This window comes from Senegalimassilia faecalis, from assembly GCF_004135645.1.
Lineage (GTDB): Bacteria > Actinomycetota > Coriobacteriia > Coriobacteriales > Eggerthellaceae > Senegalimassilia > Senegalimassilia faecalis.
The window spans coordinates 57,672-115,342 of the sequence record NZ_SDPW01000001.1; the positions used below are offsets into that span (position 1 = coordinate 57,672).

At 59.9% G+C, this 57,671-nt stretch carries 52 protein-coding genes and 1 tRNA gene (2 of these 53 cut by a window edge); 35 read left to right on the top strand and 18 right to left on the bottom strand.

Annotated features, from left to right (window positions below; genetic code table 11):
- Positions 1 to 24, top strand: the 3' end of a protein-coding gene (locus ET524_RS00250) for a nucleoid-associated protein (RefSeq protein WP_129422830.1). The gene continues 1,077 nt to the left of window position 1, outside the view; only the last 24 of its 1,101 coding nucleotides appear in the window; its start codon lies beyond the left edge, outside the window; it ends in the stop codon at positions 22 to 24.
- A gap of 131 nt (positions 25 to 155) precedes the next feature.
- Here the strand turns inward: ET524_RS00250 and ET524_RS00255 are convergent, their stop codons facing one another.
- The 5 genes from ET524_RS00255 to ET524_RS00275 form a co-directional block, all read right to left on the bottom strand.
- On the bottom strand, positions 156 to 1,940 hold the full coding sequence (locus ET524_RS00255) for an ABC transporter ATP-binding protein (RefSeq protein ID WP_129422831.1): 1,785 nt from the start codon (positions 1,938 to 1,940) through the stop codon (positions 156 to 158).
- Positions 1,941 to 1,947: 7 nt separating this feature from the next.
- On the bottom strand, positions 1,948 to 4,113 hold the full coding sequence (locus tag ET524_RS00260; RefSeq protein WP_129422832.1) for a HelD family protein: 2,166 nt from the start codon (positions 4,111 to 4,113) through the stop codon (positions 1,948 to 1,950).
- Between the two features lie 94 nt (positions 4,114 to 4,207).
- Entirely contained in the window at positions 4,208 to 6,124 is a 1,917-nt protein-coding gene (locus tag ET524_RS00265) for a heavy metal translocating P-type ATPase (protein WP_129422833.1), read from the bottom strand.
- 70 nt (positions 6,125 to 6,194) lie between these two features.
- On the bottom strand, positions 6,195 to 6,413 hold the full coding sequence (locus ET524_RS00270; protein WP_129422834.1) for a cation transporter: 219 nt from the start codon (positions 6,411 to 6,413) through the stop codon (positions 6,195 to 6,197).
- A 56-nt stretch (positions 6,414 to 6,469) separates the two neighbouring features.
- Positions 6,470 to 6,754 (bottom strand): ArsR/SmtB family transcription factor, encoded by a 285-nt coding sequence (locus ET524_RS00275; RefSeq protein ID WP_236648315.1) that lies wholly within the window; start codon positions 6,752 to 6,754, stop codon positions 6,470 to 6,472.
- Between the two features lie 544 nt (positions 6,755 to 7,298).
- Here ET524_RS00275 and ET524_RS00280 point away from each other — a divergent pair.
- From ET524_RS00280 to ET524_RS00290, 3 genes are all read left to right on the top strand, one after another.
- Positions 7,299 to 8,045: an ATP-binding protein gene (locus ET524_RS00280; RefSeq protein WP_129422836.1), complete on the top strand. Its 747-nt coding sequence runs from the start codon at positions 7,299 to 7,301 to the stop codon at positions 8,043 to 8,045.
- Between the two features lie 286 nt (positions 8,046 to 8,331).
- On the top strand, positions 8,332 to 8,664 hold the full coding sequence (locus ET524_RS00285; protein ID WP_129422837.1) for a metal-sensing transcriptional repressor: 333 nt from the start codon (positions 8,332 to 8,334) through the stop codon (positions 8,662 to 8,664).
- Positions 8,665 to 8,682: 18 nt separating this feature from the next.
- On the top strand, positions 8,683 to 11,301 hold the full coding sequence (locus ET524_RS00290; RefSeq protein ID WP_129422838.1) for a heavy metal translocating P-type ATPase: 2,619 nt from the start codon (positions 8,683 to 8,685) through the stop codon (positions 11,299 to 11,301).
- A gap of 110 nt (positions 11,302 to 11,411) precedes the next feature.
- Here ET524_RS00290 and ET524_RS00295 read toward each other — a convergent pair whose 3' ends face one another.
- Positions 11,412 to 12,539, bottom strand: a complete 1,128-nt coding sequence (locus ET524_RS00295) for an aminotransferase class I/II-fold pyridoxal phosphate-dependent enzyme (protein ID WP_129422839.1) — start codon at positions 12,537 to 12,539, stop codon at positions 11,412 to 11,414.
- 148 nt (positions 12,540 to 12,687) lie between these two features.
- Here ET524_RS00295 and dinB point away from each other — a divergent pair, with 148 nt between their 5' ends.
- Entirely contained in the window at positions 12,688 to 13,986 is a 1,299-nt protein-coding gene (gene dinB / locus ET524_RS00300) for a DNA polymerase IV (RefSeq protein WP_129422840.1), read from the top strand.
- Between the two features lie 23 nt (positions 13,987 to 14,009).
- On the opposite strand, the gene ET524_RS00305 is transcribed toward dinB, so the two are convergent.
- The gene (locus ET524_RS00305) at positions 14,010 to 14,978 is read right to left on the bottom strand and encodes a helix-turn-helix transcriptional regulator (RefSeq protein WP_129422841.1); all 969 of its coding nucleotides are present in this window, start codon (positions 14,976 to 14,978) and stop codon (positions 14,010 to 14,012) included.
- Between the two features lie 293 nt (positions 14,979 to 15,271).
- On the opposite strand from ET524_RS00305, the gene ET524_RS00310 reads away from it, so the two are divergent.
- Positions 15,272 to 16,858 carry a YfcC family protein gene (locus ET524_RS00310; RefSeq protein ID WP_129422842.1) on the top strand — a complete coding sequence of 529 codons (1,587 nt, stop codon included), beginning with the start codon at positions 15,272 to 15,274 and terminating at the stop codon, positions 16,856 to 16,858.
- 360 nt (positions 16,859 to 17,218) lie between these two features.
- Here the strand turns inward: ET524_RS00310 and ET524_RS00315 are convergent, their stop codons facing one another.
- Positions 17,219 to 18,106 carry a DegV family protein gene (locus tag ET524_RS00315; RefSeq protein WP_129422843.1) on the bottom strand — a complete coding sequence of 296 codons (888 nt, stop codon included), beginning with the start codon at positions 18,104 to 18,106 and terminating at the stop codon, positions 17,219 to 17,221.
- A 368-nt stretch (positions 18,107 to 18,474) separates the two neighbouring features.
- Between ET524_RS00315 and ileS the strand changes: the two genes are divergently transcribed.
- From ileS to gluQRS, 26 genes are all read left to right on the top strand, one after another.
- Positions 18,475 to 21,321, top strand: coding sequence for an isoleucine--tRNA ligase (ileS, locus tag ET524_RS00320; protein ID WP_129422844.1), 2,847 nt, complete (start codon positions 18,475 to 18,477; stop codon positions 21,319 to 21,321).
- Positions 21,322 to 21,324: 3 nt separating this feature from the next.
- Positions 21,325 to 21,900, top strand: a complete 576-nt coding sequence (lspA, locus tag ET524_RS00325; protein ID WP_201738576.1) for a signal peptidase II — start codon at positions 21,325 to 21,327, stop codon at positions 21,898 to 21,900.
- Complete coding sequence (locus tag ET524_RS00330; protein ID WP_129422845.1) at positions 21,901 to 22,968, top strand: RluA family pseudouridine synthase; 1,068 nt, start codon at positions 21,901 to 21,903, stop codon at positions 22,966 to 22,968.
- Between the two features lie 91 nt (positions 22,969 to 23,059).
- The gene (gene hemH / locus ET524_RS00335; protein WP_129422846.1) at positions 23,060 to 24,079 is read left to right on the top strand and encodes a ferrochelatase; all 1,020 of its coding nucleotides are present in this window, start codon (positions 23,060 to 23,062) and stop codon (positions 24,077 to 24,079) included.
- A 10-nt stretch (positions 24,080 to 24,089) separates the two neighbouring features.
- Positions 24,090 to 25,298: a bifunctional phosphopantothenoylcysteine decarboxylase/phosphopantothenate--cysteine ligase CoaBC gene (coaBC, locus tag ET524_RS00340; protein ID WP_129422847.1), complete on the top strand. Its 1,209-nt coding sequence runs from the start codon at positions 24,090 to 24,092 to the stop codon at positions 25,296 to 25,298.
- 114 nt (positions 25,299 to 25,412) lie between these two features.
- Positions 25,413 to 25,489: transfer RNA gene (locus ET524_RS00345), tRNA-Pro, on the top strand.
- A gap of 473 nt (positions 25,490 to 25,962) precedes the next feature.
- On the top strand, positions 25,963 to 26,778 hold the full coding sequence (locus ET524_RS00350; RefSeq protein ID WP_129422848.1) for a substrate-binding periplasmic protein: 816 nt from the start codon (positions 25,963 to 25,965) through the stop codon (positions 26,776 to 26,778).
- Positions 26,771 to 28,936 carry a hybrid sensor histidine kinase/response regulator gene (locus tag ET524_RS00355; protein ID WP_129422849.1) on the top strand — a complete coding sequence of 722 codons (2,166 nt, stop codon included), beginning with the start codon at positions 26,771 to 26,773 and terminating at the stop codon, positions 28,934 to 28,936. The genes ET524_RS00350 and ET524_RS00355 overlap by 8 nt, the downstream gene beginning before the upstream one ends.
- Positions 28,937 to 28,973: 37 nt before the next feature.
- The gene (locus ET524_RS00360; protein WP_129422850.1) at positions 28,974 to 29,264 is read left to right on the top strand and encodes a hypothetical protein; all 291 of its coding nucleotides are present in this window, start codon (positions 28,974 to 28,976) and stop codon (positions 29,262 to 29,264) included.
- Positions 29,265 to 29,628: 364 nt separating this feature from the next.
- Positions 29,629 to 31,548: an NADH-quinone oxidoreductase subunit 5 family protein gene (locus tag ET524_RS00365; protein ID WP_129422851.1), complete on the top strand. Its 1,920-nt coding sequence runs from the start codon at positions 29,629 to 29,631 to the stop codon at positions 31,546 to 31,548.
- Positions 31,549 to 31,563: 15 nt separating this feature from the next.
- Positions 31,564 to 32,433 carry an NADH-quinone oxidoreductase subunit H gene (locus tag ET524_RS11865; protein WP_129422852.1) on the top strand — a complete coding sequence of 290 codons (870 nt, stop codon included), beginning with the start codon at positions 31,564 to 31,566 and terminating at the stop codon, positions 32,431 to 32,433.
- Between the two features lie 9 nt (positions 32,434 to 32,442).
- Positions 32,443 to 32,886, top strand: coding sequence for an NADH-quinone oxidoreductase subunit B family protein (locus ET524_RS00375; RefSeq protein WP_129422853.1), 444 nt, complete (start codon positions 32,443 to 32,445; stop codon positions 32,884 to 32,886).
- Positions 32,887 to 32,892: 6 nt separating this feature from the next.
- A complete protein-coding gene (locus ET524_RS00380; RefSeq protein ID WP_129422854.1) occupies positions 32,893 to 33,945 on the top strand; it encodes an NADH-quinone oxidoreductase subunit C in 1,053 nt (350 codons plus the stop codon).
- A gap of 2 nt (positions 33,946 to 33,947) precedes the next feature.
- Entirely contained in the window at positions 33,948 to 35,036 is a 1,089-nt protein-coding gene (locus ET524_RS00385; protein ID WP_129422855.1) for a hydrogenase large subunit, read from the top strand.
- Positions 35,037 to 35,040: 4 nt separating this feature from the next.
- The gene (locus ET524_RS00390; protein WP_129422856.1) at positions 35,041 to 35,397 is read left to right on the top strand and encodes a 4Fe-4S dicluster domain-containing protein; all 357 of its coding nucleotides are present in this window, start codon (positions 35,041 to 35,043) and stop codon (positions 35,395 to 35,397) included.
- A 137-nt stretch (positions 35,398 to 35,534) separates the two neighbouring features.
- On the top strand, positions 35,535 to 36,176 hold the full coding sequence (locus ET524_RS00395; RefSeq protein WP_129422857.1) for a CDP-alcohol phosphatidyltransferase family protein: 642 nt from the start codon (positions 35,535 to 35,537) through the stop codon (positions 36,174 to 36,176).
- Positions 36,177 to 36,403: 227 nt separating this feature from the next.
- Entirely contained in the window at positions 36,404 to 38,593 is a 2,190-nt protein-coding gene (locus ET524_RS00400; protein ID WP_129422858.1) for a VanW family protein, read from the top strand.
- 69 nt (positions 38,594 to 38,662) lie between these two features.
- Positions 38,663 to 39,967, top strand: a complete 1,305-nt coding sequence (locus ET524_RS00405) for a phenylacetate--CoA ligase family protein (protein WP_129422859.1) — start codon at positions 38,663 to 38,665, stop codon at positions 39,965 to 39,967.
- A gap of 3 nt (positions 39,968 to 39,970) precedes the next feature.
- Entirely contained in the window at positions 39,971 to 40,399 is a 429-nt protein-coding gene (locus tag ET524_RS00410; RefSeq protein WP_129422860.1) for an ACT domain-containing protein, read from the top strand.
- A 49-nt stretch (positions 40,400 to 40,448) separates the two neighbouring features.
- Positions 40,449 to 41,804 (top strand): D-alanyl-D-alanine carboxypeptidase family protein, encoded by a 1,356-nt coding sequence (locus tag ET524_RS00415; RefSeq protein WP_129422861.1) that lies wholly within the window; start codon positions 40,449 to 40,451, stop codon positions 41,802 to 41,804.
- Between the two features lie 27 nt (positions 41,805 to 41,831).
- The gene (locus ET524_RS00420) at positions 41,832 to 42,272 is read left to right on the top strand and encodes an FHA domain-containing protein (RefSeq protein WP_129422862.1); all 441 of its coding nucleotides are present in this window, start codon (positions 41,832 to 41,834) and stop codon (positions 42,270 to 42,272) included.
- A gap of 80 nt (positions 42,273 to 42,352) precedes the next feature.
- The gene (locus ET524_RS00425) at positions 42,353 to 44,095 is read left to right on the top strand and encodes a thiamine pyrophosphate-dependent enzyme (protein WP_129422863.1); all 1,743 of its coding nucleotides are present in this window, start codon (positions 42,353 to 42,355) and stop codon (positions 44,093 to 44,095) included.
- A 3-nt stretch (positions 44,096 to 44,098) separates the two neighbouring features.
- Entirely contained in the window at positions 44,099 to 44,686 is a 588-nt protein-coding gene (locus ET524_RS00430; RefSeq protein ID WP_129422864.1) for an indolepyruvate oxidoreductase subunit beta, read from the top strand.
- A gap of 6 nt (positions 44,687 to 44,692) precedes the next feature.
- Positions 44,693 to 45,124 carry an amino acid-binding protein gene (locus ET524_RS00435; RefSeq protein WP_129422865.1) on the top strand — a complete coding sequence of 144 codons (432 nt, stop codon included), beginning with the start codon at positions 44,693 to 44,695 and terminating at the stop codon, positions 45,122 to 45,124.
- A 25-nt stretch (positions 45,125 to 45,149) separates the two neighbouring features.
- A complete protein-coding gene (locus tag ET524_RS00440) occupies positions 45,150 to 46,514 on the top strand; it encodes a phenylacetate--CoA ligase family protein (RefSeq protein WP_129422866.1) in 1,365 nt (454 codons plus the stop codon).
- 83 nt (positions 46,515 to 46,597) lie between these two features.
- Positions 46,598 to 47,476, top strand: coding sequence for a tRNA glutamyl-Q(34) synthetase GluQRS (gene gluQRS / locus ET524_RS00445; RefSeq protein WP_236648219.1), 879 nt, complete (start codon positions 46,598 to 46,600; stop codon positions 47,474 to 47,476).
- 18 nt (positions 47,477 to 47,494) lie between these two features.
- Here the strand turns inward: gluQRS and ET524_RS00450 are convergent, their stop codons facing one another.
- The 3 genes from ET524_RS00450 to ET524_RS00460 are packed head-to-tail and all read right to left on the bottom strand — an operon-like array spanning position 47,495 to position 50,116.
- The gene (locus tag ET524_RS00450) at positions 47,495 to 47,938 is read right to left on the bottom strand and encodes a hypothetical protein (RefSeq protein WP_129422868.1); all 444 of its coding nucleotides are present in this window, start codon (positions 47,936 to 47,938) and stop codon (positions 47,495 to 47,497) included.
- A gap of 45 nt (positions 47,939 to 47,983) precedes the next feature.
- A complete protein-coding gene (locus ET524_RS00455; protein WP_201738577.1) occupies positions 47,984 to 48,931 on the bottom strand; it encodes a prenyltransferase in 948 nt (315 codons plus the stop codon).
- Between the two features lie 6 nt (positions 48,932 to 48,937).
- Positions 48,938 to 50,116, bottom strand: coding sequence for an Mbeg1-like protein (locus tag ET524_RS00460; RefSeq protein ID WP_129422869.1), 1,179 nt, complete (start codon positions 50,114 to 50,116; stop codon positions 48,938 to 48,940).
- 41 nt (positions 50,117 to 50,157) lie between these two features.
- Between ET524_RS00460 and ET524_RS00465 the strand changes: the two genes are divergently transcribed.
- Positions 50,158 to 50,589 carry an acyl-CoA thioesterase gene (locus ET524_RS00465; RefSeq protein ID WP_129422870.1) on the top strand — a complete coding sequence of 144 codons (432 nt, stop codon included), beginning with the start codon at positions 50,158 to 50,160 and terminating at the stop codon, positions 50,587 to 50,589.
- Between the two features lie 279 nt (positions 50,590 to 50,868).
- On the opposite strand, the gene ET524_RS00470 is transcribed toward ET524_RS00465, so the two are convergent.
- Positions 50,869 to 51,450, bottom strand: coding sequence for a hypothetical protein (locus ET524_RS00470; protein ID WP_129422871.1), 582 nt, complete (start codon positions 51,448 to 51,450; stop codon positions 50,869 to 50,871).
- Positions 51,451 to 51,586: 136 nt separating this feature from the next.
- Between ET524_RS00470 and ET524_RS00475 the strand changes: the two genes are divergently transcribed.
- Positions 51,587 to 52,045: a hypothetical protein gene (locus ET524_RS00475; protein ID WP_129422872.1), complete on the top strand. Its 459-nt coding sequence runs from the start codon at positions 51,587 to 51,589 to the stop codon at positions 52,043 to 52,045.
- Positions 52,046 to 52,502: 457 nt separating this feature from the next.
- Here the strand turns inward: ET524_RS00475 and ET524_RS00480 are convergent, their stop codons facing one another.
- From ET524_RS00480 to ET524_RS00495, 4 genes are all read right to left on the bottom strand, one after another.
- Positions 52,503 to 53,093, bottom strand: a complete 591-nt coding sequence (locus tag ET524_RS00480; protein WP_201738578.1) for a hypothetical protein — start codon at positions 53,091 to 53,093, stop codon at positions 52,503 to 52,505.
- A 9-nt stretch (positions 53,094 to 53,102) separates the two neighbouring features.
- A complete protein-coding gene (dut, locus tag ET524_RS00485; RefSeq protein ID WP_129422873.1) occupies positions 53,103 to 53,549 on the bottom strand; it encodes a dUTP diphosphatase in 447 nt (148 codons plus the stop codon).
- Between the two features lie 5 nt (positions 53,550 to 53,554).
- Positions 53,555 to 54,001 (bottom strand): transcriptional regulator NrdR, encoded by a 447-nt coding sequence (nrdR, locus tag ET524_RS00490; RefSeq protein WP_129422874.1) that lies wholly within the window; start codon positions 53,999 to 54,001, stop codon positions 53,555 to 53,557.
- Positions 54,002 to 54,134: 133 nt separating this feature from the next.
- The gene (locus ET524_RS00495) at positions 54,135 to 54,461 is read right to left on the bottom strand and encodes a hypothetical protein (RefSeq protein WP_129422875.1); all 327 of its coding nucleotides are present in this window, start codon (positions 54,459 to 54,461) and stop codon (positions 54,135 to 54,137) included.
- 122 nt (positions 54,462 to 54,583) lie between these two features.
- Between ET524_RS00495 and lexA the strand changes: the two genes are divergently transcribed.
- On the top strand, positions 54,584 to 55,222 hold the full coding sequence (lexA, locus tag ET524_RS00500) for a transcriptional repressor LexA (protein WP_129422876.1): 639 nt from the start codon (positions 54,584 to 54,586) through the stop codon (positions 55,220 to 55,222).
- Positions 55,223 to 55,533: 311 nt separating this feature from the next.
- Here the strand turns inward: lexA and hflX are convergent, their stop codons facing one another.
- Both hflX and dapF read right to left on the bottom strand, forming a co-directional pair.
- Positions 55,534 to 56,847 carry a GTPase HflX gene (gene hflX, locus ET524_RS00505; protein WP_129422877.1) on the bottom strand — a complete coding sequence of 438 codons (1,314 nt, stop codon included), beginning with the start codon at positions 56,845 to 56,847 and terminating at the stop codon, positions 55,534 to 55,536.
- 153 nt (positions 56,848 to 57,000) lie between these two features.
- Positions 57,001 to 57,671, bottom strand: the 3' portion of a protein-coding gene (gene dapF, locus ET524_RS00510; protein WP_129422878.1) for a diaminopimelate epimerase. 250 nt of this gene lie beyond the right edge of the window; the window shows 671 of its 921 coding nt (coding positions 251-921); the start codon falls outside the window, past its right edge; it ends in the stop codon at positions 57,001 to 57,003.

Below are 57,671 nucleotides of genomic sequence, written 5' to 3' on the forward strand. Positions count from 1 at the left end.
ATCGGCAGCATCGAGAATCGATAGCGTTTGCCGAACGCGAGCGCGCGGGAGAAGTTGGTGTTGCGCTTCGCGCTCTTTTATCCGGGCCGAGCTTTCGCTCGGCCCTATGTTTTGGGCTCATCTCCGCTGGTGAAGCTGTTTTTTGACTTTATACCTTACTCTAGATAGGCGCCGGTTTGGCGGTCCCAGAGGTGGGCGTACTCGCCACCGACTTTGATGAGTTCGGCGTGCGGGCCGTCTTCGACCACTTTGCCGTGGTCGAGCACCACGATGCGGTCGAGGCTGGCAACCGTGGACAGACGATGCGCCACCACGATGCACGTGCGTCCGCGCATGAGCGTTTTCAGCGCGTCTTGCACCAGCGCTTCGCTTTCGGAGTCAAGCGCGCTGGTTGCCTCGTCAAGCACCAGCACGGGGCAGTCTGCCAGCAGCGCGCGGGCGATGGCCACGCGCTGACGCTGCCCGCCGGAAAGTTTCACGCCGCGCTCGCCCGTGATGGTTTCGAACCCTTGCGGCAGGTTCTCGATGAACTCCAGCGCGTTTGCCTGACGCGCCGCCTCGCGAATCTGCTCCATGGTGGCGTCGGGGCGGCCGTACGAGATGTTCTCGGCGATGGTGCGGTGGAACAGCAGCGCCTCTTGAGGCACGTAGGCGATGGAGCGGCGCAGGCTTTGCTGCGTGCAATCGGCCACGTTTTGGCCATCGATCAAGATGCGGCCGTCCTGGATGTCGGACAGGCGCAGCAACAGCTTCGTGAGCGTTGTTTTCCCCGCTCCACTCAAGCCGACCAAACCAACGCGTTGACCTGCGGGAATATGCAGGTTGAAATCATCGAAAACCGGAGTTTTCACGTTGCCATCGGTGTAATAGAAGCCGATGTTTTGAAAATCGATGGTGCCTTCGCGCACCACCATGGCGGGCGCGCCGGGCTTGTCGGCCACCAGGCGCGGCTCGTCGAGCGTTGCCGTCATGCCGGACGCGTCGCCGAACGCGCGGTTGAAGCGCTGCAGGCCGTTGTTGATGAAGTTGAACTGGTTCGTCGCAGTGTACGTGTACGTGAACATCATCACCAGCGTACCGGGCGTGATGCCGAACCACGCGTTGCCGCCGGCAATGAACACGGCAACCACGCTCATGATGACCACGGTGATGGCCGCCGTGATGATGCCGCGCGTTAGGCTTGCCCACATGCGCTTGCTGTCGCGTTCCACCACGTTGCGGTTGGCCTGGTCGAACAGCGCGCGCTCGTAGTCTTCGCGCCCCGATGTTTTCACCGCCAGGATGTTCGCCACCGAATCGGACAGCTCGCCTGACAGCTGGTTTTGCGCGCTGGCCGCTTTCTCGTTCAACGAAAGGATGCGCTTGTACATGTAGTACGACACGCACGCGTAGATGGCCAGCAGCACCATAAGGATGACTACGTACAGCGGCACGCGCGGCGCCAGGATGGCGCACGTGAAGATGACGGAGCACACTACGGGTAAAAACGGGAACGTGATGGTTTCAAGCAGCTGCTGGTAGGCGCTCATGAACTTGCTGGTTTGGCTGACCAGCGTGCCGCCGAAGCGGTTGGAATGGAAGCTCATGGACTGGTTGCACAGCGCGTCGAAGCTCATGGTGGCCAAATCGTACGCCGCGGCGATTTCCAGCTTGTACATGGTGTAATCCTGCAGCTTGCTGGCTGCCTGGCCCACCAAATTGATGGCGATAAGCGCCACAATGTAGGGACCGTACGTGGAAAACACCTGGTCGGAGGTGATGCTTCCCTCGCTTACGCGATCAACCACCAAGCTCATCACATAGGGGTTGCCATACGAAAGCAGTGCCACGAACAGAAACGTGGACGCCATCAAGGCCGCGAACAACCCCAGATGCTTGCGCGTGACCTGCCAATAGTAGTGCAGCGTGCGGCGCGTGGTCGAAGGTGCGTTGCGGGACATGGCTCTCCTAGTTCGCGAAATCAAGCAGCGGCGTGAAGCTGCCGTTTGCCAGCAGCGTGATGGTGCGCGTTGCGCGGCTGATGGTGGTGTACAGGCGGTTTTGCGCCACGTGGTCGTCGGCGGGGAACAGCCCCGGCCCGGCGTCGGGCACGATGACGTGGTCGAATTCCAGGCCCTTCGCCAGCGGCAACGTTAGCGCCAGCACACCAGATGCCGGCAGACGCTGGCCTTCGTCGATGATACGCGGCATGTCGTCGCCCAGCAGGCGTGCCAACTTCTTCAGCTCGTGCTTCCAGGGAACCACCACGGCCGTCAACCCGTCGTTTTCACGCGCGCTTACGATGGCGGCGCGCAGTTCGCGCTCGTAATCATCCTGCGTGGGGCAGGCGATAAGCGCCGGCGGGGTGTCGGCGCGCTGCACGGCCGAGATGCTCATGCGCTCGTTTTCGGGCAGAAGGCCGGCGAACAGCGCGGTGATCTCGGGGGTGGAGCGGTAGCTGGTCAGCAGCTGGCATTCCTCGATGGAACCGCGCAGGCGGCGGAACACGGCGCGAATTTGCTCGTAGCTGGCTGTTTCGGGGCGGATGGCCTGGTGCGGGTCGCCCAGCAGCATGAAGTGAGCCCGGCGGAAGAAGCGGGCCATGACGGCAAGCTGGTCGGGCGTGTAATCCTGCACCTCGTCGATCATGACGTAGCGTGCATCGGGATTGCCCATGCCCGTGACGGCCATGTTCAGGTACAGCCATGCGCTTGCCGGCAGGTTCTCCACGCCCAGAAGGCGCATGCCGATGCGGTCGAGGCGCAGCCACTCGTCGCGCTCGATGGCCAGCACGGCGCCGGAGAAGCGTTCCTGCAGGTACGTAAGCGCGCAATCGCGGGCCTCTTGCTCGGTTTGCGGGTCGAACGGGGCGTTGAACAGGCGCACTTGCTCGTCAAGCGACAGACACAACAGCTCGTCCTGCACCGCCTCGGTGGCAGCCATCTGCTTCAGGCGCGCGTCCAGGCGACGGAACAGCTCTTCGCGCACCAGCGTCACCAGGTGCGGGCCGGCCGGTACGTTGGGGTACTTCTGCATCAGCTGCATGATGGCCGCGCCTGCTACCAGGCGCGTTCCGTAGAACGTGATGTCGCGGAAATCGTTCGGCTCGAACGTCAGGTGCTCCACGGCGTCGTCGATGCGCCACAAAAGCTCCAGCGGACACGCTTCGGCCTTCGGGTTGCGCCCGGCGGGCAGCAGACGCGCGGCGAACTCGCGGTACGTGATGGTTTCGGGGTTGCGCTCTCCCAGGTCGGGCAGCACGTTCTCGATGTATTTCGCGAACACGGGGTTCGGGCTGATCAGGAACACCTGGCGCGGGTCCAGATCGCCGCGGTTGCGGTAGAACAGGTAGGCGATGCGCTGCAGCAGCACGCTGGTTTTGCCGCTGCCGGCGATGCCCGCTACCAGAAGCGCCGGCACGTCCTTGTGGCGGATGATGAGGTTCTGCTCTTTTTGGATGGTGGCCGTGATGGCCTTCATGTGCTCGGAGCGCTGCGCCGAAAGCGACTGCAGAAGCAGCGAGTCTTCGATGGCCACGTCGGAGTCGAAGTAGGCGTGCAGCTGGTCGCGCTCCAGGTCGAACTGGCGGCGCGTCAGCAGGTTCACGTTGATGGTGCGGCCGTTGGCCACATACGACGTGGCGCCGTTTTCCTGGTTGTAGTACACCTCGGCCACGGGGCTGCGCCAGTCAACCACCATGCGGCGGTAATTGTCGTCGGCAACGCCGGCAAGCCCGATGTAGATGTCCTTCGCCGGTGCGCCCGGGCGCATCTCCAGGCTGATCTTCGCGAAATAGGGCTGCTCCAGCAGCTTGGCTGCCGCGGCCAAGCGCTCGCTGTCGGCGTCCTGCTCCAGGTTGTAGTCGCGGATGAGGTTGTTCAGCACCGCATAGTCGACGTAGGTTTCCTGCGCCTCGCCGTCGCTGGCGAAGTTGTGCTTCACCTCTTCTTGCATGTCGTCTTTATCCTGCGCGGCTTGCCAGCGCCGGCGCTCCATCTTCTCGGCCAGCGTTTTCGCCATGGCCTTCAGCTTGGCGTACGTGTCCAACAGGTGCGCCTGCTCCTGTTGGAAAACGGGGTCGTTGGCCGCCTCAGCTGCGGTTTCGTTCGTTTGTGCTTGCGTGTTGTCGGCCATGCGCCATCCCTTCGCTTGAAATTTCGGCATTCTATTCTAGCGAAGATGAGAAAAGCCCGCCCCGTGCGGGACAGGCTTTCCATAAGTTGGCTGTCTACTTCTTCAGCGAGTTCACGTTCATACAGCGCATGGCGTTGAGGATGGCTAGGATGGCCACGCCCACGTCGGCGAACACTGCAAGCCACATGTTCGCGATGCCTACGGCCGCCAGCACCAGCACTACGAACTTAACGCCCAGCGCGAACACGATGTTCTGCCACACGATGCGCATGGTGCGCCGTGCCAGGCGGATGGCGCGCGAGATGTTCGACGGCTTGTCGTCCATCAGCACCACGTCGGCGGCTTCGATGGCCGCGTCCGACCCCATGGCTCCCATGGCGATGCCCACGTCGGCGCGCGTGAGTACGGGCGCGTCGTTGATGCCGTCGCCCACGAATGCCAGATTCGCGCCGTCGGTTTGCGCGGCCAGCAGACGCTCGACCTGCTCGACCTTGTCGGCGGGCAGCAGCTGCGCGTGGAACTCGTCGATGCCCAGCTCTTCGGTAACGGCTTGCGCCACCTCAGCGCGGTCGCCCGTGAGCATGACCGTCTTGCGCACGCCTGCTGCATGCAGCCGCTCGATGGTTTCGGCCGCGTCGGGCTTCACCACATCGGCGATGACGATGTGGCCGGCGTAGGCGCCGTCGATGGCCACGTGCAGGATGGTGCCCACCAGCTCGCAATCCGTAAAGCTTGCGCCGTGGGCCGCCATAAGCTTGTCGTTGCCCACGAGCACCTCGCGCTCGTCGACGATGGCGGCAACGCCGCGGCCGGCCTCTTCGCGCACCTCCGAGATGCGCGCCTGGTCGATCTGCCCACTGTATGCCTGCTTCACCGACACGGCGATGGGATGGTCGGAGTACGATTCGGCGTGCGCGGCGAACGCAAGCAGCTCGTCGGGGTCCACGTCGTTTTCCGCGTGAACCGCCACCACGTTAAACGAGCCGTTCGTAAGCGTGCCCGTCTTGTCGAACACGACGGTGTCAACTTTCGCCAACGCTTCCAGGTAGTTCGACCCTTTCACCAGCACGCCCAGCTTGCTGGCGCCGCCGATGCCGCCGAAGAAACTCAGCGGCACGCTGATGACCAGGGCACACGGGCAGCTGACCACCAAAAACGTCAGGCCGCGGAAAATCCAGTCGCTCCAGGCGCCCATGCCCACAAGCGGCGGCACCACGGCGATGAGCGCGGCCAAGCCCGTGACGGTGGGGGTGTAGTAGCGCGCGAAGCGCGTGATGAAGTTCTCGGTTTTCGCTTTCTTCTCGGCGGCGTTTTCCACCAGCTCGAGGATGCGGCTGACGGTGGATTCGCCGAACGGCTTCGTGGTGCGCACGCGCAGCACGCCCGTCATGTTCACGCAACCCGAGATAACCTCGGCGCCCGCCTCCACGTGGCGCGGCACCGATTCGCCCGTCAGAGCGGCGGTGTCAAGCTGGCTTTCGCCTTCCTCGATGATGCCGTCGATGGGCACGCGCTCGCCGGGCTTCACCACGATGACGCTGCCCATGGCAACATCGTTGGGGTCGACCTCGCACAGTTCGCCGTCGCGCTCTACGTTCGCGCAATCGGGGGCAATGTCCATCATTGCGGCGATGTCCTTGCGCGATTTGCCGACGGCGTAGCTTTGGAACAGCTCGCCGACCTGGTAAAACAGCATGACGGCGCAGCCTTCGGCCATAGAAGGTTCCGCGTCGGGGAACGCGATCATGGCGAACGCGCCGATGGTGGCCACGGCCATGAGGAGGTTCTCGTCGAACACCTCGCCGGTTTTGATGTTCGTTGCCGCGCGCAGCAGCACGTCGTGGCCGGCGATAAGGTAGGGCACCAGGTACAGCACGAACAACAGGTAGACGCTGTTCGCGCGTCCCAGCCACGCTTCAAGCGGCAGCAGGTGCTCGGCGGCGAAGATGATGGCGAACAACACGAGCGCTATGATGATGCGCTTGCGCCATCTGCGTTGCTTTTTGTTCATGGTTCGGGTATCTTTCTGAAGTGGTTTCACTTATGGAGCGGTTCCGTGGTAGCGGGCCGCTTCTTTTGTTCTAGCGGACGATGTCGCAGTCCGGCTCGTACTTGTGCGCGGCTTTCTGCGCTTCGTCGAGGATCTGCTCGAAGCGCGCGTCATCGGCGTCGATCATGAGCTTCTGCGTCATGAACGTCACCTTCGCATCGTTCACGCCGTCGATCTTCTTGATTTCCGCCTCGATTTTCGCGCCGCAGTTGGCGCAGTCCAGCTCGTCGAGTTTGAACGTCTTGCGCATGATGGTTCCTTTCTTTGCTTGCGGTTGTGCCGAATGGTTGCGGGCGATGTGCCCGGCTATTCGCAGATATGGGTCATGCCTTGGGCCAGCATGGTGTACACGTGGTCGTCGGACAGGGAGTAGATGATGGACTTGCCGTCGCGCTGGAATTTCACCAGGTGCGCCTGCTTGAGTTGGCGCAACTGGTGCGACACGGCCGACTGCGTGGCGCCGATGGCCTCGGCCAGCTCGCCGACGGGCATTTCGTGGTTCATGAGCGCGAACAGGATTTTGATGCGCGTGGTGTCGGCGAACACTTTGAACAGGTCGGCCAAGTCGTAGAGCAGCTCTTCGTCCGGCATGGTGTCGAACAGCTGCTGCGAAGCCTCGCGGTTGCAGCCGCAGGGGCACGCGTCTTCCGGTTGCGAAGGTTGCGCTGCAGGTGCTTGGTCGATGGTGGTGCTTTCGGTCATGTCTGCTCCTTGCTCTTCATAGCTAAACATATGAGCAACTGTTCATAAGTATAGAAACGGTATGCGTGCTGTCAAGGGGGTTGAGCATGTTCGTGGAACAAATTTGACTTTTGCGGTTTCGGCGCGTACGTATGTGGAAGAGGCGCGGGGCATGTGTCGGTATGGGGTGCGGCGCATGCGCATGCCTATTGCTTGGAATGCTCGGCCGGTGACAGGGCTGCGGCATTCGGGCTTTTGCGATACTTGGCGCCGTTTCGTAGCTTTCGACGTTCGTTTGGCTGGCGAATGTGGCGATTCTGAGCAGCTTCAATTTTGTGGGAATTGGAACATTTCGTGTGTCGCTCGTTTGATAGGGTTACGTCAATGATTGAACAGCGTTCGGCATGGCGTACGAGAGGTACCGGCCGAGCGCGCAAAGACAGCGGGGGTTACCATGATTCGACGTGTTATCCATATCGACGAAGCCGCGTGCAACGGATGCGGCATCTGCGTGAAGGCGTGCCACGAGGGTGCTATCGGCCTGGTGGACGGCAAGGCGCGCCTTATGCGCGACGATTACTGCGATGGCCTGGGCGATTGCCTGCCTGCGTGCCCCACGGGCGCCATCACGTTTGTGGAGCGCGAAGCAGCGGCTTACGATGAGGCCGCCGTGCTGGCGAACAAGGCGAAAGCTGCGGCGCCGGCTCCTGCGGCCGGCGGTTGCCCCGGTTCGCGCATGCAGGTGCTGCGTCCTGCTGGCCAGGCGTCAGGATGCCCCGGCACGCGAGCGCAATCGATTGAGCATGATGCGCCTGAGGCAACCGACGGTCCCGCGCGCCCGTCCGAAATCTCGTCGTGGCCGCTGGAAATCAAGCTGGTGCCCGTGCGCGCACCGTATTTCAACGGCGCCGACCTGCTTATCGCCGCCGATTGCACGGCGTTCGCGTACGGCGATTTCCATCGCGATTTCATGCGCGGGCGCACGTGCGTCATCGGCTGCCCGAAGCTTGACGGCGTCGACTACTCCGAGAAGCTGCAAGCCATCATCGAGTCGAACGACATTCGCTCCATCACCGTGTGCCGCATGGAGGTGCCGTGCTGCGGCGGCCTTGAGATGGCGGCGCGCAACGCGCTGGCGCGCAGCGGCAAGGGTATCCCGCTGTCGGTGACCACGTTCAGCGTGCGCGGCGACATCCTGTAGCGCTCGCATGTAAGCGAAGCGGCGCGTTTCGGGTATTGCGCTTTAGCGCGCCCACTTGCGACTTGCGCCCTTGGGCAACCCTGCTCTCGAAGGCTGGCGAACGGTGTTCGCCAGCCTTTTTAGCTTTTCGCGATTGCTCTCGAGCGATAAAGGAATTTCTTCCCCTGTAAACCTTCCCACAACCGTTACCCATAGATAACAAGTGCTTGACAGTACCCCATGGGGGTATATACTAACTACCGTTCAAATGATGCCCCGTGGGGGTATATCGAAAGTAGGTGAGCTCATGGGCGAATCGGCGAAAGCGGCATCGGCACCGCAGAAATCGTGCTGCTGCCATCACAAGGCAACGCCACGCAGCCAGCAGATGCAAGACGACCTGCAAAAGCGCCTGAACCGCGTAATCGGCCAGCTCAACGGCCTGAAATCCATGATCGACGACAACCGCTACTGCGGGGACGTGCTTATGCAGCTTTCCGCTGCCGAAAGCGCCGTGCACAGCATTTCGGCCATCTTGCTGCAAAACCATCTGGAAACGTGCGTCGTCGAGCAGATCGAGCAGGGCAACACCGAAATCATCGACGAGGCCATGCAGCTCATCAAGAAATTCGCTCGCTAGGGCAAAAGGAAGGGTGCGATGAAACGTACGTTTGACGTGACGGGCATGACGTGTGCCGCCTGCTCGTCGCGCGTGGAGAAGGCCACGGCCGGCGTTGCGGGCGTCGACGGTGTGGCCGTGAACTTGTTGAAAAACAGCATGGAAGTGGAATACGACGGCAGCGATGCCGTGGCGGCGGCCATTTCGGCAGCTGTGGAAAATGCCGGCTACGGCGCGTTCTTGCGGCCCGAGCCTGGCCAAGCTGGTGCGGCGGCGCACGCCGCGCGGCCCGTCAACGATGCGGCTGCCGAGGCAAAGCGCGTGAAGGTGCGCCTCATCGTCAGCTTCTGCTTCACCATCCCGCTGTTCTACCTGTCCATGGGGCACATGATGGGCTGGCCGCTGCCCGACATCTTCTTGGGCCATGAGAACATGCTCACGTTCGCGTTCACGCAGTTCTTATTGCTGCTGCCCGTCATCTTCGTGAACTTCAAGTTCTTCCGCGTGGGCTTCAAAACGCTGGCGCACGGGGCGCCGAACATGGACTCGCTCATCGCGCTGGGCTCGGCGGCGTCCACCATCTACGGCATCGCGGCCATCTACCGCATCGGCTGGGGCATGGGGCACGGCGATGTCGACTTCGCGCATGCGGCGGCCATGGACTTGTATTTCGAGTCGGCGGCCATGATCTTGACGCTCATCACGCTGGGCAAGTACTTCGAGGCGCGCGCGAAGGGCAAAACCACCGACGCCATCACGAAGCTGATGGATCTGACGCCGAAAGAGGCCACGCGCCGCGGGTCGGACGGTTCCGAGCAGCGCGTGCCCGTTGAACAGGTGCGCGTGGGCGACGTGCTGGTGGTGAAGGCGGGCGAAGGCGTGCCCGTCGACGGCGTGGTGCTTGAAGGCGAAGGCGTGGTGGACGAGTCGGTCATCACGGGCGAAAGCGTGCCGGTGGGCAAGCGCCCCGGTGATACGGTCACGGGTGCTACGGTGAACACCACCGGGTGGTTCGCCATGCGCGCCGACCGCGTGGGCGCCGACACCACGCTTGCCGGCATCATCCGCCTTGTCGACGAGGCCACGTCCACGAAGGCGCCCATCGAGAAGATCGCCGACAAGATCGCCGGCGTGTTCGTGCCGGTGGTCATCTGCATCGCCGTGGCTGCGTTCATCTTGTGGATGGCGTTGTCCGGCGACGTGTCCACGGCGCTGACGCATGCCATTTCCGTGCTGGTCATCAGCTGCCCGTGCGCGCTGGGCCTGGCCACGCCTACGGCCATCATGGTGGGCACGGGCCGCGGCGCCACCAGCGGCATCCTTATCAAGTCGGCCGAGGCGCTTGAGGTGGCGCACGACGTGAAAACGGTAGTGTTCGACAAGACGGGCACCCTGACCACGGGCAAGCCTGCGGTCACCGACGTGGTGTGTGCAGCTGGCGTCGATGCGTCTGCACTGGCCAGCCTTGCGCGCTCTGTCGAGCAGCGCAGCGAGCATCCGCTGGCGCAAGCGGTTGTGGCGTGGGCCGATGGTGCCGGTGCACAGCTTCAACCGGTCGACGCCTTCGAGCAGGTGCCGGGCGGCGGCGTGCGCGCCACTGTGGGCGGCGCGGCCGCGCTTGCGGGAAACGCCCAGCTCATGGGACAGCACGGCATCGATGTTTCCGCGTTCGAATCGCGTGCGCACCAGCTTGCCGATAAAGGGAAAACGCCGCTGTACTTCGCTTCTGCTGGCCGCGCGCTGGGCATGATCGCCGTTGCCGACACCGTGAAGTCCACGAGCGCCGCCGCTATCGCCGAGCTTTCGGCCATGGGCATCCGCACCGTCATGCTCACCGGCGACAACGAGCGCACAGCCCGCGCCATCGGGGCCAGCGTCGGCGTCGACGAGGTTATCGCCGGCGTGCTGCCCGAAGGCAAGGAGCGCGAGGTTCGACACCTGTCCGCGCAGGGCCGCGTTGCCATGGTGGGCGACGGCATCAACGACGCGCCGGCGCTCGCTCGCGCCGACGTGGGCATCGCCATCGGCGCCGGCACCGATATCGCCATCGACAGCGGCGACGTGGTGCTTATGCGCTCGGACGTGCTTGACGTGCCGGCCGCCATCCAGCTGTCGCGCTCCACGCTGCGCAACATCAAGCAGAACCTGTTCTGGGCGCTTATCTACAACACGGTGTGCATCCCCGTTGCGGCTGGCCTGTTCAGCTTCGCCGGCTTCACGCTGAACCCCATGATCGCTGCGGCGGCTATGAGCTGCTCAAGCGTGTGCGTGGTGTCGAACGCCCTGCGTCTGCGCGGCTGGAAGCCCGCGTTTACTACGCAGGCGGCGCAGCAAGTGCTGGCCAAGCGCAAGGAAGCGCAGCATAACGAAGCAGTTGCGGACGCAAGCGCGCCCGAGCTTGATACGGTTGGAACCGATGCGGGGGAACCCGCGGAGCAGGAGATCATCATGGAGAAGAAACTTACCGTCGAAGGTATGATGTGCCAGCACTGCGTTGCACACGTGAAGAAGGCGCTTGAGGGCGTCGAGGGCGTATCCGAGGCCGTGGTGGACCTCGACGCCGGCACGGCCGTCGCCAAGCTGACGGCCGACGTTGCCGACGACGTGCTGACCGCGGCCGTGGTGGACGCCGGTTACGAGGTCAAGGGCATCGAATAGCGTTTGCGCCACGAAGAGAAAAAAGCGCCCCTCGTCAGTAATTTTGCTGGCCAGGGGCGCTTTTGCGTGGCGGTGGCTGTTGTTGAAGCCCGCCTTGCTTGTGCCGCCAACTACCTCATGACAATCTCGCGTAGCACGGCTACGAATCGCTCGTTCTCGGGGCGGGTGCGTACAGACACGCAGAAGTGCGTGCCCGGTTCTACGCCTGGCGTGCGATCGAGCGTGCGCACCAGAAAACCGCGCGCTTGCAGCTGCCGCACCAGGTCGGGCGCATCGGCTGCTCCAAGGCGCATGGTGGCGCCAGGCCGGTACGCGCACATGACGAAGTTCGCCTCGGCGGGGAAGATGCTGATGCCGGGTACCAGGCTCAGCATGCACTGCATCCAGGGGATCTCGGTGTCTAGCAGCTCGCGCGTGACGTCAAGGTGATGCTCGCTGGCGGCCAGCTTCGCCAATTCGGCGGAAAGCGTTGCCGACGTGGGTTTCGCCACGGCAAGCGAAATAAGTTGCGCCACGGCCGGATGCGCAAGCGCGCAGGAAAGCGGCAGGCCCGGCAGCGAGAACGCGTCGGTAAGCGAGCGGATGATGATAAGGTTCGAATGCTCACGCAAAAGCCCCACCATCGACTCGCCGCCCAGCGTCAGGTCGATGCCGCGCTCGTCCACGATTACCCAATCGCAGGCGTCAAGGTAATCAAGCAGCGTTTGGCGCGCCAGCAGGCGGCTGGTGGGAAACGCCGGGTTCGCCAGCATGGCGGCGTTGAACGGCATGCCCAGCCGGTGGGCCATGGCCGGGTCGGGCACGATGAACCCGTCGGGACTGGGGATCTCCACGATGCGATGCCCCGCAGACCCCAGACACTGCTCGTACGTGGCGCGCGAGGGCACGGGCACGGCGACGTTGCGCGGCTCGAACGCGTTCGCCACCGCCGTCAGCACGTCGGTGGCCGAAGCGCCTACGGCAACGTTTTCCGTCGCCACGCCATACAGGCGCGCCAGCAAGCTGGGCGTTTGCACCCGCGCCGCACGCTCTTGCGTGGGCGTGACGTTCGAGTGCGAGATGCGGTGCATGGCGTTCGCGAACGATGCGGGCGTGCCCAGCGGGTTGAGCGTTTGCGAGAAGTCGAACCAGTCGATGGCCTTCGCGGCGTCTCCGCACGGAAGAACGGGCGGCGCGTCAAGCGCGGGGGCAACGGCTCCGTATCCGGTAGCGCGCAGGTTTCCCATGTGCTTTTCCAACGTGCCTCCTTTCTTCGGGCTGGGCGCAGCGGGCTCATTTTAGTCGAAGAACCATGCTATCACACGCATGCAAGCTTCGCGGAATTCGCCGCGCACCAAGGACCGGTTCGCGCTGCAGCGTTTTGCCGCGCATGCTAGACTTCTGCGTATGAACAACGAACGCGGCGAACATATCGACGGCACCCTGGCGGCGTGGGACGGTCCGGCAATTTTGCTGGTGGACCTTGACGCGTTCTTTGCTTCGGTCGAACAGCTTGACCACCCGGCTTGGCGCGGCAAGCCCGTCATCGTGGGCGGCGACGCTGAAAAGCACGGCGTGGTGTCGACGGCGTCTTACGAGGCGCGTAAGTTTGGTGTGCACTCCGCCATGCCCGCTTCGCAGGCGTGCAAGCTGTGCCCGCATGCCATCTGGGCCCCTGGGCGCTATGATCGGTACAAGGAAGTCAGCAACCAGGTTATGGCTATCTTGCGCGACGAGACCCCGCACGTGCAGCAGGTCAGCATCGACGAGGCGTTTCTGGACGTCACGCCCACGCGCGTGAATCGCGAGCACCCGGTTTTGGTTGCCCTGCGCATCCAGCAGCGCGTCGAGGCCCTTGGCGTCACGTGCTCGGTGGGCGTGGGCACGTCGAAGACGGTGGCGAAGATCGCCTCCGACATGGACAAGCCGCGCGGGCTGACGGTGGTGTACCCCGGAACCGAGCGGCAGTTTCTCGATCCGCTGCCCATCCGCGTGATGAGCGGCATCGGCAAAGCTACCGAGGAGAAGCTGCGCCATCGCGGCATCGAAACGCTTGGGCAGCTGGTGCTTGAAGGGCAGCCGCGCCTTGAGCGGCTGTTCGGCAAGAACGGCCGCACCATGTACGTGCGCGCCTGCGGCTTAGACGATGCGCCCGTTGAGCAGGGCGCCCCGGTGAAGTCGGTGTCGAACGAGGTGACGTTCGCGAACGATTTAACGCAGCGAGCGGACATCGAGGCCGCTATCAATTCGCAGGCGGCGAAGGTGGGACGGCGCCTGCGCGGCAAGGGGCTTGCGGGCATTACCATTGGGTTGCGGCTTCGCTATGCCGATCGCTCGAATCGCTCGGTGCAGCGCCGGCTGCAAAATCCCACCGATGACGAGCTTTCGTTCGCGCCTCTGCTGTGCAACATGCTTGACGAGCTGTGGGAACCCGGCATGGCCGTGCGCCTTGTCGGCGTGTCGGTTGGCGGCTTCGACGGCGTGGCGGGCGAGCAGGGAACGCTGTTTGACGTGGCGGATGTGGCGCCGAACAGCTCGGATGCGGCGCCGCGCGTGAAGGACAGCAAGAAACGACGCGGTCTGCTTACGGCCACCGACCTGGTAAAAGACCGCTTCGGCGAATCGGCCGTGCGCTTCGGTCACGAACTACGCAACGCCGGCAACACCACCGGCACCTCAGCCAAAAACCCCGCCGACTACAAGTAAAGCTGGTAAGGGGACGCGCTTCGCTACACGTAATTCCAATAGTCTTGGATAAGCTTCTGCCTGTTCGCCATTTGCGTTTTCTGCAGGATATGGTGCACGTGCACCTTCACCGTTCCGGGTGCCAGCGACAGCTCTGTTGCGATGTTCTGGTTGTCTTTGCCCAGCAGAATCAGACGCAGAATCTCGGTTTCGCGTGGCGAGAGGCGCCGGGAAGCGGCGTATTCCACCAGGTTCTGCTCGATGAACGCCTCCACGTGCTGTCCGCCTTTCTTCGGCGGGTCGATGTGGCGCATCGATAGGTACTTCAGCGAGTTGCGGAACGCGATGAACGCGCACGTGAGCGCCAGCAGGTTCTCCGCGAAATTTCGCTCGGGGAAAAACGGCAGGTCTGCATCCACGGTGCCGGGGTTCACAATCAGCAGGAACACCACGTTTTCCGCAACGGTGGCCAGCACCAAAAACCACAGGGCCACGTAGAAACGCTTGAACCGTTTGAGGCGCACGTGTTGTTGCTGATGATGCATGGTGACGTAGCGATAGGCGCTGTAGATGAGCATCCATGCCATGAACACCTCGCGCAGCGAATAGAAAACGAACATATGAAAATAGCTTTGCGGCATTAAAAGCGTCACGGTCAGGCTGGCGACGATGAACAGCACCGCCGGAGCAAAGCGCATGACCTTCGAATCTTGCTCTATGTATTCGCATACCACAAGCCAGAACGCGCTTAAAAAGGCGCATCCGAACACTATGGACGAAACGGGGTCGCCAATATAGAACCCTTCGTGCGCAGCTGCTGTTTGCGACGCCATTACGTAGTCGTCGCGGAACACCAGCATGCAGTCGATGTAGTACATGAAGAAGCCGACGAAGCTGTACAGCTGCACCTTGTTGCGCGACACCAGGTACGCCGCCAAGCAGCTTGCGGCCGTTAGGATGGCGCACACTTGCATGACGATGGAGTAATAGAACAAAATTAGGCTTGAATCCATAGCGCTTCGCTTCCCCTTTTCGCGACACGTTTGGGTTTTCGATTAGTATACGCTCATCATTTTGCAACTGCAAAACACCTGTTCAATTGCATATATACCCGGTTTATACCCCTATATATACCCGCTTTTCTTCTAGCTTTGAACCGCTAAACCTCGCCAAAATGCATCTCGCCCGAGCCAAGCGGGTAGTCATTTGTACGCCGTAGCCAAAGCGAGCTAAGCGCGAAGGCCGCCGGCGAAAAGGACCATTCCGGTCGCGCAAACCGGAAGCGCTCAAGGAAAGGGGAGTGCGTATGTCAACGGAGGCCGCTGCCGCCGAACCCATAGGCGTGCCCACCGATAAGAAGGACAAGAAGCAGAAGAAGAAAAAGAAGCTCAGTTTCCCGACTGCGTTTACGATCCTGTTCGCGCTGACCATCATCGCCGTCATTGCGACCTGGTTCGTACCGGCTGGCCAATACGCCAAGCTTCAATACGTAGCCGATTCGAACACGCTGTCCATCACCAGCCCGCAAGGCGACATCAGCGAGGTGCCCGCCACGCAAGACGAGCTTGATCAGCTGGGCGTGAAGATCGACATCGAGCAGTTCACGGGCGGCGCCATCACGAAGGCCATCTCCATCCCCGGCACGTACGAGCAGCTTGATGCTCAGCCGAAGGGCATCGCCGACATCACGCAGGCCATGGTGTCGGGCACCATCGACGGAGTGGACATCATGGTGTTCATCCTGGTGCTCGGCGGCTTAATCGGCGTGGTGAACGCCACGGGAGCCTTCGAATCGGGCCTTATGGCGCTGACGAAGAAGACGAAGGGCCGCGAGTTCCTGCTGGTGTTCCTGGTTTCCTTGCTCATGGTGCTCGGCGGCACGTCGTGCGGCCTTGAAGAAGAGGCCGTGGCGTTCTATCCCATCTTAGTGCCGGTGTTCTTAGCGCTCGGCTATGACTCCATCGTGTGCGTGGGCGCTATCTTCCTTGCCGGTTCCATGGGCACCACGTTCTCCACCATCAATCCGTTCTCGGTGGTTATCGCCTCGAATGCCGCAGGCATCAACTTCATGGAGGGCTTCGAATGGCGCGTGGCCGGCTGCATCGTCGGTGCCATCGTGGTGATCTCGTACCTGTACTGGTACTGCAAGAAGATCAAGGCGAACCCCGAGTTCTCTTACACCTATGAGGACCGCGAGCATTTCGCGAAGCTGTTCAGCGTCGAGCGCGGCGAGACGGCAGCGGCCCATGCGGAAGGCTTCAGCCTGCGCAAGAAGGTCATCCTCGTGCTGTTCATCGCTGCATTCGTACTGATGGTGTACGGCGTTATGAACCTGGGCTGGTGGTTCCCGCAGATGGCCGCCATGTTCCTGGCCATCTCCATCATCATCATGTTCATCTCGGGCACGGAAGAGAAGGTCGTCGTTAACGCGTTCATCGACGGCGCATCGTCCTTGGTGGGCGTGTCGCTGATCATCGGCCTGGCGCGCGGCATCAACCTGATTATGGAGCAAGGCCTCATTTCCGACACGCTGCTGTTCTGGTCCTCGAACGCGGTTCAGGGTATGGCAGGTCCGGCGTTCATCATTATCATGATGATTATCTTCTTCCTGCTCGGCTTCGTGGTTCCGTCGTCCTCCGGCCTGGCCGTGCTGGCCATGCCCATCATGGCGCCGCTGGCCGACACGGTTGGCATCGACCGCTTCTCCATCGTCTGCGCCTATCAGTGGGGTCAGTACGCCATGCTGTACCTAGCGCCGACGGGCCTGGTGCTGGCAACGTTGACCATGTTGGACATGAAGTACTCGAAGTGGTTGAAGTTCGTGTGGCCCATCGTGGTGTTCACGCTGGTGTTCGGCGGCATCCTCCTGTGCGCTCAGGTCATGATGGCCTAAGTGGGTTCCCGCAACACATACTCCTTACAAGAAGAGCTCCCACCTGGGAGCTCTTCTTGGTTGCTGGGGGTTATTCGGCCTTTAGTAAATATGTGACGCGCTTCGCGCTATTAATAAGGTGCCGACATCTCGCTCGACGCTACGAATCGTCCGCGAATCCAGTTGTACCTGCGGAGGAAACCCCTAAAGTGAAGCAGGATTCAAACGCACCTGCTATAAGGCGAAACGTAGCTCGGAGACATCCGGTGGCCCATAAAGCGAGTTCCGCACGAGCCAAAAGCCCCAGTGGGGCTTTTGTGCGAGCAGGACTGTCTGAGCGACTGGGCTACCGGACGTCTCCGAGCGGTGCGACTCGGATTCTTAGTTGCGGCTTGAAGCCAAGAAGAACAGCGCCATGGTCCCCGGTCCCGAATGCGCGCCGATGACCGGGTCGATGCAGTTCACCACGATGTCGCGCACGCCGAAGCGTTCGCGAATCTGCTGCTCAAGCCACTGCGCCTCTTCCAGGCAGTCGCCGTGCGTGATGAACACCATCTGATCGGCAAGCGGCTGCGTGCCCGTCTTCTCCATGTGGTTCAAAAGCGCCGTCAGCGATTTCTTGCGACCGCGCACCTTCTCCATGGGAATAAGGTGCCCTTCGTCGTCCACGTGCAGCACAGGCTTGATGTTCAGCAGCGTGCCGGCCCACGCGCTGGTCTTCGACACGCGCCCGCCGCGCCACAAGAACATGAGGTCGTCCACCGTGAACCAGTGCGCCAGGCGCAGCTTGTTGCCTTCGACCCAGTCGCGCACCGCATCGATACCCTCGCCGGCTTCCGCATGTTGGCACGCATGCCACACCAGCAGGCCCTGGCCGCCCGACGCCGCCAGCGTATCCACGGTGTAGATCTTGCGGTCGGGGTACTCGCCGCGCAGCTGTTTGGCCAAAAGCTCCGTGGCCCCGTACGTTCCGGAAAGCCCGCTGGAAAAGCCCAGGTACAAAATGTCGCGACCGGCAGCAAGCAAGCTGCGAAATAGCGTCTCGGTGTTACTTAAGTTTGGCAGCGACGTGCGGAACACCTTGCCGTCGCGCATCATCTTGTAGAACTGGGAAAGGTCGGTCTTCTCGCCCTTGAGATAGCTTTGATACACGGTATCTTCGCCATCGGCCATAAACGTCAGCGGCAGCACGTGCAGGCCGTAGCGGTCGATCGTCTCTTCAGCGAGGTTGCAACATGAATCGGTGACCAGCTCAAAGCTCATCGTCATGGAAAGTCCTTTCCCGATGTGAACAAGCGCGTACATATATGCATCAAGTATAACCCGGGAAGCGTGATCGTTTCGCCGGAGAATAATAATAATCGGCGGCTTCTGAACGATGAACTTCTGCGAGCCTAACCGCCAGGAAGCTTTCTACCTTTCGGCCGCACGCTCCTCTCCTCAAGGAGGCGAAGCAAACGCGCCTGTGCGCTAGAACACGACCACGCTGGCCCTTCGACAGCGCCCCTGTGCGCTCATTGCGAAAACTGCCGGCTGGTTTTCCCCGGCCGCGCCGGTTTCCTTTATACTAATCAAGTTTGTAAGTTGGGGCGGCATGCCCGCTTGAACATAGTGTCAGCAAAGGAAGGCGCGATCTCGTGGCGAATACGTACAAGAACACCATGAATCTCCCGCAGACGGATTTCCCGATGCGAGGCAACCTCCCGCAAAGCGAGCCGAAGCGACTCGAGAAGTGGGAGTCTGAACACATCTACGAGAAGGTTCTCGAGAAGAACAAGGACGGCAAGCCCTTTGTGCTGCATGACGGCCCGCCGTACGCCAACGGCCCCATCCACATCGGTCACGCCTTCAACAAAGTGCTGAAGGATTTCGTAAACAAAAGCCATGCTCAGCGCGGCTATTTCACGCCGTACGTGCCCGGTTGGGACTGCCACGGTCAGCCCATCGAGCACATGGTGGAGGTAACGCTGGGCCCCGACAAGATGAAGGCAACCCCGCAGCCCGAGCTGCGCCGTTTGTGCCGCGAGTGGGCCACGAAGTACGTTGGCATCCAGCGCGAGGGCTTCAAGCGCCTGGGCGTGAACGCCGACTGGGAGCACCCGTACCTCACCTACATCCCGAATTTCGAGGCGGGCAATGTCGAAATCTTCAAGGACCTGTACCTGAAGGGCCAGGTCTACCGCGGTCGCAAGCCCATCCACTGGTGCAAGAAGTGCCACACGGCGCTGGCCGAGGCCGAAATCGAATACTCCGACGAAACGTCGCCTTCCGTGTACGTGAAGTTCAAGCTCGACGCCATGCCGGGCATCTTCGAGGCCGCCGGTGCCACGGGCGACGCCTACGTGCTCATCTGGACCACCACGCCTTGGACGCTGCCGGCCAACGCCGCCGTGTGCCTTATGCCCGACGCCGACTACGTCATGGTCACGGCAGACGGCTCGAACATGATCTTCGCGAAGGAGCTGGTGGAGCAGGTCGCCGAGATCGCGGGCTGGGAGTCCTACGACATGGTGCGCGGCGAAGACGGCGAACCGGTCACGCTGAAGGGCACCGAGCTGACGGGCCTTACCTACACGTGCCCCATCCGCCACGACCTCAAGGGCAAGATCATCTACGGCGACCACGTCACGCTTGATTCCGGTACCGGCTGCGTGCACACCGCACCAGGTCACGGCCAGGACGACTACCTGGTGGGCCTGCAGTTCGACATCCCCATCCTCATGCCCGTCGACGACAACGGCGTGCTTACTGCCGATGCCGGCCCGTTCGCCGGCCTTGACACCGACGACGCCAACCCCGTCATCATCGATTGGCTGCGCGAGCAGGGCACGCTGGTGGCCGCGCGCAAGATCACGCACAGCTACCCGCACTGCTGGCGCTGCCACGAGCCCGTCATCTTCCGCGCAACCGACCAGTGGTTCGTGTCCATGGAGGAAAACGGCCTGCGCGGCTGCGCGCTCGACGCCATCCAGCGCGACGTGACGTTCTACCCGGGTTGGGCTGTCAACCGCATCGGCTCCATGGTGGCCGACCGCCCCGACTGGTGCATCTCGCGCCAGCGCAGCTGGGGCGTGCCCATCCCCGTGTTCAAGTGCGCCAAGTGCGGCGAAACCGTGGCGAACGAGGCAACGTTCGACGCCGTCATCGACCTGTTCTACAAGGAAGGCGCCGACGCGTGGTTCACGAAGAAGCCGTCGGACTACCTGCCCCACGGCACGCACTGCGAGAAGTGCGGCTGTACCGAGCTGGTGCCTGAAAAGGACATCCTCGACGTGTGGTGGGAGTCCGGCGTCACGCACACCAGCGTGCTGCGCCACCGCGCCGACGAGGGGCTGGTGTTCCCGGCCGACATGTATCTGGAAGGCTCCGACCAGCATCGCGGTTGGTTCCAGTCCAGCCTGCTCACGTCCGTGGGCGCCTACGGCTGTGCACCGTACAAGAACATCCTTTCGTGTGGCTTCACCGTTGACGAGCAGGGCCGCAAGATGTCGAAGTCGCTTGGCAACGGCGTTGACCCGGCGGACGTCACCAGCAAGTACGGCGCCGACGTGCTGCGCTTGTGGGTGGCTTCGGCCGACTACGCGCAGGACGTGTCCATCTCCGACAACATCCTGAAGCAGGTTTCCGACGCGTACCGCCGCTTCCGCAACACGTTCCGCTTCCTGTTGGGCAACCTGTCCGACTTCGACGACCAGAAAGACGCCGTCACCGATTGGTGCGCGCTTGAGCCCATCGACCAGTACATGATGGCGAAAACGGCCAAGCTGCTTTCCGACGTGGAGGAAGCTTACGACGCGTTCAAGTTCAACGGCGTGTACCGTGCCGTATACGATTTCGTGAACGACTTGTCCAGCGTGTACATGGACGTCACGAAGGACCGCCTGTACTCCGAGGCTCCGAACAGCCCGCGCCGTCGCGCCGTGCAGACTGTGCTCATGAACATCCTCGAGGTGCTCGTGCGCGTGTTGTCGCCCATCCTGTCGTTTACGGCCGATGAGGTGTGGGAGCACTATCCCGAGGCCATGCGCAACCGCGAAGGCCGCGTGGGCAACGTGCAGCTTGCTGGTTGGCCGCACCGCGCCGATTTCGTGCCCGCGCTTCCCGGCAAGGACGCCGAGGCGCAGGTGCTCTCCGCGTTCGGCGGCGCCCTTGAGGTGCGCGACGTGGTGACGAAGGCGCTTGAGGACGCGCGTGCTGCAAAGGTCATCAACAAGAGCCAGGAAGCTGCCGTGGTGGTTACCGCGCCGCAGGCTACGCTTGACGCGCTGACCGCGTTCGGCACCGCGGTGTTCGAGGAGCTGTTCATCGTCTCCGGCGTTTCGTTCGCCGCCGGCGAGGAGCTGTCTTGCGAGGTCAAACCCGCTGAGGGCGAGAAGTGCCCGCGCTGTTGGAATTATCGCCAGCTCGGCGGAAACGCGAGCCATCCGCACGTGTGCGCTCGCTGCGGCGAGGCGCTCGATGCCATCGGCTTCACGGAGGAGTAGCGTTTGTCCCAGCAAGTGAATGAAAACATTGCTGCAAGCAAAAGGGCCGGTGCCACAGGCGCCGGCCCTGCGCCGCTTGGCAGCAAAAACGCCGGCGAACGTCTTGGCGTCTTCGCCGCCATCGCGGTGGCGTGGGTGGTGCTCGACCAGGTGGTGAAGGCGGCGCTGAACACGGCGTGTTCCGGCACGGTGCTTTCCGGGCCCATTGCGGGGTTGTTCCGCCTGCTGCTGGTGCACAACACGGGCGGCGCGTGGAGCATGTTCGCGGGCGCCACGGTGGCGCTCGGGGTGTTCTCGCTGGTCATGTGCGCGTGCTTGACGGCGTTTCTGGTGGTGCAGCGCAAGGTTGTCAGCTGGCCTGAAGTGGTGGGCTTGGCGTTGGTGGTCGGCGGCGGCATCGGCAACGCCATCGACCGCTTCGTGCTTGGCTACGTGGTGGACTTCATCGACCTCGCGTTCATGAACTTCCCCGTGTTCAATATCGCCGACATCGGCGTGACGTGCGGCCTGGTGCTGTTTTTGGTTGCCTGGCTGGTGCGCGAGCGCAAAGCAGGGGCGACGGCAGGGGAGGAGCGCTAGATGGGCATGTTGAAAAGCTATATTGTTAAACCTGAAGACGCAGGTCAGCGCATCGACGCGGTACTGGCTGGGCATGGTTTGTACCCCAGCCGCTCCGCTGCGGCGCGCGCCGTGGAATCGGGCGCGGTGTTCGTCAACGGCGCCACGGTGGCCAAAAAACACGCATTGGCGGCTGGCGACACGGTGGTGTACGAGCTTGAAGAGCCGCCGGCGGCCGGCCCGGTGCGCGCGCAGAACATTCCGCTTGACGTGCGCTACGAAGACGACGATATGCTGGTCATCTCGAAACAGGCGGGGCTGGTGTGCCATCCGTCCATCGACCACGCCGACGGCACGCTGGTGAACGCTCTTGTACATCATTGCGGGGCCGATCACCTGTGCAACGTGCAGGGCGAAGACGATCGCCCGGGCATCGTGCACCGTCTTGACCGCGACACCACCGGCCTTATGCTTGCCGCGAAAAACGACGCCACGGGCTTGGCGCTCATGGCCGACATCCACGACCGCGCCGTCGACCGCCGCTATTTGGCGCTCGTGCACGGCGTCATCCCGCACGACACGGGCATGGTCGACGCGCCCATCGCCCGCGCGGTGAACGAGCGCACGCGCATGGCCGTGCGCGAATGCCCCTCGGCGCGCGACGCCTTAACCACGTTTCGGGTGCTCGAGCGCTTCGAGCATGGGCCGCGCGACAACGGCTACACGCTTATCGACTGCAAGCTGTTCACCGGCCGCACGCACCAGATTCGCGTGCACATGCAGTACACGCGCCACCCGCTGGTGGGCGACCCGGTGTACAACGCCGGCGGTCCGAAGGATGCCGACGCGAACTTCGACCTTGACCGGCAGTTCCTGCACTCGTTCCAGGTGCGCTTCACCCAGCCCATGACGGGCCAGGAACTGTTCTTCGCCGACAACCTCACCGACGATCTGCAAGCCGTGCTCGATGCGCTGGCGCCGCGCAGCATGGGTCGCACGCAGGCGGGCGACGAGGTGGCGGCGCTTCTGGCGGAAGCTCCGCATCCCAGTGCGCCGGTACACCGTCTGGAGGATGTTTCGGCATGTTAGGTTGTGGTACCGTTGCCCTGCGCGCTTCGCTTCCCTGCGGTTGCAAGGCGCGCGCATCCGTTGCTCAAAGCTTCTTGCAAGGATTATCACGATGACGAACATGACGCCGCCAACAGGCGTGCTTATCGCAAATACCGGCTCGCCCGCAAGCCCCGCCCCGCGCGACGTACGCGCGTATCTGGGCCGTTTCCTGATGGACCCGCGTATCCGCCCCATGAACAAGACGTGCTGGTGGCTGATTCTACACCTGTGCATTTTGCCGAAGCGCGGGCGTGTTTCCGGCGCGAAGTACGGCAAGATTTGGACGGCGCAAGGCTCGCCGTTCGATGTGGAGCACGCCAAGCTGCGCGAACTGCTGGAAGACGAGCTGCGTGCCACGGGCGCGAACGTACACGTTGCCGTGGGGCAAAGCTACGGGTTTCCCACCATTCCCGATGCCGTGGACAAGCTCAGGCGCGCCGGGTGTGCGCGCCTGGTGGTGCTGCCGTTGTACCCGCAAAGCGCTTACAGCACCACGTACAGCGTCAGCGACAGCGTGAACGCCGCGCTTGCAGCGGCGAACTGGGACGTCCCCTGCACGCTTGTGAAGCACTACGGCAAAGACCCGGTTTACCTGGACGCCGTCGCGCAGGCAGTGCGCGATGCGGGCTTCGGGCAGCGTGAAGGCGATCGGTTGCTGTTCAACTACCACTCTATCCCGCTGGTGGACATCGAGGCGGGGGACACCTATGAGGTGCAAACGGGCGCCACGGCGCTTGGCGTGGCGGGCCGGCTAGGCATCGAGCGCAAACAGTGGACGGTCGGCTACAACTGCCAGTTCGACAAAGGCCGCGAGTGGCTGCAACCCTTCACGCGAAACATCCTTGAGCGGTGGGCGCACGCATCTTCGGGGCGCGTGTTCATGGTTTGCCCAAATTTCGCTGTCGATTGCCTGGAAACGCTTTATGATATCGATTACGAACTGCGTCCGCATTATTGCCAGCAGCTGGCAGATGCGGGTAAAGTGCTTGCGGGCAACGAGCTGGTGTACGTGCCGTGCTTGAACGGAACGCGCGCGCACGCCCAGGCGCTTGCCCACGTGCTTGCTTCGTATACAGACGGGAAGGAATAGCAGGAACATCATGACAAACGTTGACGCTCAACCTCAAAAGACCGTGCTCGTTGGGGTGACCGGCGGCATCGGCGCATACAAGTCGTGCGAGATCGTGCGCGGCTTCCAGAAAGCAGGGCTTCGCGTGAAGGTGTGCATGACCGAGCACGCGACGCACTTCGTCGATCCGGTGACGTTCCGCGCGCTCACGCACGAGAAAGTGGCCATCGATCTGTTCGACGACCCCACCGACCCCATCCACCATATCTCGCTGGCCGAGGAGTGCGACGCGTTCGTCATCGCGCCCGCGACGGCCAACGTCATCGCGAAGATCGCCAACGGCATCGCCGACGACTTGCTTACCACCACGGCGCTTGCCTGCACGGCGCCTATGGTCATCGCGCCGGCCATGAACGTGCACATGTACGAGGCGGCCGCCACGCGCTACAACATCGGCAAGCTGGTCATCCGCGGCGTGCATTTCGTGGAAGCCGACGAGGGCTACCTGGCCTGCGGCGACGTGGGTCGCGGCCGCTTGGCCGACCCCGACGTCATCGTGGCGAAAACGCTTGAAGTGCTTGGCGTGAAGCGCGACCTTTCCGGCAAGCACGTGCTTATCACGGCGGGCCCCACGGTGGAGCCTATCGACCCGGTGCGCTACATCTCCAACCACTCCAGCGGCAAAACCGGCTACGCCATCGCGAAGGCGGCGGCGCTGCGCGGCGCGAAGGTCACGCTGGTGTCCGGTCCTGTTTCGCTGCCGAAGCCCGAGGGCGTTGACGTGGTGCGCGTGAAAACGGCCGTGCAGATGCTTGAAGCCTGCGAAGCGGCGTTCGAGACGGCCGACATCTCGCTGTTCGCCGCCGCCGTGGCCGACATGCGCCCCGAGCACGTGGCCGATTGCAAGCTGAAGAAGGGCCAGGCCGACGCAGACCTGGGCACCATCAAGCTGGTGGAAAACCCCGACATCCTGAAAACGTTGGCAAGCCGCAAGGGCCCGCACCAGGTGGTTGTCGGGTTCGCCGCTGAAACGAACGACGTCATCGCCAACGCGCAGAAGAAGCTTGAGAAGAAGAAGGCCGACGTGATCGTGGCGAACCGCGTGGGCGAGGGCCTTGCGTTCGGCACTGACGACAACACCGTGTTCTTCGTGGACCACGAAGAGGTGGAAGAGCTTCCCACCATGTCGAAGAGCCGTTTGGCCGACGTAATCTTGGACCGCGCGCTCGAATACGTGTAGTAACGCGGCGCGGAAAGCAAAAGGGGCAAAACTTTTTGCAATTAACCCCTTGCGCGCTTTCGAGGTTTTGGTATTATAAACGAGCTGCTTCAAGGAGCAGCAAACCAATGAGTTCGGGTTGTGGCGCAGTTTGGTAGCGCACTTGACTGGGGGTCAAGGGGCCGCAGGTTCAAATCCTGTCAACCCGACCAGCTTATTACAGCAGGTCAGAAGAAAAGCTTCTGACCTGCTTTTTATGTGTATGGACTTCGGTATCACCGCGATACGCCCCGTTTCTTTTTCTTACCATCAACGCTTTTGTTCGATGTCATCAACCTTGCTTGAAAACAGGCTTGTTTCCGTGACGGTTCGCTGCTATCCGAGTGACATGGCCTGTAATCATAACGGCCAAAACTTGGGAACCGGACAGGGGCAGACTCGTGAATCCGTCCACTATGCAGGCGAAAATCGAAGCGCTTGAACACGCACCTTAACAAGCCGCTGGAACGCGATAAGATTCTGCAGGCCATCGTGGAGTTTGCGTCCCGCTAAACGCCGTTTGCCGAAGTGTAGGCGAATCTGATGATATTTTCGCCCCGCTTATGCTATTCGCGCGCCCGCTGGTGAAGGTGGCGCCCTCGTTTCTGCTAGACTTGACGTCACTGCACTAACGAGGGAGAGCACTATGAGAAAACGCCGACTGATAGCCATAACGGCAATCGTGTTCGCGCTTGCGCTGCTTGTCGGCTGCGCTCAATCTGGCGAATCGTCGCAAACAACCGATGGTTTGCAGCCCATCACCGTGGGCGCCGACGTGTACCCTCCTTATTCCTCGAACGACGAAAACGGCGTGCCTTCGGGCATCGACGTCGACATTGCCACCGAGGCGTTCCGCCGCATCGGCTACAAGCCCGAATTCACCTATATCCCCTGGGAGAAGAAGACCGAACGTTTGGCCGCCGGCGACATCGATTGCATCATGAGCTGCTTTAGCATGACGGGCCGCGAAGACGACTATCGCTGGGCGGGCCCGTACCTGGCAAGCCGCCAGGTCATTGCAGTTGACCCGCAAAGCAGCATCTATTCGCTTTCCGACTTGGCGGGCAAAACCATTGCCGTGCAGGCCACCACGAAGCCCGAAAGCATCATCTCGAACGGCACGAACGCTGACATGCCCGAGGTGGGCAAGATGTTCAGCTTCTCCGACCGCTCGTACCTGGTGCCCGCGCTGTCGAAGGGCTATGTGGACGCCATTGCCGCCCATGAGACCTCCTTGTTGCAATACGAGAAAGATTTTGGCGTTGACCTGCGCGTTCTTGACGAATCGCTGCTTGACGTGGGATTGGGCTGCGCATTTGACCTTAACGACGAGCGCGGCATCGCCGAGGCGTTGCAAGGCGCGTTTGACGACATGCTGGCCGACGGCACCATGGAGTCCATCCTCAAGCGCTATTTCGACGACCCCAGCCCGTTTCTGAACGTGGAGGGCCTGCATGAGTAACGGAAACTGGCTTTCAAGCAGGTTCTGGGCCGTTATCATCGCCATCGGCGTGGTAATGGGCGTGGTGGCGGGTTTCGCCGCCTTCAACGTCACATTCTCGCAGGTGGCAGACCGCATGGCAGGCGTGGTCGAGTTCACGAAAAACCAAAGCCTGACATACGACTCGTTCAACGACGCGTCGACCACGAAAAGCCTTCTGCGCTCCATCGAGTCGGCCGGTCAGCTTGCGCGCGACGTCAGCCAAGACGGCGGTGCCACAGATGCCGAAAGCCTGCAGCGCTATGCCGGCGAGCTCAGCTTGACGGCCGCGCTTGTGCTGACGCCCGAAGGCGACCTCGTGGGTTCCTACTCTTCCGATGAGGTGGGGTATGCGCAGGTGGAATCGGAGCTGCGCGAAACGTCCGCCCTTGACGTGGCGCGCTATCCGCTGAAAACGTACGCCACGCGCATCGAGCTTGAAGACGGGTCGCACGTTGACGTCGGCTGCTCGAGCCGCCTTGACGCGCCGGGCGTCGTCGTGTCGCTGTACCGCACGAAGCCCGCGTTCGGGAACCGCTATTCCTTGACGCTGCAAAGCATGGTCGAAGGCTACAGCACGCAAAACAATGGCTGCATCGTTGTGGAAAACGACGGCAACTACATTGCGGCGAACACGATGACGTTGGCGCAGCTGCAGTCCGAGGGCATCGGCGATTTCGACAAAGGCGTCATTTCCGCCATCAAGGAACGCTGCACGCTGGGCAAGGCGTCGGTCATCAACGCCGAGTCCACGTGGTTCATCGCATCGTTCGACAAATGTCGCGATTACTACGTGTATACCTACACGCCGCTGCGCAACAACCTTGGCGGCGTGGCCTTAAGCGTGGCGCTTGCGTTGGCGCTGTACGCGGTGTTCGTTTTTTTGGTGGTGCTGTTGCGCAGGCAGTCCGAGCACGCGCATCTGCACGAGCTGGTCGCGCAGGAGCACGAATACAGCGAACGACTGGTCGAAGCGGCGCGCGAGGCGCAAAGCGCGAACACGGCGAAAACCGAGTTTCTGCAACGCATGAGCCACGATATCCGCACGCCCATCAACGGCATCCGCGGCATGGTGGAAATGGGCAACGTGTTCGATGGCGACGTTGCCAAGCAGCGCGAGTGCCGCCAGAAGATCTGGATGGCGTCGGGCATTCTGCTTGACCTGGTCAGCGAAGTGCTTGACATGAGCAAGCTTGAAAGCGGGGAAGTGGAGCTTGAGTTGCGCTCCACGAACCTGGTGGCGCTCAACGACGAGGTGTGCGAGATGCTTGAGCGCCAGGCCGGCGAGTTGCACGTCACCATCATCAAAGAGCAGGACCGCATCGAGCATCCGTGTGTCATGGCAAGCCAGACTCACTTGAAGCGCGTCATCATGAACATTGCGAGCAACGCGGTGAAGTACAACAAGCCCGGCGGCACCGTGCGCCTATCGTGCGAAGAGCTGCATGCGGAAGGCGCCACGGCCATGTACCGCATCACGGTGGCCGACACCGGCATTGGCATGAGCAAAGATTTCCAGCAGCACCTGTTCGAGCCGTTCAGCCGCGAGGTGCAAAAGCTTGAGGCGCAGCCTTCGGGCACGGGCCTGGGCACGGTCATCGCCAAGCAGCTGACGGAGCTGATGGGCGGCACCATCACGTTCGATAGCGAACTTGACGTGGGCACTACGTGCGTCATCACGCTGCCGTTGGTCATCGACTTCGACGCACAGCAGCGCAACGAAGAGCTGGACAAGCAAGGCGACGTCACGCTTGCGGGCATGTCCATCTTGCTGGTAGAGGACAACGAACTGAACCGCGAGATCGCGGAGTTCGTGCTTGACCAAGCCGGCGCGCACGTTACCACTGCGTTCGATGGGCGCGAGGCCGTGGATGCGTTCGCCGCCGCCGCACCGGGCACGTTCGATCTGGTGCTCATGGACATCATGATGCCGAACGTGAACGGCTACGAGGCCACGCGCGCCATCCGCGCCATGAACCGCACCGACGCGAAGTGCGTGCCCATCGTGGCCATGAGCGCCAACGCTTTTGCCGATGACGTGGCCTATTCGCGCGAGTCGGGCATGAACGACCACCTTGCCAAGCCCATCGACGCCGACAAGCTGGTGCGCGCGCTGGCGCGCTACCGCAAAGACGCGTAAACGAAAGCGGGCCGCCTTCGTTTCGAAGGTGGCCCGCTTGCTTACCCTGAAGGATGTTGGAGCCCAGCAAGACGATGCCGGCTCCGTTTCGCCGTCGTCCGCCCTCGTTTGGCTATCGTGGCTCTACTCCAGCACGCCCTCAAGCGTTTTCAGCAACGTGGGAATCTCGATGGGCTTCGAGATGTGCTCGTTCATGCCCGCTTGCTGGTCGCTTGAGACGTTCCGTGAGCAATATCGCATCGACAACATGAAAACGGCCGAGCTGCCACAAACGCCGGGGCTTTCGGCATACGTGGCGAAGGGCAACGCGAGCTGCTCACCGTGCTGAACAAGACCATCGCCAACCGACATGAACCAGCTGAAGGTCACGCTGGTTAAGCTGGTCAACTAAACCGAGCTAGCTTTTGCCTATAAGCGCCCGTGGTCGCGCCCGCGCGCCTCCAGGGGCGTTTTCGCGTTCGGGCCGTCTTGCCGCTGACCTGAGATTTTGCCACGCCTGCGCGACGCAAGACCTTTTCTGTTTCTAAATCACCCCCATTTACCGGACAAATCGGCCCGGCCTCGCAGACGTGGCGGTCTTACCGGCCGGCAATGCTAAAGTGTCCAACTGTGTCCGACGTCCGGGCACCGCATGACGCCTTATTCCTGGCGCTGTGCGCGAAGGTCGAACTAAGACGAAAGGGGGAGGCAGCGTGGCACTGATCGGGTTCCTTATCCTGTTCCCGTTGCTTGTCGCCGGCGTGCTTTTGGTGGCGCGCAACGAAACGGCGCGGCGCGTGATCGTGTGCGCGGCGGCTGTCGTCATCGGCGTCGGCTCCATTTGGCTGGTTATGGCCAACCTGGGAACGCCGTGGCTGCAGATCGAATTCTCTTCTGGAGCGGTCGATGCGGTATGCACCGTCGTAGGCGTGGTGATTGCCGGTGTGGTCTTTGACTTCGGCGTGAAGTACAAAAACGCGCTCGCATGCATCCTCGCCGTGGTGCAGGTGGTAGGTTCGCTCGTGTTCGAGCTGGTGTTCGCTCACGGCATCGAGGTGCAGTACGGCCTGTACGTCGACAGCCTCTCGCTGCTCATGGCGTTCATCATCGGCGTGGTTGGCAGCGGCATCTGCGTGTACGCGCTCGGCTACATGGAAGACTTCCAGGCGCACGAGCCCGCCGGCGCAAAGGATCGCCGCCCGACGTTCTTCGCGCTTATGTTCCTGTTCCTTTCCGCTATGTACGTCATCGTGTTCTCGAACAACCTGCTGTGGCTGTTCACCGGCTGGGAAATCACCACGGTGTGCTCGTTTTTGCTTATCGGCTACACGCGCACCGAGGAGGCCATCCGCAACGCGTTCCGCCAAATCGTCATGAACCTGGCCGGCGGCATCGGCTTTTTGGTGGGCCTGTACGCCATCGCCGTGCAGTTCGGCACGCTGTCCATGCTGGAGTTTTTGCAGCTGGGCTCGGCATTCCCCGTGCTTGCGGCGCTGCCGGCAACGGCGCTTGCGTTCGCGGGCATCACGAAGGCCGCGCAGATGCCGTTCCACACGTGGCTGCTCGGCGCCATGGTGGCACCTACTCCTACCTCCGCGCTGCTGCACTCTTCCACCATGGTGAAGGCCGGCGTGTTTTTGCTTGTCAAGCTGGCGCCCATCTTCGTGGTGTGCCCGGTTCCCGCGGTCATGACCATCCTGGTGGGCGGCTTGACGTTCATGCTGTGCAGCTTTATGGCCATCTCTCAGTCTAACGCCAAGCGCGTGCTGGCGTACTCCACCATCGCCAACCTGGGCCTGATCGTTGCCTGCGCCGGCGTTGGCACGCCCGAGGGCATCTGGGCGGCGGCGTTCCTGGTGCTGTTCCATGCCGTGGCGAAAAGCCTGCTGTTTTTGTGCGTGGGCACGGCCGAGCATCACATCGGCAGCCGCAACATCGAGGACATGGACCTGCTGTTCGAGCGCATGCCGCGCCTGGCCCGCTTCATGATGGCCGGCATCATGGTCATGTTCGTGGCGCCGTTCGGCATGCTCATCGCGAAGTGGGGCACGCTCGTCACGTTCGCCGACACCGGCAACGTCGCGCTCATCATCATCCTGGGCTTCGGCTCGGCCGCAACGTTTTTGTTCTGGGTTAAGTGGCTCGGCAAGCTTTCGGGCATTGCGGCGCATCCGCTGAACGTCGAGACCACCGTGCACCGCAGCGAGTGGATTGCGCTCATGCTCATGGCCGTGCTGTGCCTGCTGTGCTGCGCAGGGCTTCCTGTCATCAGCTGGTTCGTGGTCGATCCCTACATCATCAGCGTGTACGGTACGTATCAGCAAGCCGTCAGCGATGCGAACCTGTGGGTCGGCGCCATCCTGTCGGTGGTGGTGTTCGTCGTCCTGTTCGCCGGCCTGGGCGCCAAGCAGGTCAAGCAGGCGCCTGTATACCTGTCGGGCATCAGCGCGAACAACGCGAATCGCACGTTCACGAACTCGCTTTCGGGCGAAACCATGGCAACGGCGCGCAACTGGTACCTTGAGGGCATCTTCGGCGAAGCGAAGATCACGCCCGTGGCCACCGGTGCTTGCACGCTCATCATCGTCGTCGCGTTCGCAGCAGCGCTCGTGTGCTCCTGCGGCATCATCTAGGAAGGGAGTGGTCTCATGTTTCTGATTCCGATCATCGTGGGCACCATCGCCTTCGCCGTGCTCGCACCCATCGTCGGCTGCCTGCTGGCCGGCCTTGACCGAAAGCTGTCCGCTCGCATGCAAGGCCGCGTGGGCCCGCCGATCCTGCAGCCGTACTACGACGTGCGCAAGCTGCTTGAAAAGGACCGCGCCGCCGTCAACAGCGTCGAGGGCACCTACATCACGTGCGCGCTGGCGTTCGCCGTGCTGGCCGGCGGCATCTTCTTCGGTGGCGGCAACCTGCTTCTGTCCGTGTTCGTGCTGACGCTTTCCAGCCTGTTCTTCATCCTGGCGGCGTACTGCACGCGCAGCCCGTACTCCGAGGTGGGCGCTGCCCGCGAGGCGCTGCAGATCATGGCCGAAGAGCCTATGAGCTTGTTCATCGCCGTGGCGTTTTTCCTGGCCACGGGGTCGTTTGACAGCGCGGCGGCCTTCACGCTGGACGCTCCGGCCATCACAGTGGCATGGCTGGCGTTTCTGGGCTTTTTGTTCATCCTCACCATCAAGATGCGCAAAAGCCCGTTCGACCTCAGCTATTCGCACCACGCGCACCAAGAGCTCGTCAAAGGCGTTACCACGGAGATGTCCGGGCGCACGCTGGCGAAGGTGGAGGTCATGCACTGGTGCGAGAACGTGCTGGCGCTTGGCTGGATCGGCCTGTTCTTCGTGTGGGGCAACCCCATCTCCATCGTGGTGGCCATCGTCGCAGCGGCGCTGGCGTTTTTCCTGGAGATTCTCATCGACAACAACTTCGCCCGCGTCAAGTGGCAGCTGATGCTGAAAAGCGCGTGGGCGGTGGCACTGGTGGCCGGCGGCATCAACATGGCCGTGCTGGTCTATCTGTAAGGAGCGCGTATGGCTTATTTCGCGAAATCGCCGTGGGTCATCCACTACGATGCGTCAAGCTGCAACGGCTGCGACATCGAGGTGCTTGCGGCGCTGTGCCCAGGTTTCGACGCTGAGCGCTTCGGCGTCGTGAACACCGGCAATCCCAAGCATGCCGATATCTTCTTGGTCACCGGCAGCGTCAACGAGCGCAACATCTCGGTCGTGAAGGAAATCTACGACCAGATGCTCGAGCCGAAAGTGGTGGTGGCGTGCGGCATCTGCGCATGCTCCGGTGGCATCTTCCACGACTGCTACAACGTCATCGGCGGCGTTGACCAGGCCATTCCCGTTGACGTATACGCCCCGGGCTGTGCGGTGCGTCCCGAGGCCATCATCGATGCCGTCGTCGAGGCGGTCGGCATCCTCGAAGAGAAGCGCGCCGCAATGAACGAACAGCGAAAGGGGGCGTAAGGCAGCATGGCCATTCCTGCAAACTATCAAGAGATCTCCATCGAAAGCCTGCCTGAGCTTTCGGCGCGGCTGAAGGCCGAAGGCCACCGTTTCGTGCAAGTGCTTGCCGTCAACACCGAGGCCGGCATCGACGTGCAGTACACGTTCATGAAAGACGGCGTGCTTGAGGCGTTCACCATCAAGGGCGTGCAGAAGGGCGTGCCCATCCCCAGCATCACCGACAACTTCATCGCCGCGTTCGTGTTCGAGAACGAGATCCACGACCTGTTCGGCGTCGAGATCCGCAACATCGCCATCGACTTCAAGGGCAATTTCTACGCCGTGGCGCAGCGCGAGCCGATGACCATCATCTCGCCTGCTCAGAAGGCCGCCCGCGACAAGGCGAAGAAGGCCGCCGCCGCTAAGGCCGAGCGTGCCCGCCAGGCCGCCGCGGCCAATGCGTCGTTCGTGACCGAACATCCGTATGCGAAGGCGAAGGTCGCGGGCGTGGCTCCTTCCGCTGCCGCTGCCGATATCGAGCTGAAGATGGCCGGCGCCGATCCCGAGAAGATCGCTCGCGTGAAGGCTGCGCTTGCCGCGAAGGCCAAGAAGGCCGAGCAGGAGGCCGAGGCCGCCAAGCCGCAGGTGTTCGACGAGCAGCTTGAGGCCAAGCTTGCCGCCATGGACCCCGAGAAGGCCGCGAAGGTGCGCACCGCCATGGCGCGCAAGGCAAAGCTTGCCGACATGGACCCCGAAAAAGCCGCGCAGGTGCGCGGGGCGCTTGCGAACGAGGCGAAGCTGGAGTCCCAGCGCGCCGTTGGCCAGCAAACGCCGCAGAAGCAGGCCGAGCTTGAGGCCAAGCTTGCCCAGCTCGACCCCGAGCGCGCGGCGAAGGTGCGTGCAGCGCTAGATGCGCGCGCCCGTCAGGAAACGGCGAAGGCCGAGCACGACGAGAAGGTTGCCGTGCTTGAGGAGCGCCTGAAGAACATGGATCCCGAGAAAGCGGCGCGCGTGCGTGCGGCGTTTTTGGAGAAGCAGCGCGCGGCTGGTGCCGGCGCCGACGGAAAGGCAGGTGAGTAAGCATGGGAAAGGCAACGGTCATCCCGTTCGGCCCGCAGCACCCGGTGCTTCCCGAGCCTTTGCATCTTGACCTCGTGGTGGAAGACGAGACGGTCCTCGAGGCCATCCCGCAGATCGGCTTCGTGCACCGCGGCTTGGAAAAGCTGGTGGAAACGCGCGACTACAACCAGTTCATCTACGTTGCCGAGCGCATCTGCGGCATCTGCGCGTTCGGCCATTCCATGGGCTATGCCGAAACGGTCGAGCAGCTTATGGGCGTGGAGATTCCCGAGCGTGCCGAGTACCTGCGCGTTATCTGGCACGAGCTGTCGCGTATCCACTCGCACGTGCTGTGGCTGGGCCTTGCTGCCGACGCGTTCGGCTTCGAAAGCCTGTTCATGCACTGCTGGCGCCTGCGCGAGCGCGTGCTCGACATCTTCGAGAAAACCACGGGCGGCCGCGTCATCTTCTCTGTGGTGAAGGTAGGCGGCGTGCAGCGCGACATCGACAACGACATGTTTGCCTACATCAAGCAGGTGCTTGCGGGCATCACCGACGAGTACAAGCAGATCGTGGCAACGCTGCTTACCGATTCTTCCGTGAAGAACCGCCTGGTGGGCGTGGGCTATATCAGCCACGACGACGCCGTGGCGCAAAGCCTTGTCGGGCCGTTCGGCCGCGCGTCGGGCGTGAACTACGACGTGCGCATGCTTGGCAATGGTGCATACGGCAAGCTGTCCGACTTCCAGCCCGTGCTTGACAACGACGGCGACTGCTATGCGCGCGTGAAGGTGCGCTGCCAAGAGGTGCTGCAGTCCATCGACATCATCGACGAGATGATCGACACCATCCCTGCCGGCGATATCGCCGTGAAGGTCAAGGGCAACCCTACGGCCGGCGCCGAGGCGTGCAACGTGCTTGAGCAACCGCGCGGCGAGTGCTACTACTATGCACGCGGCAACGGCACGAAGTACTTGGAGCGCATGCGCATGCGCACGCCAACTTCGCAGAACCTTGCAGGCATGACGTTGGCGCTGAAGGGGTGCGATCTGGCCGATGTCAACAACATCGTGCTGACAATCGACCCCTGCATCAGCTGCACGGAAAGGTAGTGGCATGGGCGGATTCAAACTTGGAAAGATGACGTTCGGGTCGCTGTTCAAAAAGCCCGAAACGGTGCTGTACCCGGTGCAGAAAAAAGAGCCGCCGCGCGGGTTAAAAGGCCATGTGGTGGTGGACGTTGACACGTGCATCCTGTGCAGCCTGTGCCAGAAGCGCTGCCCCTGCGGCGCCATCGAGGTGGACAAGAAGGCACGCAAGTGGACGATCGACCACTTCCGCTGCGTGCAATGCGCCAGCTGCGTATACGAGTGCCCGAAGGGGTCGCTGACCATGGAGCCCACGTACGCCGCCGTTTCGCGGAGCAAAAGCGTGCACGTGTTCGAGGTGCCCGAGCGGCCGAAAACGGCGTAAAAACGTGTAGATGGGCAGCAATAGGTTGCTTAACCGTAACGTTTTATCGCGGGCTGAGTTACTATAATCTGGTAGCAGATTGCAGGCGGGGCGCTGCGGCGCCCCGCCTTTATGTAAGGCCATGGGGTAGGGAACGCATGTCAGCGAAAAACAACGAGCAGGTAACCGATCGCATTTTCACCATTCCGAACGTTATATCTTTTATCCGGCTGTGCATGGTGCCCGTGTACCTGGTGCTGCTGCTCAACGGATACGATTTGCTGGCCACGTTCATGTTCGCGCTGGCCGCTTGCACCGACTGGATCGACGGACAGGTGGCGCGCCGCACGCACTGCGTGTCGAAGCTCGGCCAGCTGCTTGACCCGGCCGTCGACCGCATCCTGATGATCTGCGGCGTGGTCGGCCTGCTTTTGGTGGGTCGCTTGCCCGCTTGGATTGTTGTGGTGGTGCTCGGCCGCGATTTGCTGATGCTTATCGGCGGTGCGTACCTGCTCAAGCGCTATAAGCAGCGCGTTGCCGTCATCTATCCGGGCAAGGTTGCCACCACGTTTCTGTTCGTCGGGTTCGCGGGCCTGCTGCTGAACATGCCGCTTATCGGCGGCCTGGGCTGGGTCTACGTCGCGTGGCTGCCCGGCTTCAACGGCGTTGCGTGCTCGTGGGGCATCTGGTTCGTGTACGCCGGCTTGCTTTTGGGCCTGTGCACCACCACGTACTACGTGCTGGCGGGTTACCGCAAAATGCAGAAGGCGAAGCGTCTTGAGGCGAAAGGTCGTCTGTAGTGGCTGGTGATCAGGGGCAGGTGCCTCCGGCGCGCAAACAGCCTACGCGTCGGGTCGGCGAAACGCGCTCGCGCCAAAGCTCATCTGCGGGCCGGCCTTCGCACGGCCAGCACTCTCGAACAAACGATTCAGCATCTGCCCGCTTGAATAGGCAAGCGGGCTCTTCGCGTTCTGGACGCTCTTATGAGCGTGGCGCGTCAACACGTGGCGTTTCCCAAGGTCAAAGGGTGCAAGGACGCGCGCAGCATGCTGGCGCTCGCAACCAGCCGTCCGCTCGCGGAAGGCAGCGCGACAAGGCGGCTGCTCCACAAGCTCGCCAGCGTTCTGGCCGTCAACAAGTTACCGGCACCGAAAACGCCGGGTTTCGACAGCCCGAGCTGTGGGTGAAGGACGACGCTAAACGGCGCTCAGCGCGCAGCCGCAATCACCAATCATCGTCTCGCTCGTCGGCGGGGGCGTCTGCTGCGGTAGGAACTTTGCGCTCCATCGGCTTTGCCGTGCTAGGTTTCCTGGCTTCGCTTATGCGTCTTGTCGGCAAAGGGTTTGCCTCGCTGGTTCGCAAAAGCCGCGTGGCGGGCGTTGTCGTGGTTGTTGCGTGCTTGCTTGCGGTCGGCGTGGGCGTGGATGGCTGCACCACGGCCGGCCGCGTCTATCAGGGCGTGCATGTGGGTTGCGTTGATGCGTCGGGAATGACGCGCGATGAAATCATTTCAGCTGTTGATGACGCGTATACGCAACCGCTTCGTGCGGCAAGCGTCACCGTCTTCGCATCGGACGAAGCCGCGGCTCAAACGGCCGAAGCGGCTTCTCAGCAGGATCAGCAGGACGCCGCCCTGGCCGAGCAGATGGCCGTCGACGAGGCGAAGGCTTCGAAGCAGGCGTGGGTTGCCGATGGGGCAGGCCTTGGCGTTGCCATCGATGCCGAGGGCCTTGCTGACGCCGCCCTTGCCGTCGGTCGCGACTCCGGCGGCGCGCTGTCGCGTCTTGGCGCGCAGTTTTTCGGGACGGACATTTCCGTAACGCCTACGTTCAACGATCAGCTTGTCGATGCGTTCGCAGCCGAAATAGATGCGGCCATCGGACAGCCGCATGCCGACTACGACATAGCCGTTTCGGGCGGCGTTGCTTACGTGCAGTCTGGCCATGACGGTTGGGAAGTGAATCGCTCGTCGCTGTGCGACCAGCTTGCTCCTCTTCTGCTGCAAGGCGGCGGTCAGATGGTGGCCCACACCGATTATGCTCCGCTGCGCATTACCGAGCGGGACGCCACGCAAGTCGCCCAGGCGGTCACCTCCGCGCTTGCCGGAGGTGCCGAGTTCGACTTCGAGGGAACGGCGTGGGAAGCTTCGGCATCGGAAGTGGGCGCGTGGGTTGCAACCACCATCGAGGGCGAGGGCGATTCGTGGCATCTGCGCCCCTATATCGACAGCGATCTTGCTAAGTCTTCTATGCTCTCCGGCATTCGGCAGTCTTCGGGCAACGCGCTTTCCGGTGTGTCGTTTTCTGCTGCCCAGGACGGGACGGTGACGGTGAGGACAAGCGGCTCGGGTTCGTTGCCGCTGGTGTCGGACGCCGCTTCGGCCTTGACCTCGGCGCTGTTCGGCTCCGGCAGCGACATCGAGCCAGCGCAATCTACGCCGAAGGTTGATGTTGCTTCTACTGCCATGCCTGCGGAACTGTCTCTTGATGATGCGCTTGCCTGCGGCGTCGTCGGGCCTATCGGTACGTACACCACGCAGTTCACGACGGGTGCCGGCACGGAAAACCGCAACCACAACATCGCGTTGGTCTCTCAGCTGCTCGACAACTCGATTTGCGCTGCGGGCCAGACGTGGTCGTACAACGACACCACCGGCAACTGCGATGAAGGAAAGGGCTTTTTAGGCGCCGGCGCCATCATCGACGGCGAATACACCGATTCGGTGGGCGGCGGCATCTGCCAGGTTGCCACCACGGTGTTCAACGCCGTGTACGAGTCGGGCCTGCCCGTCAAAGAGCGGCACAACCATTCGCTTTACATCGCCAGCTATCCGCAGGGGCGCGATGCGGCTGTCAGCTATCCTGAACTTGACCTTGTGTGGCAAAACGATACCGCCAACGATGTTTTGGTAAAGGTCTCGTGCTCAGAAGGGTCCGTAACCGCTACACTGTATGGAGTCGATTCCGGTTATCAGGTATCCACCGAAACCGGTCAATGGGAGAAGGGCAAGACGCATTCGTCTACCACGAAGGTCGACGATACGCTGGCCCCGGGTATCAGCTACGTGAAAACGCGCGGCACCGATGGTTCCACCATCGAGGTCACGCGCACGGTCAAAGATGCCGCTGGCAACATCGTGCGGCAAGACCTGTTCGCTTCTGTGTACGACCCGGTGAACGAAGTGGTGGTCAAGGGGCCGGACACGGCGGCGGGGTAACTTCATATCTAAGCGGCGATACGTTTTACCGCAAGCCAGGCGCCGCGCACAAAGAAAGGTAAGAGAAAGGTGTACTTCCAGCCGGAAATTGAGACGATGCCACGTGAGGAGCTGCGCGACCTGCAGCTTGAGCGCATGAAATGGTGCGTACAGTACGCATACGACAACGTTCCTTTCTACCAGAAGACGTTTAAGGAAGCCGGCGTCGAGCCGGGCGACCTGAAAACGCTCGAAGGCATCACGAAGTTCCCCTTTGTCCTGAAGCAGGACATGCGCGACAACTATCCCGACGGCCTGTTCGCCGTGCCGCGCAGCAAAGTTGCCCGCATCCACGCCTCTTCTGGCACCACCGGCCAGGCAACGGTTGTCGGCTCTACCGCCAACGATCTGAAGCATTGGGGCGAGTGCTTTGCGCGCGGCCTTGCCATCTGCGATTGCGATGAGAACTCTACCATGCAGGTCTCTTACGGTTATGGCCTGTTCACGGGTGGTCTGGGCGCGCACTATGGCGGAGAAACCGCCGGCTGCGCCGTCGTCCCCACCTCTTCTGGCAACACGAAGCGCCAGATCCAGATGCTTAAGGACATGGACGTCGACGTGCTGTGCTGCACGCCTTCTTACGCTCTGCTTATTGCCGATACGTGCATCGAGATGGGCATGAACCCCGCCACCGATCTGAAGCTGCACGCCGGCATCTTCGGCGCCGAGCCCTGCAGCCAGGGCATGCGCGAGGAAATCGCCGAGAAGCTGGGCATCCAGTATTGCGACGTGTACGGCCTGTCCGAAGTCATGGGCCCGGGCGTGGCGTTCGAGTGCAAGGAAATGAGCGGCCTGCACCTGGCCGAGGACCATTTCTTCGCCGAGATCATCGACCCACAAACGCTTCAGCCGGTTCCCGACGGCCAGTACGGCGAGCTGGTGTTCACCACGCTGACGCGCGAATGCTGCCCGCTGGTGCGCTACCGGACGCGCGACATCACGCGCATCATCTCCGAGCCGTGCGCCTGCGGCCGCACGCACCGCAAGATCGGCAAGATCATCGGCCGCTCCGACGACATGCTCATCCTGCGCGGCGTCAACGTGTTCCCGTCGCAGATCGAGCAGGTTATCACCGGCTTCCCCGAGATTGCCACGCAGTATCAGATCGTCCTCACCACGCGCGGCCCGCTCGACCACGTCGAGCTGCGCGTCGAGACCGTGCCCGAGTTCCCGTTCGACGAGATTCGCAAGCTTGAAGACCTCAAGAAGCGCCTGGCCGCCGAGTTGAAGAGCAACCTGCAGATTGCCGTGGACATCAAGCTTGTTGAGCCGAAGTCCATCGAGCGCAGCGAGGGCAAGGCAAAGCGCATCATCGACCTGCGAAAGGAGCAGTAGGCCATGATTTCCCAGCTGACTATTTTCCTTGAGAACGAAAAGGGCCGCTTGGCCGCCGCCACGCGTGCGGTGGCCGTTGCCGGCAGCAACATGCACGCGCTGTATCTGGCCGACACCGAGGACTTCGGCGTGGCCCGCATGCTGTGCGACAAGCCCGAGGCTACGGCCGAAGCGCTGCGCGGCGCTGGTTGGCGCGCAGCCGTCACGCCGGTGCTCGGCGTGCGCGTGCCCGACGTTCCGGGCGGTTTGGCGAAGCTGCTCGAGTTTTTGGACGAGCAGAACGTCAACGTTGAATACGGCTACTGCATGTCCGTCGAAGGCGGTCACGCGGTCGATGTGTTGAAGGTGGCTGGTGACGACGAGGTCGAGCGCAAGCTCGCCGACGCCGGGTTCGAGCCGGTTGCTCCGGAGGATCTCTACGTTGTCGACTAGCTTTCCCTTTCATAGGCAGGCTTGCAAGCACGCACGCGCACTCGCGTGCGTGCTTGTGTTCGTGCTTGCATGCACGCCGGTGCTTGGCTGGCCTGCGGCGGCTCACGCTGATGTGCGCAAAGCCGATACCGTATACGGTGAAACGGTGGATGCACGCGGCCTGGCCGTTGCGCAGTCCCCGAACATCGATGCCGAGCGTGCCATTGTCGTAGATGCCGATGGCACCGTGTATTTCGAGCGCAATGCCGATGAGGCAGCTAACATCGCGTCGGTCACGAAGATCATGACAGCAGCGGTTACGCTTGATGCCGTTGATGCGGGCTTGGTGTCGCTTGACACGAAAGTGACGGTGTCGGCCGATGCCGCCGAGGTGGGCGAGTCGTCGGCCGGCCTGCAAGAAGGCGACGTCATGACGCTGGAAACGGCGCTGAAGGCGCTGCTGGTACCTTCGGGAAACGATGGCGCCATTGCGCTGGCCGAAACCGTTGGCGCTGCGCTGCAGACTTCGGGGCAGGCAAGCGGAAACTCTGCGGTGGATGCTTTCGTTGCGCAGATGAACGCTACGGCCGCAAAGGTCGGATGCACGAACACGGTGTACGAGAATCCGCACGGTCTTGATTTCGACCAGTATGCGGGAAACCTGCACAGCACCGCTGCAGACCAGGCGAAAGTCGTTGCGTACGCCATGCGCAATCAAACGTTTCGGTCTATTGTCGGCGGTGGTTCCACCACCATCACGGTAACGCGCAGCGGCGCTGCGGCCGATGTGTTCCTGGAAACCACCGACGGATTCTTCGATATCAACGATAATGCCATCGGCGTGAAAACGGGCTATACCGAAAAGGCCGGCGCGTGCTTTGCCGGCGCGGTGAACAAAGATGGCGAAGAGCTGTACGCCATCGTGCTGGACTCGTCTTCGGAAAGCCAGCGCTTCTTCGATGCCGATGAGCTGTGCGAATGGGTGTTCGATCACAAGCAAACGTACCAGCTGGCCCACAGCGATCAGTCTGCGCAGATGAACGGCGCGTCGGTGCCGTTGGTGGCGCAGGTTGCTCACGCCGACTGGATCGACCGCACCATCCCGGCCACGTTTGCCGACCCTGCGGCCGCCGTCGAGGTGTTCGACCTTAACGGCAACGTCAGCCAGTCGGTCACGTTCGACAACGTTACGGGCGACGTACATGCGGGCGACAAGGTGGGTACCGTCACGTTCAAGCAGCGCAACCAGGTTGTTGCCACGCAAGATCTGGTGGCGTGCAAGGATGTGCCTGCGCCAAGCGTGTTCGAATCCATCGGCATCGCGTTCGATCGCTTCATGCGCGGTTTCTCTGGCGCGGATACGGTTGCCACATCGCAGCTGCTCAACACCACGCCGCTTATCGTTGACAAGACTTCTGCCGTTTAACTGCAAACACGAAAAAGGAGATTCACCATGGCGAATGTGTGCCCTGTTTGCAACAACCCTATCGATCCGCAGGACGCGGCCTGCCCGCAGTGCGGCTTCAAGCTGCAAGGCTCTACGCAGCGTTTCACGCCGCTTACCTTCGGCGAAGACGCGCTTATGTCCACAGCGAAAACGAAGCCCACGGCGGTGCTGCACGTGGTGCGCGGGCCACAGACGGGCGTGTCGTTCAAGCTGGGGGACAAGCGTCTGACCATCGGACGCAGTCCTCAGTGCGATATTTTCCTGAATGATATGACGGTGTCGCGTATGCACGCCTCCGTGTATCCGTGCGATTCGGGCTACGAGATTTCCGATGAGGCGTCGTTTAACGGCGTGTGGGTGAACAACAACAGCGTCGACACGTATCTGCTTGCCGACGGCGATGTCGTACAGATTGGCGCATTCTGCCTGGTTTATAAAGAGGAGTAACCGAGCTATTTGAGTTTTAGGCTTTAGGAGCGAATAGAGCAGGGGAAGACGGGGCGCTTTCCCCGAAAGACGGGAGCACTATGGAGCTGTTATCTGGCAACGAAGCAATCGCGCAAGGCGCGTGGGAGGCGGGGTGCCGCATCGGCGTGGCATACCCCGGCACGCCTTCCACCGAAACGCTTGAGACGTTTGCGAAGAAAGACGGCGTGTACGCCGAGTGGTGCATCAACGAGAAAGTGGCCGTGGAGGTGGGCGTAGGCGCTAGCGCCGCCGGCGCGCGCGTGCTTGCAACCATGAAGCACGTCGGTGTGAACGTGGCTGCCGACCCGCTGTTCACCACGTCGTATACCGGCGTTGGCGGCGGATTCGTCATTCTGGCGGCCGACGACCCGGGCATGTACTCGTCGCAGGACGAGCAGGACTCGCATTACTATGCGCTGTCTGCGCACATCCCCATGCTGGATCCGTCGGACTCCGCTGAGGCGCTTGCGTTCACGCGCGATGCGTTCGACTTGTCCGAGCAGTTCGACACCCCGTTCTTCATCCGCTCTTCTGTGCGCGTGTCGCATACGCGCACACCTGTTGAGTGCGGCCAGCGCGTCGAGCACGACCTGGTGCCTTACGAGACGAACCCGGCGAAGTGGGTCATGATGCCGGCGTTCGCCAAGCCGCGCCGCAAGGTGCAGCTTGCTCGCTTGGAGCAGCTTGAGCAGTGGGTTGAGACGTGCCCGTACAACAAGGTGGAGCGCAAGGGTACCTCCATTGGCGTCGTGTGCGCGGGTGCGTGCTATCAGCATGTACTTGAGGCGCTCCCCGAGGCGTCCGTATTCAAGCTGGGCGTTTCCTACCCGCTGCCGAAAGAGGCGCTGCGAGATTTCGCGTCCGAAGTCGATGCGGTCTACGTGGTGGAAGAGGCTTCCACGTACCTTACCGACGCGGTGCGCGCGCTGGGCATCGACGTGGCGAACTTCCCCTGCGGTCTGCCGCGCGATGGCGAGATGTCGCCGGGCCTGATCCGCGCCGCGTTCGGCGTTGAGGCACCTGCGCACCAGGCTGCGCCCGACGACCTTCCCGGCCGTCCGCCCGCGCTGTGCGCCGGATGCCCGCATCGCTTGGTGTTCAAGGAGCTTTCGCGCATGAAGGCCGTGGTCACGGGCGATATCGGATGCTATACGCTTGGCGCGCTGCCGCCGCTTTCGGCCATGGACACCACCATCGACATGGGCGCTTCCGTTTCCATGTCCCACGGCTTCGAGCTTGCGTGGGCCGGTACGGAGCATCGTCCCATCGTGGCCGTCATCGGCGACTCCACGTTCGCTCATTCGGGTTTGTCGGCGCTTATCAGCACCGTGTACAACAAGGGCGCCGGCACGGTGTGCGTGCTCGACAACCGCACCACGGCCATGACTGGTCGTCAGGGTAACCCGTTTAACGGCGAAACGCTGCAGCACCGCCCGTCGCGCGAGCTTGACATGGAAGGCGTCATCCGCGCCATCGGCGTTGAGGACGTGCGCACCGTCGACCCGAACGACATGAAGGCCGTTCGCCTGGCGCTGCGCGAGGCCACGCGCTCCGATGAGCTGTCCGTCATCGTGTTCCGCAGCCCCTGCGTGCTGATCGACCGCATCAAGAAGCCTGTTTACGTGGTTGCCGATACGTGCACCGCGTGCGGCGTGTGCTCCACGCTTGGCTGCCCGGCCATCGCCACGCGCGAGGAAGACGGGCATGCCATCATCGACGACACGCAGTGCATCGGCTGCGGCCACTGCGCCCAGTACTGCGCGTTCAAAAGCATCGTTTCCACGGCCAAGGAAGGGGAGTAAGCCATGTCGAGCGCTACCACCGTTTTGTTGTGCGGCGTCGGCGGACAGGGTACCGTCCTTGCCGCTGACCTGCTTGCCCGCACCGCGCTTGCATCGGGCTACGACGTGAAGGTTTCCGAGATCCACGGCATGTCGCAGCGCGGCGGCGCCGTTACCACCGTCGTGCGTTTCGGCACCGAGCCTGTTGCCACCATGGTGGCCGATGCAGGCTGCGCCGATTGCGTCGTGTCGTTCGAGACCACCGAGGCGCTGCGTAACCTGCCGTTTGTGCGCGAGGGCGGCTATCTGCTGGTTGCTGACGAGGCTATCAAGCCGCTACCGGTGCTTACCGGCAAAGCTTCCATGCCTGCCAACGCGCGCGAGAAGCTTGAAGCTGCGGGCGCCACGCTTATCCCTGCGGGCCCCATTGCGGCCGAGGTGGCCACGGCGAAATCCGTGAACGTCGTGCTGCTTGGCGCGCTTGCCACGCGCCTGGACTTCTCCGAGGAAGTGTGGGAGCAGGTCATCTCGCAGCGCGTTCCGCAGAAAACCATCGAGGCGAACATGCGCGCATTCCGTGCGGGCTATGAGTTCGCGAAGAAGGAGGCGTAAGTCCCCATGAGCGTCGAGCAGATCAGCGTGTTCGTTGAAAGCAAGCCGGGCCATTTGGCACGCGTCATCGATGGCTTCACGCAGGCGAACGTCAGCGTGCGCGGATACAGCGCTTCCGATACCGGCGATTACGGCATCGTGCGCTTCGTGGTGGACGACCCCGACAAGGCGCTTGGGGTGCTGCGCGATATGAACTGCGCTGCCACGAAAACGCCGGTGCTGTGCCTGCGCCTCGAGGACAAGCCCGGCGAGCTGGCGCGCGTTATGGGCGTGCTGTCCGCGTGCAACATCAACGTCAAATACAGCTATTCGCTCATCTCCACGTATATTTGCCTGTACGTGAAAGACCTTGAGCGCGCCGAGCAGCTGCTTGCCGAGCAGCCGGTCGAGCTGCTTGCTCAAGAGGATTTGAAGAACATGAGCGCTGACGTCGCCTAACGCGCGGCAGGAAAGAGTTTTGACGATGATCGATATTTCGAAAAAGGGTGCGGCCCTTGCCGCTGCCGCTGCGGGCAGGTTCGATGAGCTGCCCATCCACAACCCGGATGTTGAGTGCTGCTCTCGCGAGCGCATCCGCGCTATTCAGCTGGAGAAGCTCATCGCGCAGGTTGAATGGACCTACGAGCGCGTCGAGTGGTATCGCAACCAGATGGACGAGATGGGCGTGAAGCCCAGCGACATCAAAACGCTCGAGGATGTTCGCAAGCTGCCGTTTACGGACAAAAGCGCCCTGCGCAAGACGTTCCCGTACGGAATGTTCGCCGTTCCGCTTGAAGAGGTTGTCGAGCTGCACGCCTCTTCGGGCACCACGGGCAAGCCGATCGTCGTTGGCTACAACCGTCACGATATGGATGTGTGGAACGACTGCATCATGCGCCTGGTGCAGATGGCTGGCGTCGTGCCTACCGATCGTGTGCAGATGGCATTCGGCTATGGCATGTTCACCGGCGGCTTCGGCCTGCATTACGGCCTGCAGCGCCTTGGCTGCATGATGATTCCCGCTGGTTCGGGCAACACCGAGCGTCAGATTCAGATGATTCAGGATTACGGCTCAACCGTGCTGGTGGCCACGCCGTCTTACGCGCTGCACGTGTGCGAAGTGGGCGAGCAGATGGGCTTCGATTGGGAGAAGTCCACGCTGCGCGTCGGCCTGTTCGGCGGCGAACCGTGTCCGCAGGCCCTGAAGGCTGAGATTGAATCCCGCATGCATATCGTGTGCACCGACAATTACGGCCTTACAGAAGTCATGGGCCCGGGCGTGTCGGGCGAGTGCCTGGCATCGCGCGACATGCAGCACATTGCCGAGGACCACTTCCTGTGGGAGGTCGTCGACCCGAACACGGGCGAACCGGTGCCCGAGGGAGAAATGGGCGAGCTGGTGCTCACGCCGCTTGACAAGCAAGCTATCCCCGTGCTGCGCTATCGCACGCACGACCTCACGCGCGTCATCACGGAGCCGTGTGCGTGCGGCCGCACGTCGGCGCGCATGCAGAAGGTTCGTTCTCGCTGCGACGACATGCTCATCATCCGCGGTACGAACGTCTTCCCCAGCCAGGTGGAGGACGTGCTGTCCGGTATCGAGGGCGTCACGCCTCATTACCGTATCGTTGTGGATAACGAGACCGGTCTTGACCGTATGGTCGTGCATGTGGAGCTGAAGCCTGAGGCGTTTAGCGATTCGTTTGAGGAGATGGATGCGTTCCGCAAGCACATTGAGAAGGAACTCAAAAGCGTTATGCTGGTTGCTTCGAAGGTGAAGCTTGTCGAGCCTGGTGGCATCGAGCGTTCCGTCGGTAAAACGAAGCATGTAGAGGACCTGCGCAAGTAATGGCTTGTCCTTCCGAAATAGTCTGTAAGGCACCTGCGAACCGTCCCGTTGTGGGGCGGTTCGCTCCGTCTCCTACCGGCCGCATGCATGCCGGCAACATTTTTGCGGCGCTGATGGCGTGGCTGGTGGCGAAGTCCCAAGACGGTAGCATCGTGTTGCGCATTGAAGACCTGGATAGGGAGCGTTCGAAGGCGTGCTATGTCGATGCCGTGCAGCGCGATTTCGAAGCCTTGGGCCTTACCTGGGACAAGGGCCCGTATTTTCAGCATGATAGGGACGAGGCGTATCGAGAGGCGTTTCGTCTGCTTCAGAATAAAGGGTTGGTATACCCGTGCTTTTGCTCGCGGGCGGATTTGCACGCAGCATCGGCGCCACATCGCGGTGAGAAGTTTGTTTATCCCGGAACATGCAAGAATCTAACGGACGAACAACGCAAAGAACGCGCTTTGACGCGAAAGCCGGCGCAACGGTTGATCGTTCCGGATACCGTGTATGCATTTACCGATTTGGTGCAGGGGGACTATCGGCAGAATCTTGCTACCGAGTGTGGTGACTTTCTTGTTCAGCGCTCCGACCAGGCATTTGCCTATCAGCTTGCCGTGGTGGTCGATGACGCGGCTCAAGGCGTGACTTCCGTTGTTCGGGGCGTTGACTTGCTGTGCTCAACGCCGCAACAGTTGTATCTTCAGGACGTGCTTGGCCTTGAACACCCCGAGTATGCCCATATCCCTCTGGTCGTTGCCGAGACGAATCGTCGCTTGTCGAAGCGCGATCACGATGCCGCTATCGATGAGCTGCTTGCTCGCTTTGGTTCGCCTGAAGCCGTTATCGGGCACATTGCAGGTATTACCGGCATTGCAGCAACGTGTGAACCTGCAACACCGGAACAGCTGCTTAATGGTTTCTCTCTGGCATCGTTGCCGCACATGTTTGCAGACAAGGTTCAGATTGCTTGGCGTTAGACCTCGGTCCTGCCTTCGCTAGAAGAGCAGCGACAGCACGGTCAGTAGAATCACCAGCACAAGCACGTAGGTTGAAATACGGACGTTGCTTGATTTGAACTTGGCTTTGGGGTCTTTCGTGGTGCCCAGTTTCGTGAACAAACGCACCGTCAGAACCAAGAACGCAATCATGGCCACATCGCAACCGATCGAGAAGATTTGCGACATCGGCGGTACGTTCAGCGATCGGCCAATCTCGAAGAACAGCAAGCATACGTCAGCCGCGAAAAATGCAAACGTTACAGTTGCTGCTAGTTTACCCAGCAGTTGAGCAGTGTGCTCTTGTTGCTGCTTCTCGAAGTTCTTCGAATCGTCGAACTTGAAAACTAACGATAGGTAGCTGCCGCGAAGCAATTGCATGCCAATGATGGCCGAAGCACAACCAAGCCCCACCGCTACAAATATACGAAGTAGTTCAATCATGACGTCCCCTTACCTTGACTCCCTTAACGGTATCCCCTGGTGCCTCTACAGCATAATCGCTGCATTGCTGGCGAAAATCGCTGCAGTATACCATGCGCCCAATGCGATGTTGACACAGCAAACTTGCGACATGGCAGCTTGCCTGCTTTGCGGTGCAAGCGGATTAGCCAGCAGCGCTTTCAGCATAGGATATGCGGACAGAATCATGAAGGGAAGGGCAATAACCCCTTTGGTGAAATAGAATGCAACAAGTACTACGATGGCAATTATCCAGGTATATAGCACTGCGTGGTATGCCCTGCGTGCTTTTTCGCGCCCGAGCACTACCGATAAGGTGTGACGGTTTGCGTCGATATCCTTCTCGATGTCGCAAGTGTTGTTCGTGAACATAATGAGGCCCACGCCCAAGATTTCCGGAAGTGCCCATAGAAGTGCCACGGGAGTAAGGCTGCCGGAAAGCACGTAGTAGCACGCCAACGGGATAAGACCGCCCATCACCATGCCGCTTACAACTTCGCCGATAGGCAGATATGAGATGGGTGTTTTGCCGGCGGAGTACAACACCACGAACACAGCGCCGATGATGCCAATGATAAGAGGAATAATACCCGCCTGCCAAATGACGTAGATTCCCAGGGCAAAAGCAGTGATCAAAAGCCCAACGGCAAGCGCAAGTGCAGATCGTGGGTTCACGTTGTTGTAAAGCAATACAGCGTCTGATGGGTCGACGTCGTCATCGATAGAATCGGCGCCCTTCACGTAGTCGTAATAATCGTTAAAGGTATTGACGGACGATTGCATAAGGATGCAGATGGCAAGCAAAACGCAGGACATGCTGAACGATACGGTGCCTCCCGTTGCGGCTGCGCAGGCAACGGCAACAGACGTAGGGAGAATAGCTGCTGGCCAGGTGTGTGGTGCAGCTAGATTGCATGCCATGGTAAGCGTGAAACGTCCGAATGATTGCTTGTCTTGATTGTTGGCGTTGGTCATGTATGGTTATCGCTTTCTTATGTCTGTTTGCCAGAGCGAGCTGCCGGCATTCTTGATACGTTCGATTGTTTGGGCTCTCAGCGTTCTGCCGAGTCCTTTGAGTGTGCTTGCAAGAAACCGCTTCGTGTCTACGTCGAGTTTTGACCCGGCTCCCATGACGGTTGCCATATTCGAGGCTAGATTTGTTTGAAATTCCGCCCAGCTGGTTGCATTTGTTTGCGTTATCAAATCGTAGATGGTTTGAATGAACCGTTCACGCTCAGCAGGCGTTTTGCTTCGTAGCCATGTGTCCAGCGCGTTGTCGAAGAACTGCGCCGATGCATTGAGGCCTTGCTGGTAGACAAAATCATCACCTTCAACCTGCCACGTGAAGGGGCGGTGCTGAAAGAGAGCGAACGCCGATGCCTGCACCACTTGGTAATCGTCACGGCGCTCCAAAATCATACCGAATGCGGATGATTCGGGAACCATCTTATGCAGCTTTTGCTCATAAGAAGCGCTCGAGCGGCGAGGGGAGGGGTCTTCCAAAAACGAGGGCCCATCGTGATCGTACACGGCAATGATTTTCTGGTACGTAGCTCCATCAGTGCACAATGCCGCATACTGGGCTAAATTGCCCCCTTTGGAGTGTCCGCCTAGTATCAATGGACAATCGGTCGCAGACGATACGCCGGAGAGGTACGCCACCGCCGATCGTTGAGACGGTATGACGGCTTTGTATGAAAGATTGAAGTCTTCCTTCCAGCCGGTAAGCGTTCCATCGGTGCCACGGAACGCAACGTAAGCTACTTCGCTATACTTTCCATAAAAGAAGAACGTTGAAGCGGAAAACTGCTTGTCTACAGCATCGGCCATTTCGTTGGTGAAAAAGGCAATGGTGACGTCGCGATAGCGACGGCTTGCGCGAAGCGCTGCGATAAACTGCGTGGTCTCATCAGCGTCTTTGAGCCAGCTTCCGCTTGTCAATTGTGTGTGATCGCAAAGTGCAAGGATATCTGCAATCAAGACGCGTTGTTCGGTATGTGCATCAAGCGTAACATTGGCGCCTGCAAACTGCTCAAGTGGGGAAGCGGTATCGAAGTTGAAATAGCACAAGGAAGAGAACACCAGCGAATCAACGGGGTTAAACGGCGATTCGGCGAATGTTCTTTGTTCGCGTTCGATATACGTTACGATTGAGTCCATACATTCCATTCTAAACGTTTTAGCTGGTTAGGGAGAGCATCATGAAAGTCTGCACGCCGATAACCATTCGTTATGCGGAAACCGACAAAATGGGCGTGGTATACCACGCTAACTACCTGCTGTATTTCGAGGACGCTCGCACGCACTTTCTTGAGGCGAACGGGTTTCCGTACAAAAAAATCGAAGATGCTGGGTACATGTCTCCTGTTGTAAGCTTTACCGCCAACTATGGCCAGCCTCTTCGTTATGGTGATGTTGCTATCGTGCGTACGTGGGTTTCGGAATCAAAGGGTACGAAAACCACGTATTCATACGAAGTATTCAAGGAAGGCGACGACTTGGAAACGGCTCGTCCTTGCTGCACCGGTTCGAGCGTGCATTGTCTCGTTTCCTCGGATACGTTCAAGCCGGTAAGCATCAAACGTGAGATGCCTGAGCTATTTGCGCTCTATGAAAAAATTTGCGAATCGTAACCTCTTTGCATAACGCTTAACTATACGCTTTGGCATAACGCCTCGGGTCTGCAGGCATTTGCTCGAGAAGACCTGTTGCAAGTTAACGTTCATTGACTAACTCTTGAGGATCCCAACGTTGAGCATGCCTTCTGTCGTTTACGGCTTCCTGCGTTTCTTGAAAAGGTTTACCGGCTGATAAGGGTGATGCAATAGCCGCAGGGTTGATGCAATAGCCGCGCATTACGCCTTTTTAGTAACGCCAGGAGCTCATAGAATTATGATATCGCGATCTGTCTGCTAGAGAAGCAGCTGAGCGAACGTCGATTTTGCTTGCTGGTCAACTTCCCATTTCTTGTCTTGTAACGAAAGCGAGATGGTAATGGGATCGTGCTGCTTGGGTTGAGCGTTTTGTAGGTAATCCAGCGAGTTCTCCGCTATGGTTTGAGAGAGCTCGTCGTCGGTGAGGTTCGTTCCCGTTCCGTTTGCTGAACTGGTTTCAGCGTCGCTCTTGAGGGTGCTTGTTGCATCTGACAAGCTTTTGCACGTGATAGTTACGGATGCTTGAGCGGTAGCTTTATTGGCTTCAATCGAGTTGATTTGATAATCGAACCCATCAAGTAGGGAGCTGCAGAATGATTTTGCATCAATATTTACGTTTTGCAGCGCCTGTTGCGTGTCTTCGGAAACGAGAGAGCTTATAAATTGATCGTCATGGCTTTTGATGGTTTCAAGCTCAGTGGTAAGGGCTTCGGTGATGCGCTCTTCATCAGACGGCCCGCATCCGTTGAGTGCGATGATGGCGCAAGAGAGCAAAGCCAGCAGGCTAACGGAGATTAGAAGGCTCTTTGCCTGCAATAGATGCATCTTGCTTGAATTCATATGAGCCTTCCTGGTTGTTAAGTACATGGTGCAGAAACGATAGAGGCATGAGCAACTAACAATCGAACCTCTGTTCGGTATTATACTGAATATTACAAAAGGTTGCAATAGATCGAATCTAGTGAGGGAGAATGATATGGCTACGTACAATCATGAAGAAATACGTGCTTGGGGCTGGCTTTTGTCCGAGTTGAAATCCATCGCTCAGCGCGAAGGCGTTGAAGTGACGCTTGACGATGAAGATCTGTATATCACAGCTCCACGGGCTGGGTATCCGTTGATCATGCGCAAGTTGTTAAGCGCGGCGGCCATTAAGCCAGAAGACGATGCGGTCATTCGCGCAATTGCCGATAATACCGAGCCTGGAGAAGATTATGGCACTACGTATCAAAGGCTAACTTTGGAAGACCAAGGCGCGTTGATGCTTGAATCTATGCGCTTTGACTCGAATATGATTTCAGTCGAGGATGCTGCTGCTCGGCTGTCTGCTTCCGAACAACGCGTACTGTCGTTACTGAAGGATGGAAAGATTCAAGGGCTGAAAATCCACGGCGTGCAGTTCATCTTCGATTCGTCAATTCAGAAGATCCAGTAAACAGTTAGGGTGTTCCTAGAAGTAAGAGTGTCCAGTATGCGCATTGTCGACCACAAGGGGCCTTGGCATAATCATTGCACTACGAATTAATTTAAAAATGTCTTGCGTGTGAGAATGTTCGGAATGCGATTAGGTGATTAAAGAAGCAAATGACGATTAATGACTATACAAATAGGAAATCCATTCACCTATTTTCAGTTAGTTTACATAACATATATTATCGATACATCGTTAACATTCTTCTCGCAGGTTCGCAGGTTCGCAGGTTCGCAGGTTCGCAGGTTCGCAGGTTCGCAGGTTCGCAGGTTCGCAGGTTCGCAGGTTCGCAGGTTCGCAGGTTCGCGCTATGTTACAGAGCATCCGTATTGAAAGGTTGCCTAAACGAGATAAGGAGCTTGTTGTCTGCAACAGATTCGGTTGTCCTGTTGCAGACACCAAGGTGCATGCGTAGCTGCGCTTATCCCCAAGCTGATGTGCCGGCTGATGTTGCTGCGCCTAAACTTCCGGCTGCTTCACCATACTGACCGCTTTGGAGCATTTCGAGTACTATCGGGTACATAAGATACATTGAGATGCCATTTAGGACGAAGGCAACCGCGCATATGATGAGCGCTGTTTTTGCAGACTTCTTCAGTTTTAGTGCCGCTTGAGCGATTGAAGGTTCTTTATTCGCAAGTTCATTAAGCTTACGATACGCCAAACCTGCGCATATAAGGCCGATGGTTCCTAGAAGCATCCCGCCAATGAGCAAAGACAAAGGTCCTGCAATGTATGCGAACGTGATTTTGCTTTGCGCTGATCGCAAGGCCTTCGTGTCTTGCGCATTCGGCTGAAACGTTCGGTTTGCCTCTTGCGAATTGTGCTGAGTTGAATCGATTAGCTGAGAAGGCCCGTTGCTGCCAATGTCCTTGGCTGTACTCTGCTGAGGTTGGCTCATCAATTCCTTATTGCTTTGCGTATTGTTTTGCAATGCATGAACAGGGTCATTGAGGGAACCATCTTGTTCGCTGTTGTTTACGCTGTTTTTGCCTGTTTCGTTATCTTTCATAGATTACTTCTACTCGCTAACTCCGCTGCTGCCAAAACCACCCTCGCCCCGTTCGGTGTTTGAGAGCACAGCTACGGGCGTGAACGACATATGCGGTACTGGCATGACAACAAGCTGTGCAATACGGTCTCCACCATGAATCGTAAACGGTTCATGCGGATCGGTGTTTTGCAAAATGACTTTGAGCTCACCACGGTAATTACTGTCAATGAGACCAGGGGTATTTACAACCGTTATGCCGTGCTTGATAGCTAAGCCGCTTCTAGGCAATACGAAGCCTGCATATCCTTCCGGGAGAGCGATTGCAAGCCCTGTGGGCACTAATGCTCGTTCAAATGGTTGTAATGTTAGAGATTCGGAAGCGCGTAAATCCATGCCGGCATCTCCGCTGTATGCATAGGATGGAATCTTAGCAGCTTCGTTAAGGGCTTTGATTTCAATTTTGACTTCTGTCATAAGCGTTATTTCAATCCTTCGAGTGCTGCCGCAAATTCTTCGACATTTTGGAAGTCTTTATAGACGCTGGCAAAACGTACATATGCGACGTCGTCGAGCTTTGCAAGCCTGACAAGCGCCATATCGCCGAGCTCTTTTGAGCCGATTTCGTTTTTAGAGGCATTGCGAAGTTCTGCTTCTATGCTGTCGATAAGTGCGCCCAGCTGCTCGGGTGCTATAGGGCGTTTTGCACATGCAATAAGCAATCCTCGCATGAGTTTTTGGCGATCGTATGCTTCCGAAGATCCGTCGGACTTGATGATGATAAGCGGGCTATCACCGAGACGTTCGTAGGTGGTAAATCGTCTACCGCATGCGAGGCATTCGCGCCTGCGGCGGATGGTGCTCCCGTCGTCCGACGGACGTGAGTCAACTACTCTTGATTCAAGATTTCCGCATGCTGGGCATTTCATGCTGTGCACTCCTTAGGCTCGACAGCACGTAGCCTAACATACTAGATATGGGCTTTGACACCCTTGATAACGAGAGTGCACCAAATCGTAATACTAAATATATGGCGCTACCTGCGATTGATATTTGCAAGCGCTAGAACAGGATAACGGCAAGTGCGATTGCAGTTCCGATTGCGGCAATAGCTGCCGTTTCGCGTCGGGTTGCACATTGAGGAGCAATACCTTTTGCAGTTCCCGATGAAATTGAAAAAGACTCATCAAGATAGCTTGCAATCAAATGAATGCTCCGCACTGATGCATTGGCGAATCGACGAAGTGAATTGGCTGCATGGCGGGGCTGCTGTTGTGCATCAAAGGGTGTTTGCTTGGGAAACGCAATGATGCGCGTGTGACGAATTTCGGCCTGAGGCTTAAGAGCTGCCGACCCAGCAACTGGGAAAAGACTTTCGCGATGTTGCATTTTCTTTCTCCTTTGCCCTTGCGTAGAACCTTTGTTCGCATATATAATAAGGCGAACAAAGGTTCATGTCAATGATTTCTTGAAACATTTGTTCGTGTTGACTATAGGAGAAAGGAAGGCGCATGTCCGATAAAATTACGAAGCGCCAGCAAGCTGTTCTTGATGTGATTGAACAGTGCATTCGCGAAAAGGGCTACGGCCCCACTGTGCGCGAGGTGTGTCAAGCGCTTGGCTTGTCCTCCCCTTCTACCGTGCATGTGCATTTGAAGGCGCTTGAGGAAAAGGGGCTCATTAAGCGCGATCCTTTGAAATCACGTTCCATTGCGCTTACTTACCCGCTTGATCACACTGAAGAAGCAACAAGTATTCCGCAGGCTGAATATGACAACCTTGTTACCATTCCCCTTGTTGGCAACGTGGCTGCTGGTATGCCGATACTAGCTGAACAGAACATCACCGATAACATTACGCTCCCCACTGAGATTGTTGGTGATGCGCCTTCGTTCATGCTGTCGGTTCGCGGCGAAAGTATGATTAAAGCAGGCATTAACGATGGCGACTACGTTGTTGTAAAAGAACAGCCCGTTGCGAACAACGGCGATATCGTCGTCGCTATCATTGATGACGGGGCTACGGTTAAGCGATTCTTTAAAGAGCAGGATCATATTCGCCTTCAGCCGGAAAATTCTTCTATGGAGCCCATCATTACCGCTGATTGCTCTATTGCCGGTAAGGTGGTTGCGGTATTTCGCAGGCTGTAGGTTATAACCAGCTGCGGGGTAGAACCGGATGCAGATTGTAGTCAGCTGCTGATTGCGTGTTTGACTGCTAACCGATGATGTCGGGCTGACGGCTGGCAAACTGCGGGTGAAACAGCTGACAACGCTTCGGCTACCGGGAAGACTTACAGGTTTTTGTCGTAATCGTCCTGCGAATGTTGTTCGATAACTTCGGTGGACGCGTTCGTTTTTGATTTGGCAATGTAGCTGTTCTGTAATTCGGCAGCTTCGCAACTCCCCTGTTGTTATCGCAGGTTGAATTGCAAAGCTGCCGTTGTTCTCCTGATGGTTTGCTAGTTTCGCTCTACGACGTAGGGGGCAAAGTCGTTCGCGAAGGCCGGTGGTGCAAGAATAGTCAAATGAGTTCCTGTTTCGGTATGGTCCTCGGTAAGCACCCTGCATCGTTCGTGGGCTATAGATACCAGGTTTCCCTTGTTGTAAGGAATCAGCACTTCTAGATGGGAATCTTGGGCTGATGCGATGTGGGCGATTCTTTCAATAAGCTCATCGATTCCGAAGCCGTCTGCGGCCGAAACCAGCATCGCGTCGTATCGGCGTCTTAACGCTTCGCGCTGTTCTTCTGAAAGCAGGTCGCATTTATTGAAAACCAGCAACCTGGACAGGGATTGAGCGCCGATCTGGTCGAGCACTTCTTCTACCGCTGATATCTGTCCCTCGAATTCCTCGGATGAAGCATCCACAACATGCAGGATAAGGTCCGAACCGGTAATCTCATCAAGCGTTGATTTAAACGCTTCTACCAGCGTGGTGGGCAACTTCTGGATGAATCCAACGGTGTCGGTGAGCGTTATTTCTCGACCTTCGGGCAGTTCGTATTTCCTTGTTGTAGAGTCTAGCGTCGCGAACAGCTTGTCGTACGCTAGGACGTCTGCGTTTGTTAGACGATTCAGCAAGCTGGATTTGCCGGCGTTCGTATAGCCGGCTAGCGATACCTTGAACATGCCGCTTTCGTAGCGAGATTCTCGCTGAACCGCTCGGACTGCTGCTAGGTGTTCGAGCTCGCGCTTGATTGAGGTGATGCGTTTTCTGACCAAGCGGCGGTCAACTTCAAGCTGGCTTTCGCCTTCGCCAAATCGCGAGCCCACGCCGCCACCCATGCGGTTTGAGGCCAGGTGGGCCCACATGCCACGCAATCGCGGAAGCAGGTATTGATTCTGTGCGAGCCGAACTTGTAGCCTGCCTTCCTTGCTTGTTGCATGCAATGCGAAGATGTCAAGGATGAGAGCGGTTCTGTCGATCACTTTAAGGTCGCGATCAACGGATTTCTCGAGATTCGATTGCTGCGATGGAGTAAGCTCGTCGTCGAAGATGATAAGATCGGCGCCGTTGGCGCGGCACAGGCTTGCTATCTCCTCCACCTTTCCGCTTCCTACGAACGTGCGTGGATTTGGGGCATCAAGCTTTTGCGTGGTAACTGCTACGGTGTCTGCGCCTGCGGTGTCGGCCAGGCGTTCGAGTTCGGCTAACGAAGAACTCAGCGGCCATTGTTGTCCTGGGCGCTCAACGCCTACCAGCACGGCTTTCTCTCGCTTCTGTTCGGCTACGCATCGCGCTCCTTTGACAAGCACGGATTCATATTCCGACATTCGAATACCTTCCTGCTTATAGGTAAGCCTGAGCGCTACATGGAGATGGCTGTAACGTGCTCGCATGTACCATTCGGGCTTGGAAAAACGAATGAACGCAAGCAGTGGCTTGCGTTCATCGATACTACCATATTCGTATTGCTTGGCTGAGTTTTACACTTCCACCGTGCCCTGGAAAGACTCGACTGCAGGGCCCGTCATCATAACATGGTCGTTCTCGTCCCACAGGATATGAAGCGTGCCGCCTCGAAGCACGATGTCGTTTTCCCTGCCAGAGCGGCCGGTCAGCGCTGCAGCTACATTCGTGGCGCAAGCGCCGGTTCCGCATGCAAGCGTTTCGCCGCAGCCGCGCTCGAAAACGCGCATATCGATGGCGCCAGAACGAACATGCGCAAACTCCACGTTCGTCTTTTCAGGGAAAGCCTCGTGCGACTCGTAGTATGCGCCGATCTTATTCAGATCAAGCGTTGCAAGCGATTTGTCGTTTGCGTTCGTGAACAGTTCATCGCTCAGTTGCGCGAAATCATCGATGAAGCAGATAGCATGCGGGTTGCCCATGGAAGCGCAGGTGAAAGCAAACGTACCCCACGGAGAGGTGATGGCAACGTCCTTTGCAAACGCCGCACCGTCGGCGCTGGTAGCATTCGCGGGAACGTTAACGGGGACATCGCTGGGCTCAAGAATGGGATGGCCCATATCGACCGTAGCGCGCGTCATCTTGTCGCGGTCGTCAACCTCGAAGCTGATGGGTTTCGGGCCGGCAAGCGTGTCGGCAACAAACTGGCCGTCGCTTGCTTGAACGTATCCGCGATCAACGAGATATT

Bases quoted from the DNA above. Each gene is read 5' to 3' on its own strand.
- ET524_RS00255 (WP_129422831.1), bottom strand. From the start codon at position 1,940: ATGTCCCGCAACGCACCTTCGACCACGCGCCGCACGCTGCACTACTAT.
- ET524_RS00260 (WP_129422832.1), bottom strand. From the start codon at position 4,113: ATGGCCGACAACACGCAAGCACAAACGAACGAAACCGCAGCTGAGGCG.
- ET524_RS00265 (WP_129422833.1), bottom strand. From the start codon at position 6,124: ATGAACAAAAAGCAACGCAGATGGCGCAAGCGCATCATCATAGCGCTC.
- ET524_RS00270 (WP_129422834.1), bottom strand. From the start codon at position 6,413: ATGCGCAAGACGTTCAAACTCGACGAGCTGGACTGCGCCAACTGCGGC.
- ET524_RS00275 (WP_236648315.1), bottom strand. From the start codon at position 6,754: ATGCCGGACGAAGAGCTGCTCTACGACTTGGCCGACCTGTTCAAAGTG.
- ET524_RS00280 (WP_129422836.1), top strand. From the start codon at position 7,299: ATGATTCGACGTGTTATCCATATCGACGAAGCCGCGTGCAACGGATGC.
- ET524_RS00285 (WP_129422837.1), top strand. From the start codon at position 8,332: ATGGGCGAATCGGCGAAAGCGGCATCGGCACCGCAGAAATCGTGCTGC.
- ET524_RS00290 (WP_129422838.1), top strand. From the start codon at position 8,683: ATGAAACGTACGTTTGACGTGACGGGCATGACGTGTGCCGCCTGCTCG.
- dinB (WP_129422840.1), top strand. From the start codon at position 12,688: ATGAACAACGAACGCGGCGAACATATCGACGGCACCCTGGCGGCGTGG.
- ET524_RS00305 (WP_129422841.1), bottom strand. From the start codon at position 14,978: ATGGATTCAAGCCTAATTTTGTTCTATTACTCCATCGTCATGCAAGTG.
- ET524_RS00310 (WP_129422842.1), top strand. From the start codon at position 15,272: ATGTCAACGGAGGCCGCTGCCGCCGAACCCATAGGCGTGCCCACCGAT.
- ET524_RS00315 (WP_129422843.1), bottom strand. From the start codon at position 18,106: ATGACGATGAGCTTTGAGCTGGTCACCGATTCATGTTGCAACCTCGCT.
- ET524_RS00330 (WP_129422845.1), top strand. From the start codon at position 21,901: ATGGGCATGTTGAAAAGCTATATTGTTAAACCTGAAGACGCAGGTCAG.
- hemH (WP_129422846.1), top strand. From the start codon at position 23,060: ATGACGAACATGACGCCGCCAACAGGCGTGCTTATCGCAAATACCGGC.
- coaBC (WP_129422847.1), top strand. From the start codon at position 24,090: ATGACAAACGTTGACGCTCAACCTCAAAAGACCGTGCTCGTTGGGGTG.
- ET524_RS00350 (WP_129422848.1), top strand. From the start codon at position 25,963: ATGAGAAAACGCCGACTGATAGCCATAACGGCAATCGTGTTCGCGCTT.
- ET524_RS00355 (WP_129422849.1), top strand. From the start codon at position 26,771: ATGAGTAACGGAAACTGGCTTTCAAGCAGGTTCTGGGCCGTTATCATC.
- ET524_RS11865 (WP_129422852.1), top strand. From the start codon at position 31,564: ATGTTTCTGATTCCGATCATCGTGGGCACCATCGCCTTCGCCGTGCTC.
- ET524_RS00375 (WP_129422853.1), top strand. From the start codon at position 32,443: ATGGCTTATTTCGCGAAATCGCCGTGGGTCATCCACTACGATGCGTCA.
- ET524_RS00380 (WP_129422854.1), top strand. From the start codon at position 32,893: ATGGCCATTCCTGCAAACTATCAAGAGATCTCCATCGAAAGCCTGCCT.
- ET524_RS00385 (WP_129422855.1), top strand. From the start codon at position 33,948: ATGGGAAAGGCAACGGTCATCCCGTTCGGCCCGCAGCACCCGGTGCTT.
- ET524_RS00390 (WP_129422856.1), top strand. From the start codon at position 35,041: ATGGGCGGATTCAAACTTGGAAAGATGACGTTCGGGTCGCTGTTCAAA.
- ET524_RS00395 (WP_129422857.1), top strand. From the start codon at position 35,535: ATGTCAGCGAAAAACAACGAGCAGGTAACCGATCGCATTTTCACCATT.
- ET524_RS00410 (WP_129422860.1), top strand. From the start codon at position 39,971: ATGATTTCCCAGCTGACTATTTTCCTTGAGAACGAAAAGGGCCGCTTG.
- ET524_RS00420 (WP_129422862.1), top strand. From the start codon at position 41,832: ATGGCGAATGTGTGCCCTGTTTGCAACAACCCTATCGATCCGCAGGAC.
- ET524_RS00425 (WP_129422863.1), top strand. From the start codon at position 42,353: ATGGAGCTGTTATCTGGCAACGAAGCAATCGCGCAAGGCGCGTGGGAG.
- ET524_RS00430 (WP_129422864.1), top strand. From the start codon at position 44,099: ATGTCGAGCGCTACCACCGTTTTGTTGTGCGGCGTCGGCGGACAGGGT.
- ET524_RS00435 (WP_129422865.1), top strand. From the start codon at position 44,693: ATGAGCGTCGAGCAGATCAGCGTGTTCGTTGAAAGCAAGCCGGGCCAT.
- ET524_RS00440 (WP_129422866.1), top strand. From the start codon at position 45,150: ATGATCGATATTTCGAAAAAGGGTGCGGCCCTTGCCGCTGCCGCTGCG.
- gluQRS (WP_236648219.1), top strand. From the start codon at position 46,598: ATGCATGCCGGCAACATTTTTGCGGCGCTGATGGCGTGGCTGGTGGCG.
- ET524_RS00450 (WP_129422868.1), bottom strand. From the start codon at position 47,938: ATGATTGAACTACTTCGTATATTTGTAGCGGTGGGGCTTGGTTGTGCT.
- ET524_RS00455 (WP_201738577.1), bottom strand. From the start codon at position 48,931: ATGACCAACGCCAACAATCAAGACAAGCAATCATTCGGACGTTTCACG.
- ET524_RS00460 (WP_129422869.1), bottom strand. From the start codon at position 50,116: ATGGACTCAATCGTAACGTATATCGAACGCGAACAAAGAACATTCGCC.
- ET524_RS00465 (WP_129422870.1), top strand. From the start codon at position 50,158: ATGAAAGTCTGCACGCCGATAACCATTCGTTATGCGGAAACCGACAAA.
- ET524_RS00470 (WP_129422871.1), bottom strand. From the start codon at position 51,450: ATGAATTCAAGCAAGATGCATCTATTGCAGGCAAAGAGCCTTCTAATC.
- ET524_RS00475 (WP_129422872.1), top strand. From the start codon at position 51,587: ATGGCTACGTACAATCATGAAGAAATACGTGCTTGGGGCTGGCTTTTG.
- ET524_RS00480 (WP_201738578.1), bottom strand. From the start codon at position 53,093: ATGAAAGATAACGAAACAGGCAAAAACAGCGTAAACAACAGCGAACAA.
- dut (WP_129422873.1), bottom strand. From the start codon at position 53,549: ATGACAGAAGTCAAAATTGAAATCAAAGCCCTTAACGAAGCTGCTAAG.
- nrdR (WP_129422874.1), bottom strand. From the start codon at position 54,001: ATGAAATGCCCAGCATGCGGAAATCTTGAATCAAGAGTAGTTGACTCA.
- ET524_RS00495 (WP_129422875.1), bottom strand. From the start codon at position 54,461: ATGCAACATCGCGAAAGTCTTTTCCCAGTTGCTGGGTCGGCAGCTCTT.
- lexA (WP_129422876.1), top strand. From the start codon at position 54,584: ATGTCCGATAAAATTACGAAGCGCCAGCAAGCTGTTCTTGATGTGATT.
- hflX (WP_129422877.1), bottom strand. From the start codon at position 56,847: ATGTCGGAATATGAATCCGTGCTTGTCAAAGGAGCGCGATGCGTAGCC.